General features: G+C 61.7%; 50 protein-coding genes, 2 tRNA genes and 3 pseudogenes (2 of these 55 cut by a window edge). 14 read left to right on the forward strand and 41 right to left on the reverse strand.

Going from position 1 to position 55,445, the window contains the following annotated elements; genetic code table 11:
• Nucleotides 1-718, reverse strand: the 5' portion of a protein-coding gene (gene cbpA, locus AACG97_RS25170; protein WP_197885756.1) for a curved DNA-binding protein. It extends 236 nt beyond the left edge of the window; only the first 718 of its 954 coding nucleotides appear in the window; the start codon lies at nucleotides 716-718; its stop codon lies beyond the left edge, outside the window.
• 175 nt (nucleotides 719-893) lie between these two features.
• On the opposite strand from cbpA, the gene AACG97_RS25175 reads away from it, so the two are divergent.
• Nucleotides 894-2,165 (forward strand): Hsp70 family protein, encoded by a 1,272-nt coding sequence (locus tag AACG97_RS25175; protein WP_009683290.1) that lies wholly within the window; start codon nucleotides 894-896, stop codon nucleotides 2,163-2,165.
• A 138-nt stretch (nucleotides 2,166-2,303) separates the two neighbouring features.
• Here AACG97_RS25175 and AACG97_RS25180 read toward each other — a convergent pair whose 3' ends face one another.
• The 3 genes from AACG97_RS25180 to AACG97_RS25190 form a co-directional block, all read right to left on the reverse strand.
• Nucleotides 2,304-3,311, reverse strand: a complete 1,008-nt coding sequence (locus tag AACG97_RS25180) for an AI-2E family transporter (RefSeq protein WP_009683291.1) — start codon at nucleotides 3,309-3,311, stop codon at nucleotides 2,304-2,306.
• Nucleotides 3,312-3,381: 70 nt separating this feature from the next.
• Complete coding sequence (locus AACG97_RS25185; protein ID WP_029885715.1) at nucleotides 3,382-3,669, reverse strand: PsiF family protein; 288 nt, start codon at nucleotides 3,667-3,669, stop codon at nucleotides 3,382-3,384.
• 93 nt (nucleotides 3,670-3,762) lie between these two features.
• Entirely contained in the window at nucleotides 3,763-4,653 is an 891-nt protein-coding gene (locus tag AACG97_RS25190) for an esterase/lipase family protein (protein WP_009683293.1), read from the reverse strand.
• Between the two features lie 123 nt (nucleotides 4,654-4,776).
• Here AACG97_RS25190 and osmE point away from each other — a divergent pair, with 123 nt between their 5' ends.
• Nucleotides 4,777-5,118 carry an osmotically-inducible lipoprotein OsmE gene (gene osmE / locus AACG97_RS25195; protein WP_009683294.1) on the forward strand — a complete coding sequence of 114 codons (342 nt, stop codon included), beginning with the start codon at nucleotides 4,777-4,779 and terminating at the stop codon, nucleotides 5,116-5,118.
• Between the two features lie 47 nt (nucleotides 5,119-5,165).
• Complete coding sequence (locus tag AACG97_RS25200; protein WP_125854960.1) at nucleotides 5,166-5,696, forward strand: ferritin-like domain-containing protein; 531 nt, start codon at nucleotides 5,166-5,168, stop codon at nucleotides 5,694-5,696.
• Nucleotides 5,697-6,043: 347 nt separating this feature from the next.
• Here the strand turns inward: AACG97_RS25200 and AACG97_RS25205 are convergent, their stop codons facing one another.
• Nucleotides 6,044-8,110 carry an AsmA family protein gene (locus AACG97_RS25205; RefSeq protein ID WP_047150022.1) on the reverse strand — a complete coding sequence of 689 codons (2,067 nt, stop codon included), beginning with the start codon at nucleotides 8,108-8,110 and terminating at the stop codon, nucleotides 6,044-6,046.
• Nucleotides 8,111-8,446: 336 nt separating this feature from the next.
• Between AACG97_RS25205 and AACG97_RS25210 the strand changes: the two genes are divergently transcribed.
• The 3 genes from AACG97_RS25210 to AACG97_RS25220 all read left to right on the forward strand — a co-directional run bounded on the left by AACG97_RS25210 (nucleotide 8,447) and on the right by AACG97_RS25220 (nucleotide 10,904).
• Nucleotides 8,447-8,944 (forward strand): phage infection protein, encoded by a 498-nt coding sequence (locus AACG97_RS25210; RefSeq protein WP_115294873.1) that lies wholly within the window; start codon nucleotides 8,447-8,449, stop codon nucleotides 8,942-8,944.
• 121 nt (nucleotides 8,945-9,065) lie between these two features.
• Entirely contained in the window at nucleotides 9,066-9,698 is a 633-nt protein-coding gene (locus AACG97_RS25215; protein WP_009683298.1) for a TetR family transcriptional regulator, read from the forward strand.
• A 108-nt stretch (nucleotides 9,699-9,806) separates the two neighbouring features.
• Entirely contained in the window at nucleotides 9,807-10,904 is a 1,098-nt protein-coding gene (locus tag AACG97_RS25220; protein ID WP_009683299.1) for an AGE family epimerase/isomerase, read from the forward strand.
• A gap of 35 nt (nucleotides 10,905-10,939) precedes the next feature.
• Here AACG97_RS25220 and AACG97_RS25225 read toward each other — a convergent pair whose 3' ends face one another.
• The 6 genes from AACG97_RS25225 to AACG97_RS25250 form a co-directional block, all read right to left on the reverse strand.
• Nucleotides 10,940-11,707, reverse strand: coding sequence for an SDR family oxidoreductase (locus tag AACG97_RS25225; protein ID WP_029885720.1), 768 nt, complete (start codon nucleotides 11,705-11,707; stop codon nucleotides 10,940-10,942).
• 647 nt (nucleotides 11,708-12,354) lie between these two features.
• Nucleotides 12,355-13,071, reverse strand: coding sequence for an ABC transporter ATP-binding protein (locus AACG97_RS25230; protein ID WP_009683302.1), 717 nt, complete (start codon nucleotides 13,069-13,071; stop codon nucleotides 12,355-12,357).
• The gene (locus tag AACG97_RS25235) at nucleotides 13,068-13,943 is read right to left on the reverse strand and encodes an ATP-binding cassette domain-containing protein (protein WP_029885721.1); all 876 of its coding nucleotides are present in this window, start codon (nucleotides 13,941-13,943) and stop codon (nucleotides 13,068-13,070) included. The genes AACG97_RS25230 and AACG97_RS25235 overlap by 4 nt, the downstream gene beginning before the upstream one ends.
• Nucleotides 13,940-15,241: a high-affinity branched-chain amino acid ABC transporter permease LivM gene (livM, locus tag AACG97_RS25240; protein WP_009683305.1), complete on the reverse strand. Its 1,302-nt coding sequence runs from the start codon at nucleotides 15,239-15,241 to the stop codon at nucleotides 13,940-13,942. The genes AACG97_RS25235 and livM overlap by 4 nt, the downstream gene beginning before the upstream one ends.
• Nucleotides 15,242-15,243: 2 nt before the next feature.
• Entirely contained in the window at nucleotides 15,244-16,158 is a 915-nt protein-coding gene (locus AACG97_RS25245) for an ABC transporter permease subunit (RefSeq protein ID WP_009683306.1), read from the reverse strand.
• A gap of 158 nt (nucleotides 16,159-16,316) precedes the next feature.
• A complete protein-coding gene (locus AACG97_RS25250; protein WP_009683307.1) occupies nucleotides 16,317-17,453 on the reverse strand; it encodes a branched-chain amino acid ABC transporter substrate-binding protein in 1,137 nt (378 codons plus the stop codon).
• Nucleotides 17,454-17,920: 467 nt separating this feature from the next.
• Here AACG97_RS25250 and pncB point away from each other — a divergent pair, with 467 nt between their 5' ends.
• Complete coding sequence (gene pncB / locus AACG97_RS25255) at nucleotides 17,921-19,126, forward strand: nicotinate phosphoribosyltransferase (protein ID WP_009683308.1); 1,206 nt, start codon at nucleotides 17,921-17,923, stop codon at nucleotides 19,124-19,126.
• Between the two features lie 3 nt (nucleotides 19,127-19,129).
• Nucleotides 19,130-19,957: an ammonia-dependent NAD(+) synthetase gene (nadE, locus tag AACG97_RS25260; protein ID WP_009683309.1), complete on the forward strand. Its 828-nt coding sequence runs from the start codon at nucleotides 19,130-19,132 to the stop codon at nucleotides 19,955-19,957.
• 108 nt (nucleotides 19,958-20,065) lie between these two features.
• Here the strand turns inward: nadE and azu are convergent, their stop codons facing one another.
• Nucleotides 20,066-20,515, reverse strand: a complete 450-nt coding sequence (gene azu / locus AACG97_RS25265; protein ID WP_029885725.1) for an azurin — start codon at nucleotides 20,513-20,515, stop codon at nucleotides 20,066-20,068.
• A 349-nt stretch (nucleotides 20,516-20,864) separates the two neighbouring features.
• Here azu and AACG97_RS25270 point away from each other — a divergent pair, with 349 nt between their 5' ends.
• The gene (locus tag AACG97_RS25270; RefSeq protein WP_029885726.1) at nucleotides 20,865-21,452 is read left to right on the forward strand and encodes an LOG family protein; all 588 of its coding nucleotides are present in this window, start codon (nucleotides 20,865-20,867) and stop codon (nucleotides 21,450-21,452) included.
• Nucleotides 21,453-21,878: 426 nt separating this feature from the next.
• On the opposite strand, the gene AACG97_RS25275 is transcribed toward AACG97_RS25270, so the two are convergent.
• The 8 genes from AACG97_RS25275 to rnr all read right to left on the reverse strand — a co-directional run bounded on the left by AACG97_RS25275 (nucleotide 21,879) and on the right by rnr (nucleotide 31,680).
• Entirely contained in the window at nucleotides 21,879-24,182 is a 2,304-nt protein-coding gene (locus AACG97_RS25275) for a YgiQ family radical SAM protein (protein WP_029887881.1), read from the reverse strand.
• Nucleotides 24,183-24,490: 308 nt separating this feature from the next.
• Complete coding sequence (dnaB, locus tag AACG97_RS25280; RefSeq protein ID WP_009681285.1) at nucleotides 24,491-25,888, reverse strand: replicative DNA helicase; 1,398 nt, start codon at nucleotides 25,886-25,888, stop codon at nucleotides 24,491-24,493.
• Nucleotides 25,889-26,001: 113 nt separating this feature from the next.
• Nucleotides 26,002-26,448 (reverse strand): 50S ribosomal protein L9, encoded by a 447-nt coding sequence (gene rplI / locus AACG97_RS25285; protein ID WP_003249568.1) that lies wholly within the window; start codon nucleotides 26,446-26,448, stop codon nucleotides 26,002-26,004.
• A 20-nt stretch (nucleotides 26,449-26,468) separates the two neighbouring features.
• Nucleotides 26,469-27,332 carry a hypothetical protein gene (locus tag AACG97_RS25290; protein ID WP_029887882.1) on the reverse strand — a complete coding sequence of 288 codons (864 nt, stop codon included), beginning with the start codon at nucleotides 27,330-27,332 and terminating at the stop codon, nucleotides 26,469-26,471.
• 33 nt (nucleotides 27,333-27,365) lie between these two features.
• Nucleotides 27,366-27,596, reverse strand: coding sequence for a 30S ribosomal protein S18 (gene rpsR / locus AACG97_RS25295; RefSeq protein WP_003249563.1), 231 nt, complete (start codon nucleotides 27,594-27,596; stop codon nucleotides 27,366-27,368).
• A gap of 28 nt (nucleotides 27,597-27,624) precedes the next feature.
• Nucleotides 27,625-28,050 carry a 30S ribosomal protein S6 gene (gene rpsF / locus AACG97_RS25300; protein ID WP_003249557.1) on the reverse strand — a complete coding sequence of 142 codons (426 nt, stop codon included), beginning with the start codon at nucleotides 28,048-28,050 and terminating at the stop codon, nucleotides 27,625-27,627.
• Nucleotides 28,051-28,357: 307 nt separating this feature from the next.
• The gene (gene rlmB, locus AACG97_RS25305; protein ID WP_029887883.1) at nucleotides 28,358-29,104 is read right to left on the reverse strand and encodes a 23S rRNA (guanosine(2251)-2'-O)-methyltransferase RlmB; all 747 of its coding nucleotides are present in this window, start codon (nucleotides 29,102-29,104) and stop codon (nucleotides 28,358-28,360) included.
• Nucleotides 29,101-31,680, reverse strand: a complete 2,580-nt coding sequence (gene rnr / locus AACG97_RS25310) for a ribonuclease R (RefSeq protein WP_029887884.1) — start codon at nucleotides 31,678-31,680, stop codon at nucleotides 29,101-29,103. Before rnr ends, rlmB begins: the two co-directional genes overlap by 4 nt.
• A gap of 272 nt (nucleotides 31,681-31,952) precedes the next feature.
• Here rnr and AACG97_RS25315 point away from each other — a divergent pair.
• The 4 genes from AACG97_RS25315 (at nucleotide 31,953) to AACG97_RS25330 (ending at nucleotide 34,964) form a co-directional block, all read left to right on the forward strand.
• Nucleotides 31,953-32,039: transfer RNA gene (locus AACG97_RS25315), tRNA-Leu, on the forward strand.
• Between the two features lie 87 nt (nucleotides 32,040-32,126).
• Nucleotides 32,127-32,213, forward strand: a tRNA-Leu gene (locus AACG97_RS25320).
• A 172-nt stretch (nucleotides 32,214-32,385) separates the two neighbouring features.
• Nucleotides 32,386-33,399: an extracellular solute-binding protein gene (locus AACG97_RS25325; protein ID WP_009681291.1), complete on the forward strand. Its 1,014-nt coding sequence runs from the start codon at nucleotides 32,386-32,388 to the stop codon at nucleotides 33,397-33,399.
• Nucleotides 33,399-34,964, forward strand: a complete 1,566-nt coding sequence (locus AACG97_RS25330; protein WP_009681292.1) for an ABC transporter permease — start codon at nucleotides 33,399-33,401, stop codon at nucleotides 34,962-34,964. The genes AACG97_RS25325 and AACG97_RS25330 overlap by 1 nt, the downstream gene beginning before the upstream one ends.
• 64 nt (nucleotides 34,965-35,028) lie before the next feature.
• Here AACG97_RS25330 and AACG97_RS25335 read toward each other — a convergent pair whose 3' ends face one another.
• From AACG97_RS25335 to AACG97_RS25430, 21 genes and pseudogenes are all read right to left on the reverse strand, one after another.
• A complete protein-coding gene (locus AACG97_RS25335) occupies nucleotides 35,029-35,403 on the reverse strand; it encodes a hypothetical protein (RefSeq protein WP_033690019.1) in 375 nt (124 codons plus the stop codon).
• A 613-nt stretch (nucleotides 35,404-36,016) separates the two neighbouring features.
• A pseudogene (locus tag AACG97_RS25340) lies at nucleotides 36,017-36,370 on the reverse strand (hypothetical protein); the annotation flags it as partial.
• Between the two features lie 9 nt (nucleotides 36,371-36,379).
• Nucleotides 36,380-36,706 (reverse strand): annotated as a pseudogene (locus tag AACG97_RS25345) (Hcp family type VI secretion system effector); the annotation flags it as partial.
• 107 nt (nucleotides 36,707-36,813) lie between these two features.
• Entirely contained in the window at nucleotides 36,814-37,188 is a 375-nt protein-coding gene (locus AACG97_RS25350; RefSeq protein WP_009681295.1) for a hypothetical protein, read from the reverse strand.
• Between the two features lie 223 nt (nucleotides 37,189-37,411).
• On the reverse strand, nucleotides 37,412-37,786 hold the full coding sequence (locus AACG97_RS25355; RefSeq protein WP_232555008.1) for a hypothetical protein: 375 nt from the start codon (nucleotides 37,784-37,786) through the stop codon (nucleotides 37,412-37,414).
• Complete coding sequence (locus tag AACG97_RS25360; RefSeq protein ID WP_054904833.1) at nucleotides 37,783-38,754, reverse strand: hypothetical protein; 972 nt, start codon at nucleotides 38,752-38,754, stop codon at nucleotides 37,783-37,785. The genes AACG97_RS25355 and AACG97_RS25360 overlap by 4 nt, the downstream gene beginning before the upstream one ends.
• 9 nt (nucleotides 38,755-38,763) lie before the next feature.
• Nucleotides 38,764-39,252, reverse strand: coding sequence for an Hcp family type VI secretion system effector (locus AACG97_RS25365; protein WP_029885899.1), 489 nt, complete (start codon nucleotides 39,250-39,252; stop codon nucleotides 38,764-38,766).
• 249 nt (nucleotides 39,253-39,501) lie between these two features.
• The gene (locus AACG97_RS25370; protein WP_009681299.1) at nucleotides 39,502-39,954 is read right to left on the reverse strand and encodes a DUF2867 domain-containing protein; all 453 of its coding nucleotides are present in this window, start codon (nucleotides 39,952-39,954) and stop codon (nucleotides 39,502-39,504) included.
• A gap of 186 nt (nucleotides 39,955-40,140) precedes the next feature.
• Complete coding sequence (locus tag AACG97_RS28185) at nucleotides 40,141-41,025, reverse strand: methyl-accepting chemotaxis protein (RefSeq protein ID WP_370593776.1); 885 nt, start codon at nucleotides 41,023-41,025, stop codon at nucleotides 40,141-40,143.
• Nucleotides 40,999-41,739: pseudogene (locus tag AACG97_RS28190) on the reverse strand (HAMP domain-containing protein); the annotation flags it as partial. The gene AACG97_RS28185 and the pseudogene AACG97_RS28190, both read right to left, overlap by 27 nt.
• Before the next feature lie 585 nt (nucleotides 41,740-42,324).
• Nucleotides 42,325-43,617 carry an adenylosuccinate synthase gene (locus tag AACG97_RS25380; RefSeq protein WP_009681301.1) on the reverse strand — a complete coding sequence of 431 codons (1,293 nt, stop codon included), beginning with the start codon at nucleotides 43,615-43,617 and terminating at the stop codon, nucleotides 42,325-42,327.
• 56 nt (nucleotides 43,618-43,673) lie between these two features.
• A complete protein-coding gene (locus tag AACG97_RS25385) occupies nucleotides 43,674-44,861 on the reverse strand; it encodes an ATP phosphoribosyltransferase regulatory subunit (RefSeq protein WP_009681302.1) in 1,188 nt (395 codons plus the stop codon).
• A 301-nt stretch (nucleotides 44,862-45,162) separates the two neighbouring features.
• The gene (gene hflC / locus AACG97_RS25390) at nucleotides 45,163-46,032 is read right to left on the reverse strand and encodes a protease modulator HflC (protein ID WP_009681303.1); all 870 of its coding nucleotides are present in this window, start codon (nucleotides 46,030-46,032) and stop codon (nucleotides 45,163-45,165) included.
• Entirely contained in the window at nucleotides 46,032-47,213 is a 1,182-nt protein-coding gene (gene hflK / locus AACG97_RS25395; RefSeq protein WP_009681304.1) for an FtsH protease activity modulator HflK, read from the reverse strand. Before hflK ends, hflC begins: the two co-directional genes overlap by 1 nt.
• A 96-nt stretch (nucleotides 47,214-47,309) precedes the next feature.
• Nucleotides 47,310-48,611 (reverse strand): ribosome rescue GTPase HflX, encoded by a 1,302-nt coding sequence (hflX, locus tag AACG97_RS25400; RefSeq protein WP_009681305.1) that lies wholly within the window; start codon nucleotides 48,609-48,611, stop codon nucleotides 47,310-47,312.
• A gap of 12 nt (nucleotides 48,612-48,623) precedes the next feature.
• The gene (hfq, locus tag AACG97_RS25405) at nucleotides 48,624-48,884 is read right to left on the reverse strand and encodes an RNA chaperone Hfq (protein ID WP_003258160.1); all 261 of its coding nucleotides are present in this window, start codon (nucleotides 48,882-48,884) and stop codon (nucleotides 48,624-48,626) included.
• Between the two features lie 94 nt (nucleotides 48,885-48,978).
• On the reverse strand, nucleotides 48,979-49,950 hold the full coding sequence (miaA, locus tag AACG97_RS25410) for a tRNA (adenosine(37)-N6)-dimethylallyltransferase MiaA (RefSeq protein WP_197885663.1): 972 nt from the start codon (nucleotides 49,948-49,950) through the stop codon (nucleotides 48,979-48,981).
• A 1-nt stretch (nucleotide 49,951) separates the two neighbouring features.
• The gene (gene mutL, locus AACG97_RS25415; RefSeq protein ID WP_054904836.1) at nucleotides 49,952-51,850 is read right to left on the reverse strand and encodes a DNA mismatch repair endonuclease MutL; all 1,899 of its coding nucleotides are present in this window, start codon (nucleotides 51,848-51,850) and stop codon (nucleotides 49,952-49,954) included.
• A complete protein-coding gene (locus tag AACG97_RS25420; protein WP_009681308.1) occupies nucleotides 51,847-53,277 on the reverse strand; it encodes an N-acetylmuramoyl-L-alanine amidase in 1,431 nt (476 codons plus the stop codon). The genes mutL and AACG97_RS25420 overlap by 4 nt, the downstream gene beginning before the upstream one ends.
• Before the next feature lie 11 nt (nucleotides 53,278-53,288).
• Nucleotides 53,289-53,762 carry a tRNA (adenosine(37)-N6)-threonylcarbamoyltransferase complex ATPase subunit type 1 TsaE gene (tsaE, locus tag AACG97_RS25425; RefSeq protein ID WP_009681309.1) on the reverse strand — a complete coding sequence of 158 codons (474 nt, stop codon included), beginning with the start codon at nucleotides 53,760-53,762 and terminating at the stop codon, nucleotides 53,289-53,291.
• The gene (locus tag AACG97_RS25430; RefSeq protein WP_009681310.1) at nucleotides 53,750-54,610 is read right to left on the reverse strand and encodes an NAD(P)H-hydrate dehydratase; all 861 of its coding nucleotides are present in this window, start codon (nucleotides 54,608-54,610) and stop codon (nucleotides 53,750-53,752) included. Before AACG97_RS25430 ends, tsaE begins: the two co-directional genes overlap by 13 nt.
• A 65-nt stretch (nucleotides 54,611-54,675) precedes the next feature.
• Here AACG97_RS25430 and queG point away from each other — a divergent pair, with 65 nt between their 5' ends.
• Nucleotides 54,676-55,445, forward strand: partial view of a tRNA epoxyqueuosine(34) reductase QueG gene (gene queG / locus AACG97_RS25435; RefSeq protein ID WP_054904838.1) — the 5' portion only. It continues 295 nt past the right edge of the window; 770 of the gene's 1,065 nt are visible here — the first part of the coding sequence; the start codon lies at nucleotides 54,676-54,678; its stop codon lies off the right edge, out of view.

Genomic DNA, 55,445 nt, shown 5'->3' on the forward strand with positions numbered 1-55,445 from the left:
CCTTGGTGCCCAGCGCAGCCTCCCATGGCGCCAGCGGCACGGTGATGATCAGGTCATGGCCTTCAACATCGAACAGTGGGTGCGGTGCCATGCGAATGGTCAGGAACAGGTCGCCATTAGCCCCGCCGCCACTGCCCGGCGCGCCCTGGCCCTTGAGGCGGATACGCTCGCCATCGGTGACCCCGGCCGGAATCTTCACGTTCAGGGTTTTGGTGGTGAAACCGGTGCGCTGGCCCATGGCATTGGTTTGCGGCACCTGGAAGCTGATCTGCTTGGACTCCTTGCTCAGGGTTTCTTCAAGGAATACGGCCAATTCAAGTTCCACGTCCTGCCCCCGCCTGCCGGCACTGCGTTGCTGCTGCCGGCCACCACCGAAGGGGTTGCCACCACGGTTGCCGAATATCGAGCTGAAGAAGTCGGAGAAATCGCCGCCCTCGAAGCCGCCACCGCCACCGCGGTTTTCCCAGCCCGGTGGCGCCTGGAATGGCCGGCCGTGCTGGCCGCCATACTTGCGGATTTCATCGAACTCGGCGCGTTTCTGCGCGTCGCCCAGAACCTCGTAGGCCTCATTGGCCTCCTTGAATTTTTCCTCGGCGTCGCGTTCCTTGCTGACATCGGGGTGGTACTTGCGTGCCAGCTTGCGGTACGCGGCCTTGATCGCCTTCTCGTCCGCCGTGGGCTCTACGCCAAGTATCTTGTAATAGTCTTTGAAGTCCATCTGTGGATCACCAATGTGAAAGTGCGTGTTGCAACTGAAGATGCTACTGAAGATAGGGGTCAAGCATAGCCTTTCAAGACCGCCTTGGCTTTGCTCCATCGCAGACGACTGGTCTTGATTCTGTAGCCAACTGGCATAAACTGCGCGGCCGTTTTGCCTCCGGAAGCCTTTTCCCATGTCTGACGTAACCCCGGCCCGTGCCCTGGGCATCGACTTTGGCACCTCCAACTCCACGGTTGGCTGGCACCGCCCTGGGGTCGAGTCGCTGATCGCCCTGGAAGATGGCAAGATCACCTTGCCCTCGGTGGTGTTCTTCAACATTGAAGAGCGGCGCCCGGTCTATGGCCGCCTGGCACTGCACGAGTACCTGGAAGGCTACGAAGGCCGCCTGATGCGCTCGCTGAAAAGCCTGCTGGGCTCCAAGCTGATCAAGCACGACACCAGCGTGCTGGGCAGTGCCTTGCCGTTCAAGGACCTGCTGGGCATGTTCATCGGCGAGCTGAAAAAGCGTGCCGAGGCGGCCGCGGGCCGCGAGTTCGACCAGGTCGTGCTGGGGCGCCCGGTATTCTTCGTCGACGAAGACCCGGCCGCCGACCAGGAGGCCGAGGACACCCTGGCCGAGGTGGCACGCAAGCTCGGCTTCAAGGACGTGTCGTTCCAGTACGAACCGATTGCCGCCGCGTTCGACTACGAGTCGACCATCAGCCGCGAAGAGCTGGTACTGATTGTCGACATTGGCGGGGGTACCTCGGACTTCACCCTGATCCGCCTGTCGCCAGAGCGCCACCTGCTGGCCGAGCGCCAGGGCGACATCCTGGCCACGGGCGGCGTGCACATCGGCGGTACCGACTTCGACAAGCAGCTGAGCCTGCAGGGCGTGATGCCGCTGTTCGGCTACGGCAGCCGCATGAAAAGCGGCGCCCTGATGCCGACCAGCTACCACCTCAACCTGGCCACCTGGCACACCATCAACGCGCTGTACTCGCAGAAGTCGCAGCTGGCGCTGGGCAGCATGCGCTACGACATCGAGGACAGCTTCGGCATCGACCGGCTGTTCAAGCTGATCGAGCAGCGTGCCGGGCACTGGCTGGCGATGGAAGTGGAAGCCAGCAAGATCGAACTGACCGAGCGCGACAGCCGCCGCATCGACCTGCACCGGGTCGAGCCTGAACTGTCTGCCGAACTGACCCGGGTGCTGTTCGAAGAGGCCATTGAGGGGTTGCTGGAGCGTGTGCGCGGCAGCGTGAGCGAGCTGCTGGCCAAGGCCGGGGTGAGCGAAGGCCAGGTCGACACGGTGTTCTTCACCGGTGGTTCCAGCGGGATTCCGGCATTGCGCAACAGCGTGTCGGCGATGTTGCCCAATGCGCGGCATGTGGAGGGCAATATCTTTGGCAGTATTGGTAGTGGGCTGGCGATCGAAGCGCGCAAGCGGTACGGGGTAGCCTGATCCATTTTGGGGCTGCGTTGCAGCCCATCGCGACACAAGGCCGCTCCTACAGGGTGAGGTGCAATCATTGGATGCACGCAGTCGGCTGTAGGAGCGGCCTTGTGTCGCGATGGGCCGCAGCGCGGCCCCGGCAATCTGTCAGACCAGCTCGGCCCGCTTCAGCTCACTTTTCAGGTAGGCATAGTAGATCGGCCCCGCCACCACCCCAGGCAGCCCGAACGCCGCCTCGAACACCAACATCGCCAGCAGCAGCTCCCACGCCTTGGCGCTGATCTGCCCCCCCACGATACGGGCGTTGAGGAAGTACTCGACCTTGTGGATGACGATCAGGTAGCCCAGCGCCGCCGCCGCCACCCAGATCGACAGCGACAAGCCGACGATGGTGATCAGGGTGTTGGACATCAGGTTGCCGATCACCGGCAGCAGCCCCAGCAGGAAGGTCAGTACGATCAGCGTCTTGGTCAGCGGCAGGTGCACCCCGAACAGCGGCATCACCACTGCCAGGAATATGCCGGTAAAGGCCGTGTTCAGCAGCGAAATCTTGATCTGGGCGAAGACGATGTTGCGAAACGCCTGTACCAGCAAGGCCAGGCGCTCGAACAATGCCGCCGCCAACGGCTTGCGCCGGGACACATCGGGAATGCGCTGCAAGGCAATGATGGCGCCGAGGATCATACCGATCAGCAGCGTGACGAACATGTGCGCCATGCCCTTGCCGACCAGTTGCAGGTCGCTGAGGTGGCTTTTGATCCAGTCGCCTATGGCAACCTTGAATTCGGCAGCACTGGCGGGCAGGTAGGCTTCGATGAACGGCGGCAGCTGGCTGCGGGCCTGTTCGACCAGGGCCATGAACTTGTCCAACGAGGCACCGGGGTTTTCCGCCTCGTGCAGCAGGAAGCTGAACGCGCCGGCAATCAGCAGGCTCAGGCTGAGCACCACCAGCGTGCCCAGCAGCGCCACCGCCAGCCAGCGCGCGCGTTGCCCGGCCAGCAGGGGTTGCAGGCGCGGGGTCAGCATGTTGACCAGTTCGAACACCAGCAAGCCGGCCAGCAGGCTGGGCAATAACTTCAGCGGCAAAGCCAGCAGCAGGCCGGCCATGACGATGATCAGGCTGGCCAAGGTAATCTGACGCGGGGTAAAGGTCATACAGCCTCGAAGGCAGACAGCGGGAATGCCCGCAGTCTGCCAGCCTTGACGGCGCAGGCATAGGCGCAGGTCACTTCTTCTTCAGGCAGTCACTCATGAACGCTTTGCGCTCGTCCCCCTTCAGGGCTTTGGTGGTGGCGTCGGCGTTGCAGGTTTTCATCTTTTCCTGCTGGGTTTGCGGGGCGCTCTTCTTCAGGCAGGTGCTCATGAAGGCCTTGCGCTCATCACCCTTGAGGGCCTTGGCGGTGGCGTCGGCATTGCAGGTTTTCATTTTTTCCTGCTGCGCGGTGTTGGCAGCGAAGCCTTGGGCGCTGAACATCAACGCCAGGGCCAGTAACGGGATGTGCAGCACTTTCATGGAGTGGTCTCCTGGGCTCCGTGCCCGATGCACGGGTGTCGAGGTCAGAGTGTAGCCAAGAATTTCAGCCCCCAGCCCCCCCGACATCCGCCGTTAAAGGCCTGCCGCCTTGAGCCGCGCGGCGTGTTCGGTGAACAGCCGCACCGGCTCGGCACCCCGCCCTACGGCGCCGAACTGCTGGTTGACGATATCGAGGTGGTCGAGCGGGTAATCGTCACCGATCACCTGCCCCAAGTGCGAGCTGAAGCGCCCCACCATACCGTCGCACTGGCCCTTTTCCCTGACGAAGCTGCGGGCGAACAGGCGGCAGAAACGGTTGCTGCCATCGAAGCGGTTGCGCCCCCGGTCGGTCAGCCCGGGCTGCAAGGTGCCGGACCATGAGTAATAGCGCACTCCGTTGACTTCATGGGCACCTTCCCCGCCCCAGGTGGCCGGCAAGCCCTGTGGGTAAGCCTGGTTGAACAGTGCCACCCCGGCGCTGGTCAGCGACTGATGCGAGGCATGCACATCCACCGGCAATGGGTCGCGCCGCCAACCGGTTTCCAGCCACCCCAGCACCACGGCAAGGGCATGCAGCACCGCCCTCAGCATACGCCCCTGGGGCGAATCCCCCGGCGCCGTGCGTTGCAGGTGGTCGGCCAGCTCCGAACCATGGTTGGGCCCGGCCACCGAGGTGACCGATGCCACCCTGGCTGGCCGCCTGGCGGCTGCATAACGCGCACTCAGGGCGCCTTGGCTGTGGCCGATGAGGTTGACCCTGGCGGCGCCCGTGCGCCTGCAGATGTCTTCGATGATGGTCAGCAGTTGCTCGCCGCGCACCTCACTGCTGTGCAGCGGCGAAACCTGTACCGGGAACACCCGCGCGCCCCCTTTGCGCAAGGCCGGGACAATACCGAACCAGTAGGGATAGAACCCCGCCCGGACGAACCCGAGCATCCCTGGCACCAGTACCAAGGGGTATTGCGTAGCCAAATCCTGCTGCATTGCCCCTGACCCTTTGCGTGGAGGTTTGGCCAACCCTACAGCGGCTTTCGTGGGCATCGCAATCGAACTCCTGGCGCGCGCTGTTGTTCAAAACCACACAGACCCTTTGCAAGGAGCGGGACCATGTACAAGCAGACCCTGGCAATCCTTCTGGCAAGCGCCACCCTGGCCGCCTGCGGCAGCCGCCCGGAAAACCCGGTCGACTACGTCACCTACCGCGACGAACCGCTGGTCAAGCAGGTGGAGCACGGCATGACCATGCAGAAGGTCATCGCCATTGGCGGTAGCCCATCGAACGTGATCGACCTGCCGCACGGGGGCACCTGCAACGACTACATTCTTAACCACGATGGCAAGCAACAACCGTATTACGTGCGTTTCGACGCCACCGGCCATGTTGATGCCAAGGGTTTCAAAACCTGTAAACAACGCGAAGAAGACAGCGAGGCCGTTCACGGCGCGTAAGTCTCACCCTGCATGCCACGACCACCCTGATGCTTTTGGAGATGAACATGAGTGCTACAGAACTGACCGATGTAAAAACCCTGCGCGAACGTGCCCGCCAGCATGTTGAGCAAGGCGCGGTGACCGAGGGTTACAATGCCGACCGCGAACAGATCCTGCGCCTGCTGAATGAGTCCCTGGCGACCGAGCTGGTGTGTGTGCTGCGCTACAAGCGCCACTACTTCATGGCCAGTGGTATCAAGGCAAGCGTGGCCGCGAGCGAATTCCTTGAGCATGCCAACCAGGAAGCCGAGCACGCCGACAAGCTGGCTGAGCGCATCGTGCAGTTGGGCGGCGAGCCGGATTTCAACCCCGACAACCTGACCAAGAACTCGCATGCTCAGTATGTGGCGGGTAATTCCCTGAAGGAGATGGTGCTGGAAGACCTGGTCGCTGAGCGCATCGCAATCGACAGCTACCGCGAAATCATCCAGTACATCGGCGACAAAGACCCTACCACCCGCCGCATCTTCGAAGACATCCTGGCGCAGGAAGAAGAGCACGCAGACGACATGTCCGACTTGCTGCAAGGCTTGTAAGGACCAGGGGGCGCTTAGCGGAATGCCAGTCAGTTAAGCGTTACTGGGGCTGCTTTGCAGCCCTTCGCGGGCACGCCCGCTCCCACAGGTTTGGCGCTGAAATCAAGACATGCGCGATCCCTGTGGGAGCGGGCGTGCCCGCGAAGGGTCGCAAAGCGGCCCCAAATTACTTAACTGACTGGCATTAGGCGCTTAGCGCCCCTTGTAAGGGCGGGTTCACCCGCTAAGAGGCCGGCCTACCGGCGGCTATCTCCTGGCCATTCACCGTCGCATCTGCCGCCGCATTCGCGGGTAAAGCCGGTCCTACAGCGACCGTGCGTGGTAATGGCCGGCTACACAGCTAGCTGCTATTTACGCCCTTTCACCGCAGCGGGTGCCTTGCCCGCCTTCATCTGCTGCAACAACGGTGTGCACTGGTTCGGATCATCGCCACTGCTGGGTGCAATCAGCGCCAGCAAACCGGCTGCAGGCCCTGCCACAACCCCCAACGCCACCATGCCCGCACCGCGCAACGCCAGTGGCACCGCCTGTACACCCGCATTGGGTTTGGCAAATGGCCCGCGTACATACAGCGGCGAACGCAGCGAGAACAGCCGCAGCCCTTTCGATTCAGGGGTGATCTTCAGGTCCAACTGCTCACTGGCAAAATTCGCCGTGCCATTGATATAGATGATCGCGTTCTCGGTGTCGAAGATGAACAGCCGGGTCGAGGCCAAGCCGTCCTTGATGCCAACATCGGCCGCCGCGCAGTTGATCTGCACGTCCTCATCGCCAAACAGCTTGCCAACCACATAGTTGCCCACGTTCAAACCCGCAATCTCCATCAGGCTGCGGCTGATGGCGCCATCGTTGACCAACATGCGCAGGTCGCCATTGGCCGTGCCTAGCAGGGCAGCGACGGAATTGCCACGGCCACTGATATCGGCATCGCCATTGAGCTCACCAAAACTGGTCTGCATGGGCGCGAAACCGGGGAACAATTGCTTGAGCTTGAAGCCACGGGCGGTCAACTGTGCCCGCCCTTGCAGCGGCACGCTGCGCCCATCCAGGCGAATGTTGGAGGCCAGGTTGCCACCGGCCACGCCAAACCGCAGCGGCTCCAGGCGTAGCAGCCCGTCATCGAGAATCACATGCGCCGCCAGGTCGTTGAACGGCAGTTGCGCACTGTGCACGATGCGCTTGCCGGCAAAGGTGACGTCGGCGTCCATGGCGCGCCAGCGATCGGTGCGGAACTCTTCCACCGGCAGCACCTTGCCGGCCGGTTGCTTGCTGGCCCCACCACGGGCCTTCTGCTCGGCATTGGAGTCAGCGCCGATCAGCGGCGCCAGGTCCTTGAACAGCAGCTGGTTGGACACCAGCTTGCCCGTCAGCTTGGGCCGTGGCTGGCTGGCGACGAAGGCCAGGTCGCCGTGGATGTCGCTGTCGCCGATCTTGCCGTTGAAACCCTCGTACTTGAAACGCGCACCTTCGGCTGCATGCAGGTTGGCGCTGAGCCGGCCGTCCGTGGAATAGGCCGGGGTGTCGGGCAAGGTCACCCCCGTCAAGGGGTAGAGGTTGCCCAGGCTGGCGCCCGACAGGCGCAGGCGCAGGTCAAGGGCACCCAGGTTGCGTGGGTCGGTCAGGGTGCCGGCAAGTACCACGTGCGTATCGGCAATGCGCACGTCGGCCTGCAACGGGAACGGCTGGGTGGCGTCCTGCAGCGCCAGCAGGCCACCGATCTTGCCGGTGCCAGACACCGGCTGCCCCTTGTAGCGGCCCTGGGCCTTGAAAGCAAAGGCGTAATCCTGCGCTCCGCCGGCTTTTTCAGCGCTGGCCTTACCAACGATTTCGCTGAAAGGGATTGGCTTGCCCAATGGGTCAACCTGCACCTTCATGCGGGTTTTCAAGGTCTGGTCGTCGAAGCTGACATTGCCTTGGTCAAAGCCGATGGCACCAATGTCCAACTGCCATTTGGACGGTGCCTCGTTTTCGTCCTTCGGCCCGAAGTCGAATGTCCAGTTGGCCCGGCCATCTGCCAACCGGGTCAGGCTGGCCGTGGGCTTGGTCAGGTTGATGCGCGGAATGCTGATCTTCTGTACCAACAGCGGAAGTGGCGCCAGGCGGAACTCTACGCGCTCCAGGCCCACCATCTTCGGCTCCTGCAACCACTCAGGGTTGCCCAGGGTGAGGTCTTCGGCGGTGAAGTGCGGCCATGGCACCCAGGCACGCCAACCGCCTTCTTCTGGCTCGGTACGCCAATGCACGGCGAGGTTGCCGTTGATTGCGAACGGCCGATGCAAGGCCTCGGACACCTTCTCGTTGAGCAACGGCTTGACGCGGTTCCAGTCGAAGGTGGCGATCACCACTACCAGTATTGCCAGCAGCGTGAGCAGGGTGGCGAGGGTCCAGACGAGGATTCTGGCGGGACGCGTCATTGCGTGATTCTCCTTGCGGGGCTCGAAACAGGCGCGGCGGGGCACTTAGTATCTGGGACTGATGAAAACCCGTGGGGTTTTATCGGGAGCGTCATCTTAGCGAAGTTTTTCCTGGCCATTCGCTCAGCAAATCGTGGCGCGGCCGCGCTCATGTTACCCCACAACAGCCTCGGCATTTTGCCATCAACGAGCCTGCAAGGCGCTTAACAGAGCGCTCGCCGAGCTCTATCAATATGGTCGATTGTTACCATTACCCGTATGAACTTCTCTCTGGCGTTACCCGGCGTAGCATTGGCTTCGTACCCACTTTCCAGCCCCCGAAAGGAGCACCGAATCATGAAACGCCAACTGCTGACCCTGACCCTGTCCATCCTGGCCGCCAACGCCTTTGCCCTGCCAGCGGCAGAACAACACCTCACTGCGGAATCGCGTTCGAGCGCTGTCGAAATTGCCCAACCGCTGAAAACAGTCGCCGAAGGTGGCTCGGACCGCCTGATCGAACAATCCGGCCGCGTGGCCGAAGGTGGTTCGGACCGCCTCATCGAACAGTCCGGCCGCGTGGCCGAAGGTGGCTCGGATCGCCTGATCGAACAATCTGGCCGCGTAGCCGAAGGTGGTTCGGATCGCCTCATCGAACAGTCCGGCCGCGTGGCCGAAGGTGGCTCGGATCGCCTGATCGAACAATCTGGCCGCGTAGCCGAAGGTGGTTCGGATCGCCTCATCGAACAGTCCGGCCGCGTGGCCGAAGGTGGTTCGGATCGCCTCATCGAACAGTCCGGCCGCGTGGCCGAAGGTGGTTCGGATCGCCTGGTTGCAATCAGCCACGTGAGCTGATTGCCATGGCTGAAAAGAACAACCTGTGTCACACCGCTTGCTCCCCTCCCAGCCCGGTCATTGACCGGGCTTCGTTTTTTTAACTAGAGTGCCCAGCCTCACCGTCACAGAAGCCCGCACCATGCTGCCGCGCGCCGAACAGAAGCTACAGACTCGCCAGGCCCTGCTCGATGCCGCCTGCCAGCTCATGGAAAGTGGCCGGGGCTTTGGCAGCATCAGCCTGCGCGAAGTGGCGAAAACAGCCGGCATCGTGCCAACCGGCTTTTACCGGCATTTCCCGGATATGGACGCCCTGGGCCTGGCCCTGGTAGCCGAGATCGATACTACCTTCCGCCAGACCATTCGCCTGGTCCGTCACAACGAATTCGAGCTGGGCGGCATCACCGACGCCTCGGTGCGCATCTTTCTCGATGTAGTCGCCGCCCACCGCGCGCTGTTTCTGTTCCTGGCGCGGGAACAGTATGGTGGGTCACAGCCGGTGCGCCAGGCCATTGCCCGCCTGCGTCAGAACATAAGCGACGACCTGGCCACCGACCTTGCGCGCATGAAACGCTGGCAGCACCTGGACAGCGCGGCGCTGACAGTGATGGCCGACCTGGTGGTGAAAACGGTGTTCGCCACCCTGCCCGAGCTGATCGACAGCCCAGAAGCGGGTTATCCACAGGCCCTGTCACCGCAGGAAAAGATCACCCAGCAGTTGCGCTTCATCTTCGTCGGGGCGCGGCATTGGCAAGGGTTAGGCAACCCGGGCTGATCGCCTTTCGCTCAACCCCGCCCGGCCAGCCGGGCAAGCGCACCGCCGGCTACCGAAAACCCCACTTCTGCTACCATGGCGCCCTGCCCGACAGCCACGAGCGCCGACATGTCCGACCCCCGCCCTACCCTGCCCGCACTGGCCCGTTTCAACCAGCACTTCGCCGAGCGCATCGTGCCAATGTGGCAAGGCCCGGGCTGGAATGCCGACATGGCACTGCCCTACGAAGCCCTCGACGCCCAGCACCGGCCGTTACCGGTACAGCGCTACCGGGCCATGGCCTGCGCCCGCCAGCTGTACCTGTTCAGCAGCCGCATCGAACAACCGGGCAGCGCCGAGCGTGCAGCCGCGCTGTTCCGCTCGTTGCAGAAGCACTTTCACGACGCGGAGCACGGGGGCTGGTTCTACAGCATCGATGCCCAGGGCAACCCGCTGGACCGGCGCAAGGACCTGTATACCCACGCCTTCATCGTCTTTGCCTGCGCGCATTACTGGGGCAAGGTCGGCGAAAGCCTGGTGGAATCCACACTCAATGCCGGCCTCGACATCATCGACCAGCAGTTCGCCAGGGACGATGGCCTGTACGAAGCAAGCCTGGGCGAGGATTGGGCAGACCTGGGCAGCGGGCCCCTGCAGAATCCACAGATGCACCTGGCCGAGGCCTTCCTGCAGGTACTGGCTGTTCGCGACGACGAACATACCCGGCAGTCACTGCTGCAACTGTGTGCAGCACTCCAGGCGCATTTCGTCGAACCGGCCCATGGGCTGATGCTGGAGAAACCGCGCGGGGCTGTGGATAACTGGTACGAGCCTGGCCACCAGTTCGAATGGTTCTACCTGTTGCACACCTCCCCGCTGCTGCGAGATACGCCGCTGCATGCCTCGATCGACCGGGCGTTCAGCTACGCCGAACAACAAGGGGTGCAGGGTGGCGCAGTGCTCGCCATGCTGGGCGTGGACGGCCAGGTGCTGGACGCCACCCAGCGCATCTGGGCACAGGCGGAGTACCTGCGTGCGCTGGTGCTGCGCGCTGGCGGTGAAGCCAGGTTGCCTGAACAGTTGCAGGTGCTGGAAGCGCGGTTCCTGCGCGAGGCTGGCTGGTACGAATGCCGGGATGGCGAGGGTGCCGTCAGCCGGCATGACATGCCTTCGACTACGCCCTACCACCTGGCAACTTGCCTGGAAGGCTTGCAGCGCCTGAGCTGAAGCCTTCGCGGCTGTGGCCGCCGAGCGGCCATGGCTCAGCCCTTGACCGACCGGTCGATCGAGAACCCGGCCCAGTCCTGGCTCACCGGCATCAGCTCAAGGCTGTTGATGTTGATGTGCGCGGGCTGGTTGAGGATCCAGAAGATGGTCTCGGCAATGTCCTGCGGCTGGATAGGCTCCGCGCCTGCGTAGGTGGCGTCATACTTGGCCTGGTCACCACCGAACCGTACCAGCGAAAATTCACTTTCGCACAGGCCCGGCTCGATGTTGCTCACGCGCACACCTGTGCCACGCAGGTCGCAGCGCAGGCTCAGCGAGAACTGCCCGACAAAGGCCTTGGTGCCGCCATACACGTTGCTGCCCGGGTACGGATAGTTGCCGGCCACCGAACCGACGTTGAGGATCGACGCCCCACGGCCATGGGCAATCAACCGTGGCAGCAGCAGGCGGGTGGTGTACATCAGGCCCTTGATGTTGGTGTCGACCATGGTTTCCCAGTCGTCCAGGCTGCAGTTCTGCGCCGCATCCACGCCCAGCGCCAGGCCGGCGTTGTTGACCAGGCCCTGCAGCTTGTCGAAGCCGGCTGGCAGGCTGGCAATGGCCTGCTCCATGGCTTTGCGGTCACGCACATCGAGCACCAGGCCATGTACTTCGGTCTTGGCAGAAAGCTCGGCGCACAAGGCGTCCAGGCGCTCCTTGCGACGACCGGTTAGCACCAGCTTCCAGCCGGCTTCGGCGAAACGGCGGGCTGTGGCCTCGCCGAAACCCGACGTGGCGCCAGTGATGAATACGGTGGATGACATGCTCTGTTCCTCGCAGTGGGTGGTCATGGCAGCTTTGCAGCATGCCCGTGGCCAACGCTGGCGGCAAGCCGAAAAGGCAGCTGGTCATTTTTTGTTCATGTGCGGCAAACCCTTGTGGCAGAAGCCTCCGCGCCAGCTATGCGCATGTTATCCACAGGGCTTTCCCCACGGATTGGGGGCAACTTCGCTGTCCGGCGGAACCCTTTCAGCCCGTCGTGGTCGGCGGCATTCTTTTCGGTGGTGGCGAAAGCTTTCAAGCATGCCGCCTGTAGCGGGGTGTCCAAGGCTTTTACACAGAGTTATCCACAGAATTTGCGCAGTGCTGGGAGTGGTTGGAATGACGTGATTTGCCTGGGAAAACAATCCACAGGGGTGCACTGATCAAAAAATGATCATGCCGCTGTAGGGCTTGATGGTGTTGGGTTGGAGGGGGATACCACCATGTTTTCCACAGGCGGTTCCACATTATCGGTGGAAAAGATTTGGCTTGCGGGAAGCGGGGTTGGGTAGCTGTGGGTGAACGGGTTGAGGGCCCGGTTAGGTTGAGTTGTCCACATGGGAAGGGGGCTGCGTTGCAGCCCATCGCGACACAAGGCCGCTCCTACAGGGGACCGCGACCGGGCATGGATCGCGGCCCCTAGGGGGAACTAATGCCCACCCAGGTAAGCGCTGCGCACTTCTTCGTTGACCAACAACTCTTGCCCAGTCCCGGTCATGCGAATTTGCCCGTTGACCATCACGTAGGCACGGTCCGACAGTTTCAGGGCGTGGTTGGCGTTCTGCTCCACCAGGAAAATGGTCATGCCGGTCTTCGCCAGTTCCCGCAGGGTCGAGAAGATCTGCTTGACCACGATGGGTGCCAACCCCAGCGAGGGCTCGTCCAGCAACAGCAATTTTGGCCGGCTCATCAGCGCCCGGGCAATCGCCAGCATCTGCTGCTCGCCACCGGACATGGTCATGGCCCGCTGGTTACGCCGCTCTTTTAGGCGCGGGAAGAGTTCGTACATGCGCTGCATGTCTTCGTCGGCATGCTTGTCGCCAATGGGGATGGTCCCCATCATCAGGTTTTCCTCGACGCTCATGTCGGGGAATACCCGGCGCCCTTCCGGCGACTGGGCGATGCCGTTGGAAGCAATGTAGTGCGATGACTTGCGGGTAATGTCGGTGCCACGGTAGACGATCTGCCCGGAAGCCGCCCGCGGCTGCCCGAAGATCGACATCAGCAGGGTCGACTTGCCGGCCCCGTTGGCGCCGATAAGGCTGACCGTCTCACCTTCGTTGATGTGCATCGATACCTTTTTCAGCGCCTGGATCGGCCCATAGAACACGTCCAGGTCCTTCAGCTCGAGAATGGGTGCACTCATACCAGTTCCTCTTCGTCTGCACCCAGGTAGGCAGCGATCACCGTCGGGTTGTTGCGGATGTCCTGTGGCGCACCCTCGGCAATCACGTTGCCGTGGTCCAATACCACGATATGGTCGGAAATGCTCATGACCATGCCCATGTCGTGTTCAATCAGCACCACGGTGATATCGTGCTCGTCACGCAGCACGCGAATCATCTGGCTAAGTGCCTCGGTCTCCTGCGGGTTCAAGCCCGCCGCCGGTTCGTCCAGGCAGATGATTTTCGGTCGTGTGCACATGGCGCGAGCGATTTCCAGGCGGCGCTGCTGGCCATACGACAGCTCACCGGCCAGGCGGTTGGCGCAGTCGACCAGGTCGACCACCTCCAGCCAGTAGAAGGCGTGGTCCAGCGCATCGCTTTCGGCCTTGCGGTAGGCCTTGGTATTGAATACCCCCGCCAGCAGGTTGCGGTTGACCCACATGTGCTGGGCCACCAGCAGGTTCTCCACCACCGACATTTCCTTGAACAGGCGGATGTTCTGGAAGGTGCGCGCCAGGCCCGCGCGGTTGACCAGGTGGGTGCCGCCGAACATCTTGTAGTACAGGCGGCTGGCAAAGCGTGCCGGCGAAACGAAGTCGGCCGCCTGGAAACGCTCGCCCAGCAGCTGGATCACATTGGTGTGGCTACCGCGCACATTCAGTTCGATGCGCCCGCCACTGGCCTTGTAGAAGCCGGTCAGGCAGTTGAACACCGTGGTCTTGCCGGCGCCGTTGGGGCCGATCAGGGCGAAGATCTGGTTGCGCCTGACCTTCAGGCTCACGTCGCTGAGCGCCTTGATGCCGCCAAACTGCATCATCAGGTTGTCGACCGACAGAATGATTTCGTCGCTCATGGCGCCACTCCTTTACGCGGGGTCACACCGGTACGGCTGATGCGGATCAGCCCCCGCGGTCGCCAGATCATCATCAACACCATCAGTACCCCGAACAGCAGCACCCGGTACTCGGAGAAGCTGCGCAGCAACTCGGGCGCCACGGTCAGCACGAATGCCGCAATGACGACGCCCACGGTGGAGCCCATGCCACCCAGCACGACGATGGCGAGAATCAAGGCCGACTCGAAGAAGGTGAACGACGAGGGGTTGACGAAGCCTTGGTAAGTGGCAAAAAACACGCCGGCCAACCCCGCGGTGGAAGCACCCAGGGTGAAGGCCGAGAGCTTGACCAGCACGTGGTTCAGACCCATCGAACGGCAGGCGATCTCGTCTTCGCGCAGCGCTTCCCAGGCCCGGCCGACCGGCATGCGGGTCAAGCGGTGCTTGATGTAGAGCACGGCCAGCACGACCATGAACAGCACCGCATAAATGAACACGAACTTGAGGTTGGGGTTGTAGGCAAAGCCGAAGAACTCATGGATGGGCACCCCACCGTCTTTGGCCCGGCGGCCGAACTCCAGGCCAAGGAAGGTCGGCGACGGCGCCGGCATGCCGTTGGGGCCGCCGGTGAACGACAGCCAGTTGTTCAGCACCAGGCGAATGATCTCGCCAAAGCCCAGGGTTACGATCGCCAGGTAGTCACCGTGCATGCGCAGCACCGGGAAGCCCAGGATGCACCCGGCAAGGGCCGCCGCAATCGCTGCCAGCGGCAGCACACTCCAGAAGCCCAGGCCAAGGTACTGGTAACCCAGTGCAAGGCCGTAGGCGCCAATGGCGTAGAAGGCCACGTACCCCAGGTCGAGCAGGCCGGCCAGGCCGACCACGATGTTCAGGCCCAGGCCCAGCAGCACATAGATCAGGCCGAGGATGACCACGGTCAGCAGGTACTTGTTGGCGAAGATCGGGAAGACGATGGCAATCACGATCAGCGCCGGGATGATGTAGCGCAGCCGCGACACATAGTTCGGCGCCCGCACATGCACGCCCGAGCCACCGCTGTCGAAGCCTTCGAGCATGCGCCGGCCGGCAGCGGTCTGCACATACAGGCTGAGCAGGAAACGCCCGAGCATCACACCACCGACCAGCCAGGCCACGCGGCGGGGTTCGGCGTTGAAGGTATAACCGTCGAGCACCACGCCGACGATCGGGCCGAACACGATCAGCGCCAGCAGGCCGGCGACGAGGGTTTCGAGCAGGCTGCGTTTGATATCGAAACCTTTGGTTTCAGAGGCAGAAGCAATTTTGGCAATCGACATGTTCACACCTTAGCCACGAGCGGGCGACCCAGCAGGCCTTGTGGGCGGAAGATAAGGATCATCACCAGCAGCGAGAAGCTGAACACGTCCTTGTAGTCGGAGTTGATCAGGCCGGAGAACAGCGATTCGGAGATCCCCAGGATGATTCCGCCGAGCATGGCGCCCGGCAAGGAGCCAATGCCACCGAGCACTGCAGCGGTGAATGCCTTGATACCGATGATGAAGCCGGCATAGAAGTCGAAGGTGCCGTAGTTCATGGTGATCAGCACGCCTGCCAGGGCGGCCATCACTGCGCCAATGACGAATACGTAGGAAATGACCCGGTCGGTGTTGATGCCCAAAATCGAGGCCATCTTGCGGTCTTGCTGGGTAGCGCGGCACATGCGGCCGAGCTTGGTGTACTTGATCACATAGGTCAGCAGGCCCATGCCCAGGAATGCCGCCACCAGGATGAAGATCTTGGTGTAGGTCAGTTGCACGAAGCCGGTGCCGACATCGATGCGCATGGCGCCTTCGAGCAGGGTTGGCACGCCTTGCTGGCGAGCGCCCTGGCTGATCTGTGCGTAGTTCTGCAGGATCAGCGAAATGCCGATGGCGCTGATCAGCGGTGCCAGGCGGGTAGAGTTACGCAGCGGCTTGTAGGCGATGCGCTCGATGGTGAAGCCGTACACCCCCGTGACGACGATGGTGAACAACAGCGTGCCCAGCATCAGCAGGGGAAACGACTCGACGCCAAAATAGGCCAGCAATGCCAGGCTGATCGCCGCCAGGTAGGCGGAAATCATATACACCTCGCCGTGCGCGAAGTTGATCATGCCGATAATGCCATAGACCATTGTGTAGCCGATGGCGATCAGGCCATAGACCGACCCGAGGGTCAGGCCGTTGACCAGTTGCTGCAGGAAAATACCATCCATAACGCAATCTCACTGAGCGAGACTGCACGCATGCCGACCACGCAAGGCCACGGACAATGCGGCCCCAGCAGTGCACGACCGTGCAGGTCTCCGAATAAGGACAGGTACCGCAGGGGCTCAGGCCCGGGCGCATGCGCAACCCGGGCGGGTGGCCGTTATTATTTTTGTTTGTCCAGCTGGTGGTACTTGCCGTCCTTGTCCCACTGGTAGACCACGTAGTCGGACACGGTCAGGTCGCCCTTGCTGTCCCACTTCTTTTCGCCCATGACGGTCTGCACCGGGTTGGCCTTGAGCCACTTGGCAGCGTCTTCGCCCTTGTTCGACTTGGCGCCGTTGAAGGCGGCGGCGAGCGCCTGCAGCGAGGCGTAGGCGTACAGCGTATAGCCTTCCGGTTCGGTGCCCGCCTTGCGGAACTCCTCGACCACGGCCTTGCTGTCTGGCAGCAGGCGCGGGTCGGCGCCAAAGGTCATGTACACGCCATCGACGTACTGCGCACCGCCGGCGGTAGACACCAGCTCGTCGGTGACGATGCCATCATCCGACATGAACTTGACGTCCTTCAGGCCCTGTTCGCGCAGTTGGCGCACCAGCGGGCCGGCTTCCGGGTGCAGGCCGCCGAAGTAGACAACATCGGCACCGGCAGCACGGATCTTGGTAACCACGGCGCTGAAGTCTTTCTCGCCACGGGTCAGGCCTTCGTACAACACAGGCTTGACGCCACGTTTTTCCAGCTGTGCCTTGGTGGCATCAGCCAGGCCTTGGCCGTAGGTGTCCTTGTCGTGCAGCACCGCGACTTTCTTGCCCTTGAGCACGTCGACAATGTAGTCGCCGGCGACCACGCCCTGCTGGTCGTCACGGCCACACATGCGGAACATGGCACTCAGGCCGCGCTCGGTGACCTGTGGGTTGGTCGAACCGGGCGTGATGGCGATCACGCCGGCCTCGTCATACACCTCGGAGGCCGGGATGGTATTGGACGAACAGAAGTGGCCGACCACCCCGATCACCTTGTCCTGGTCGACCAGGCGGTTGGCTACGGCAACGGCCTGTTTCGGTTCGCAGGCGTCATCGCCTTTGACCAGCACGATTTTCTCGCCATTCACGCCACCCGCGGCGTTGATCTTGTCGGCCGCAGCTTGCGCACCTTTCATGTACTGCTCGCCGAACGCTGCGTTGGCTCCGGTCATCGGCCCCGCTACGCCGATCTTGACGTCGGCCTGGACATACGAAGAAACACCCAGTGCCGTGGCTACGGCAAGCGCCAGGAAACCTTTCTTGTAAAACGTCTGCGACATGAGGTGGTGCTCCTAGAGTTTTTTTGGTTGGCACTACAACTTCTCAGCCCAATGCTCAGAGCAAGGGCCGTGCCATCAGTTTTGTCTTACGGAAAATCACACCACCATCGGCACGTAGAAGCGACCGACGGCCTTTTCTTTATTGAGCGTGCAACCGTCTGCCACGCGCCGGGCGCCACCACCCGTACAGACAAGGCGCAACCGCCGCGCGCCATCATTGCAACCCTGCCGGGTGTTTACGTGCAACCGGCCTGTAACAGCAGACGTCACCGAACTGCACACCCGTGGTGCGCGACTGCTACAGGCAGCACCGTTACAAGGCTGGCGGGTGCACCGAAAAACACGCGGATTTGGCAGATACGCGGCCCTGCAGGCGCGGGTTCACCCGCGAACAGGCCAGCGCAGACACAACAAGGCCGAAAAGGCTGGCACAATGTCCCCCATTCGCCGCCTCCGGAGCCCCTTTGATGAGCGAGAGCGCATTCGCCGAGCGCATCGTGCACAACCTGCTCGACACCGATTTCTACAAACTCACCATGATGCAGGGTGTGCTGCACAACTACCCGGACGCCGACGTCGAATGGGAATTCCGCTGCCGCAACGGCGAGGACTTGCGGCCGTATCTAGGCGAAATCCGCCACCAGCTGGAGGTGCTCAACGACCTCACGCTCGATGATGGCCAGCTGGGTTTTCTGGAGCGCATCAGTTTCCTCAAGCCCGACTTCCTGCGGTTTTTGCGGCTGTTTCGCTTCAACCTGCGCTATGTGCACCTCGGCATCGAGCACGATCAGCTGTTCCTGCGCCTCAAAGGCCCTTGGCTGCATGTGATCCTGTTCGAAGTGCCTTTGCTGGCGATCATCAGCGAAGTGCGCAACCGCCACCTGCACCCGCATATGCGCCTGGCCGAGGCACGCGACCAGCTGTACCGCAAGTTCGACTGGCTGCGCGCCCACGCCAGCGACGACGAACTGGCGGAACTGCAGGTAGCCGACTTTGGCACCCGCCGGCGCTTTTCCAGCCGCGTGCAGGAGGAAGTGGTCCGGGTACTGCGCGACGACTTCCCTGGCCGTTTCGTCGGCACCAGCAACGTCGACCTGGCATGGAAACTGGATATCAAGCCGCTGGGCACCATGGCCCACGAGTGGATCATGGCGCACCAGCAGTTGGGCCCGCGGCTGATCGACAGCCAGATCGCCGCGCTGGACTGCTGGGTGCGCGAGTACCGCGGCCTGCTCGGTATCGCCCTGACCGACTGCATCACCATGGATGCCTTCCTCGGCGATTTCGACCTGTACTTCGCCAAGCTGTTCGATGGCTTGCGCCACGACTCCGGCGAGCCGGTAGCCTGGGCCGAGAAAGCGATCGCCCATTACCAGAAACTGGGTATCGACCCGATGACCAAGACCCTGGTGTTTTCCGACAGCCTAAACCTTACCCGCTCGCTGGAAATCTTCCGGGCCCTGCGCGGGCGCATCAACGTCAGCTTTGGCATCGGTACCAACCTGACCTGCGACATACCGGGTGTGGTCCCCATGAGCATCGTGCTTAAAATGACCGACTGCAACGGCGCACCGGTGGCCAAGATTTCCGACGAAGCGGCCAAGACCCAGTGCCGCGACGCCAACTTCGTTGCCTACATGCGTCACGTATTCAAAGTCCCCAGCAAGGAGTAACCCATGCAAGCGGTTCAGCAAGAAATTGCCCAGGCGCTGAAGGTCCAGCCGCCGTTCGCCGACGCGGCCGCGCTAGAGGCAGAAGTTGCCCGGCGCGTGGCGTTCATCAAGGACTGCCTGGCCAACGCCCGGCTCAAGACCCTGGTACTGGGCATCAGCGGCGGGGTCGACTCGCTGACCGCCGCCCTGCTCGCCCAGCGCGCCATCAACGAACTGCGCGCCGAAACCGGTGACCAGGCTTATACCTTCATCGCCGTTCGCCTGCCGTACCAGGTGCAGCATGATGAACATGACGCCCAGGCCTGCCTGGACGTGATCAGGGCCGACGAAGTGCACACCGTGGACATCGCCCCGGCAGTGCGCGCCTTGGCGGCTGAAGTGGTGGAATTGAAAAGCGGCTCGCCGGCGCTGGTGGACTTCGTGGTCGGCAACGTCAAGGCACGCACGCGCATGGTGGCCCAATACACCATCGCCGGCGCGCGCGCAGGGCTGGTGATCGGTACCGACCACGCCGCCGAAGCGGTGATGGGCTTCTTTACCAAGTTTGGTGATGGTGCCTGCGACCTGGCGCCGCTGAGCGGCCTGGTAAAAAACCAGGTGCGGGCCATTGCACGCAGCTTTGGCGCGCCGGAGTCACTGGTGGAGAAGGTGCCGACTGCAGACCTGGAAGACCTGGCACCGGGCAAACCGGACGAAGCCTCGCATGGGGTCACCTACCAGCAGATCGACGCGTTCCTGCATGGGCAGCCGGTCGACCAGGCAGCGTTCGACATCATCGTGGCCACCTACCGCAAGACCCAGCACAAGCGCGAATTGCCGTTCGCCCCTTGATCAGGCTGTAACAACGCCTGTAGGAGCGGGTATACCCGCGAATGCGATGGTGGATCTGGCACCGCATTCGCGGGTAAAGCCGCCCCTACAGGGCTCGGCGTCAGCTGATTACTTGACGACAACCTTGCCTTTCATCATCGAGATGTGGCCCGGGAAGGTGCAGAAGAAGCTGTAGTCACCACCGGCTTCCAGCTTGGAAGGGTCGAACTTCACTTCGGTTTCTTTTTCCGGCGCGCCGATCATTTTGGTATGGGCAATGATCGCGGCGTTGTCAGCCTTGATGTAGTCCTTTTCCAGGCCCTGGCTCATGCCTTCGGTCGCAATGCCCTGCATGTCGGCAGTCTTGCTGATCACCAGGTTATGGCCCATGACGTTCTTCGGCAGGTTGCCGGAGTGGGTCAGTTTGACCGTGAATTCCTTGCAGCTTTTGTCGACGGTGATTTCCTTGGTGTTGAATGACATCTGGTCGGTGGAGTCGACAGTTACCGAGCACTCGGCGGCGAAGACAGAGGCGCTGGCGAGGGTCAGCAGGGATACCGCTACAGCTTTCGCAAACATCATGAATCTCCTTGGCAGGGTTTTATCAATTGCGAGACTGCCTGAAACCGTTCAGCACCCTGCTGATATGGGTCAAGGGGGTGTCAAGTGGCCAGTCAGTTGAATTGTTCAATGGATTGTATACAACCAATCTAAGAGCACATCATGCCCTTTTATTGGACGATGGGACAACCTCTCATTTAGGAGCAATACCAAATGCCCATCTCCCAGTTTCTGAACAGCCTGCTCGCCGCCTACGCCCACGGTGCTACCGGCGCGATCTGCGAATTCTCGCGCCCGGAATGAACCCGGCCTTGGAAGCGACGGTCAGCCACCGTACCCTGTCACCCTGAGTGACTGGAGGTGAGTAATGCCCGTACGTTCCGTTTGTGTGTTTTGCGGTGCCAGCATCGGCAGCAACCCCGCCTACCGTGAGGCGGCGGTCGCGCTGGGCCAGGCGATTGCCCGCCGAGGCTGGACGCTGGTGTATGGCGGTGGCGCTGTTGGCTTGATGGGTGTGGTAGCCGACGCCGCGATGGCAGCGGGTGGCGACGTGGTAGGGATCATCCCGCAGAGCCTGCTGGACGCCGAGGTCGGCCACAAAGGCCTGACGCGGCTGGAAGTGGTCGATGGCATGCATGCGCGCAAGGCTCGCATGGCCGAGTTGAGCGACGCGTTCATCGCCTTGCCGGGTGGCCTGGGTACGCTGGAAGAGCTGTTCGAGGTCTGGACCTGGGGGCAACTGGGCTACCACGCCAAGCCGCTGGGGCTGCTGGATGTGAACGGCTTCTACGACAAGCTTGGCGGGTTCCTCGACCATATCGTCGAGGAGGGTTTCGTGCGCCCGCAGCACCGGGATATGTTGCTGTTGGGGCAGCAGCCGGATGAGCTGCTAGCCGCGATGGACCGCTTTGTCGCGCCGGTGGCGCCGAAGTGGGTCGACAAGAACCCTGACTAAACCAGATTCAGGGGCTGCACAAAATCCTAAAGCGAGCATTGTACCTGTGGGAGATTCTATGGTTCCTGGCAAGGGTAGCCGCTGCATCTTCAGTGCCTGTGAGATCGAGCGCCGCCCGCGCGGCGCATCGCGAGCTGCGCTCGCTCCTACGTTTGTTTCGGGCCAGTAACCCCTGTGCCAGATGCGCGCGGCCGCCTTGTTCGTACGACGCGATTTTGAGGCATGCGCCAAGGCGTTCGCGCTCAAATCCCACAGGAATAATTGGCCCGAAACAAACGTAGGAGCGAGCGCAGCTCGCGATGCGCCGCGCGGGCGGCGCTCGCTCTAACAGGCGCTGCATACCTTGTGGCAAACACCTGTCAGCCCTGATGCGATCCCCGTGGGAGCTGGCTTGCCGGCGATTGGGCCGCAAGGCGGCCCCCGAAATCAGCGCGGAATGACTGGCTGGCGTGGCTTCTTGCCCTTGCCGCCACCGCCCTTGCCCGCTTCCTTGCGCTCCTTGGCCGCCTGCTGATTACGCGCAAACGCTTCGGCCTTGGCCTTTTCGCGCTTGTCCCACGGCTTGCTGCCATCGCTGCCACGCGGTGGCAGGCCCGTGTGCTGGGTCAGGATTTTCTGGTCCTTGCCCACTTTGTGGCTGCCCGACGGGGTCGAGTTCTTGCGGCGCGCGCTCTGGTAGCTGTCGGTCTGCGGCTGGTGCGCCGGAATCAACTGGTGCTTGCCAGGCCCGATCAGGTCGGCGCGGCCCATGCGCTGCAGCGCTTCGCGCAGCATTGGCCAGCCTTTCGGGTCGTGGTAGCGCAAGAATGCCTTGTGCAGACGGCGCTGCTCGTCACTCTTGACGATTTCCACACCTTCGCTCTTGTAGGTCACCTTGCGCAGCGGGTTCTTGCCCGAGTGGTACATGGCGGTGGCCGAGGCCATCGGCGACGGGTAGAACGCCTGTACCTGGTCGGCACGGAAGCCGTTGCCCTTGAGCCATAGCGCCAGGTTCATCATGTCTTCGTCGGTGGTACCCGGGTGCGCGGCAATGAAGTACGGGATCAGGTACTGCTCTTTACCCGCTTCTTTCGAGAACTTCTCGAACATGCGCTTGAAGCGGTCGTAGGTACCAATGCCGGGCTTCATCATCTTGTCCAGCGGGCCACGCTCGGTGTGCTCCGGGGCAATTTTCAGGTAGCCACCTACGTGGTGGGTGACCAGCTCCTTGACGTATTCCGGCGACTCCACGGCCAGGTCGTAGCGCAGGCCCGAGGCAATCAGGATCTTCTTCACCCCTGGCAGGGCGCGAGCCTTGCGGTACAGCTCGATCAGCGAACTGTGGTCGGTGTTGAGGTTCTCGCAGATGCCAGGGAACACGCACGAGGGCTTGCGGCAGTGCTTTTCGATGTCGTGGCTCTTGCACGCGATGCGATACATGTTCGCAGTCGGCCCGCCAAGGTCGGACACCACGCCGGTGAAGCCTGGCACCTTGTCACGCATCTCTTCGATTTCGTGCAGGATCGACTCGTGCGAGCGGTTCTGGATGATGCGGCCTTCGTGCTCGGTGATCGAGCAGAAGGTGCAGCCGCCGAAGCAGCCACGCATGATGTTGACCGAGAAACGGATCATCTCGTAGGCCGGGATACGCGCCTTGCCGTACGCCGGGTGCGGTACACGGGCGTAAGGCATGCCGAACACGTAGTCCATTTCCTCGGTGCTCATCGGAATGGGTGGCGGGTTGAACCACACGTCCACGTCACCGTGTTTCTGCACCAGTGCACGGGCGTTGCCCGGGTTGGTCTCCAGGTGCAGCACGCGGTTGGCGTGGGCATAGAGCACCGGGTCGTTACGCACCTTCTCGAACGATGGCAGGCGGATGACCGACTTTTCCCGCGTGACCGCCGGGCTGTCGAGAATCTGTACCACCTTGGCTTCGTTCGGGTCTTCCTGGTCGCCTTTGGCCTGCTCGATGGCGCAGGCCTGGGTGTCCTGGGTGTTCACGTAGGGGTTGATGATCTTGTCGACACGGCCTGGGCGGTCGATGCGGGTCGAGTCGATTTCGTACCAGCCCTGCGGCGTGTCACGGCGCACGAAAGCGGTGCCGCGCACGTCGGTGATGCTTTCGATGCTTTCGCCACTGGACAGGCGCTGGGCCACCTCGACCACCGCCCGCTCGGCGTTGCCGAACAGCAGGATGTCGGCGCTGGCGTCGATCAGGATCGAATGGCGAACCTTGTCCTGCCAGTAGTCGTAGTGGGCAATGCGACGCAACGATGCCTCGATGCCGCCGAGTACGATCGGCACATGCTTATAGGCTTCCTTGCAGCGCTGGCTGTACACCAGGCTGGCGCGGTCTGGTCGGCTACCGGCCAGGCCGCCTGGGGTGTAGGCGTCGTCGGAACGGATTTTCTTGTCCGCGGTGTAGCGGTTGATCATCGAGTCCATGTTGCCGGCGGCCACGCCGAAGAACAGGTTGGGCTCGCCGAGCTTCATGAAGTCGTCTTTGGACTGCCAGTTCGGCTGGGCAATGATGCCCACGCGGAAACCCTGGGCTTCCAGTAGCCGGCCGATGATGGCCATGCCGAACGAGGGGTGATCGACGTAGGCATCCCCGGTCACGATGATGATGTCGCAGGAATCCCAGCCGAGCAGATCCATCTCCTCCCTGCTCATTGGCAGGAAAGGTGCTGGCCCGAAGCATTCGGCCCAGTACTTGGGATAGTCGTAGAGTGGTTTGGCTGCTTGCATGTCAGTGACCGGTTCTGGTGTGCAGGAAAATCGCGGGCGCGAAATATAGCACAAATTTTGACCAAATCCGACTGGATTCGTGGGGGATTGGTGGGTGGGGTGACGGTTGGCTGACTTGGGGGTTGTAAGGGTGCCAGGTGTTCACCGCAACATTTTCAGCGCCTTGGCCATCGGGCGCACCGCACACCTTGTAGGAGCGGCCTTGCGTCGCGATGGGCTGCGCAGCAGCCCCAGGATTCAGTGCAAATGCAAACAGTGTGGGGGCTGCTGCGCAGCCCATCGCGACGCAAGGCCGCTCCTACAGTGAGTTATTCATCATCATCGAAGTTGTACATGCCCGGCGCGAGGTTTTCGAAGCGGGTGTACTTGCCGATGAACGCCAAACGGACAAAGCCGATCGGGCCGTTACGCTGTTTACCGATGATGATTTCCGCCACGCCCTTGTGCTCGGTCTCGGGGTGGTACACCTCGTCGCGGTACACGAACATGATCACGTCGGCGTCCTGCTCGATTGCACCGGACTCACGCAAGTCGGAGTTCACCGGGCGCTTGTTCGGGCGTTGTTCCAGCGAGCGGTTCAGCTGCGACAGGGCGATGACCGGGCAGTTGAATTCCTTTGCCAAGGCTTTGAGCGAGCGGGAAATCTCGGAAATTTCGTTGGTGCGGTTATCACCGGCCGAACCCGGAATCTGCATCAGCTGCAGGTAATCGACCATGATCATGGCGATTTCGCCGTGTTCACGGGCCAGGCGGCGGGTGCGCGCGCGCATTTCCGAGGGGCTGATGCCCGCGGTGTCGTCGATGAACAACTTGCGATCGTTGAGCAGGTTCACCGCCGAAGTCAGCCGCGGCCAGTCATCGTCGTCCAGCTGGCCGGAACGGACCTTGGTCTGGTCGATGCGGCCCAGCGACGACAGCATACGCATGATCAGCGACTCACCTGGCATTTCCAGCGAGAACACCAGCACGGCCTTGTCGGTACGCAGTACGGCGTTTTCCACCAGGTTCATGGCAAAGGTGGTCTTGCCCATCGACGGGCGGCCAGCAACGATGATCAAGTCGGCCGCCTGCAGGCCGCTGGTCTTCTCGTCCAGGTCGGTAAAGCCGGTGGATACACCGGTAATGTCGCTGTCGGAGTTGAACAAGGTGTCGATACGGTCGATGGCCATGGTCAACAGCTCGTTGACCCCCACCGGGCCACCGGTTTTCGGCCGGGCCTCGGCAATCTGGAAAATCTGCCGCTCGGCATCGTCGAGGATTTCTTCGGCGTTGCGCCCTTGCGGGTTGAAGGCGTTGTCGGCGATGTCGGTACTGATGCTGATCAGCTGGCGCAACGTGGCGCGCTCGCGAATGATCGCGGCATAGGCCTTGATATTCGCCACCGACGGTGTGTTCTTGGCCAGTTCGGCCAGGTACGCCAGGCCGCCGACTTGCGAAGACAGGCCTTCCTTGTCCAGTTGCTCGTGCAGGGTAACCACGTCGAATGGCTGGTTGGCGTCGGCCAACTTGTGCACGGCACGGAAGATCAGGCGGTGGTCATGCCGATAGAAATCGCCGTCCGATACCTGATCCAGCACCCGCTCCCAGGCGTTGTTGTCCAGCATCAGGCCACCGAGCACGGCCTGTTCGGCCTCGATGGAATGCGGCGGCACCTTGAGGGCTGCGGTTTGCAGGTCTAGCTGTTCGGAAGTGGTGATCTCGTTCATGGCCACGAAAGAATTCTGGAGGACGAAAAAGACAAAGGGCACGGCCTGTAGGAAACAGGACCGTGCCCGATGTTAACTGCCTGGCTCGCAGGGAGCCAGCCAGTCAGCGCAGCTTAGGCAGCTACGACAACCACACGCACAGTGGCTTCAACGTCGCTGTGCAGGTGCACAGCTACGTCGTATTCGCCAACCTGACGGATAGTGCCGTTCGGCAGACGAACTTCAGCTTTGGCCACTTCAACGCCAGAGGCGGTCAGGGCGTCAGCGATGTCGTGGGTGCCGATCGAACCGAACAGCTTGCCTTCGTCGCCAGCGGTGGCAGTGATGGTCACTTCCAGCTCGGCCAGTTGGGCAGCGCGGCTTTCAGCCGAAGCTTTCTTGTCAGCGGCTGCTTTTTCCAGCTCGGCACGACGCTCTTCGAACGCAGCCAGGTTGGCGGCGTTGGCAACGGTGGCCTTGCCGAATGGCAGCAGGAAGTTACGGCCGTAACCAGCCTTAACTTTTACTTTGTCGCCCAGGTTGCCCAGGTTAGCGACTTTTTCCAGCAGGATCAGTTCCATTTGGTAAAACCTCTTAACTTTTAACCTTCACCGTTCGCGGAGTCATTCCCCTTGGGGGACTTGCGACCGCGAAAATCAATCAGGCTGTCGACAATGGCCAAGACCACCAGCAACGGATAAATCAGCTGCATGATCAGCGGCAACGTCACGTACATGCCCACCAGCCAGAAACCGGCCAGTCGCCCCTGTGCCACCAGCCCGTGCATCAACGCGATGCCGGCCAGCACCAGTACCAGGCTGGAAGCCGATGCCAGAATGATGAACTGCGGACCGATAAACGGCGCCACCACCATCACTGCCACCAAGACCGCCATGGTCTGTTTCGGCAACTTCAGCTCGCGAAACTCGCGACCGAAGCCTCCAGGGTTGTACAACGCTGCTTGCCAATAGCGCGCCAGCATCAACGCCAGCACACTGAACAATTGCACCGTCACTGCTGTGGAGGCGACCAGCACAGGGCGGATCAGCTCACCGGAGAGCACGGGCTCCCCTTCGATTTTCGGCATGGCTTCGGCAAACGCCTTGGCCAGCATATCGAAGGTCTGCGCCAGCGCCAGATCAAGCACGAGGCTGAAAGCCACGGCGAACACGGCACTGGCCAGCAACACCCGGCTCCAGGGATGCTCGGCACGCAACATGGCGGCCAAGGCCAGGGCACCCGCAATCACCAGAAAGGTGATGGGATCGCCCATGACCCACACAGCCAGCCCGGCGAGCAAGCCGCCGACGATGACCGATGTAGCATCCCTGAACCCACGCCGCAGCAGCACAAGGCTGCCGGCAGCGGCACTCAACCAGAACAGCAGCGGCAGTACCGCGCTGATGACCACCACCAGGGTGGCCTGCATACGACCGCGCATGATGAAACTTGCTAACGCTCGCATGCTAGTCCCTTACTGCTTGTCGACGACCCGGTCTCAGCGGCCGTGGCTGTCGGTGTAGGGCAGCAGGGCCAGGAAGCGGGCGCGCTTGATAGCGGTAGCCAGCTGACGCTGATAACGAGCTTTGGTACCGGTGATACGGCTTGGAACGATCTTGCCGGTTTCGGATACGTAAGCTTTCAGGGTGTTGAGATCTTTGAAGTCGATCTCTTTCACGTCTTCAGCAGTGAAGCGGCAGAATTTACGACGACGGAAGAAACGTGCCATTTAATAGGCTCCTCTAAAGGTCCGTGGATTACTCGTCAGCGTTATCGCTGGAGTCGCTGTCATTGCTGTCGTCGCCTTCGGCGGAGTCAGCATGCTCAGGACGCTCGCGACGCTCACGGCGCTCGCTGCGGTTCTCTTCAGCCTTCAGCATCTCGGACTGGCCGGTAACGGCTTCGTCACGACGGATGACCAGGTTACGGATCACGGCATCGTTGTAGCGGAAGTTGTCTTCCAGCTCGGCCAGGGCCTTGCCGGTGCACTCAACGTTCAGCATCACGTAGTGAGCCTTGTGAACATTGTTGATTGCGTAGGCCAGTTGACGACGGCCCCAGTCTTCCAGGCGGTGGATTTTGCCACCATCTTCTTCGATCAGCTTGGTGTAACGCTCAACCATGCCGCCGACTTGTTCGCTCTGGTCCGGGTGAACCAGGAAGATGATTTCGTAATGACGCATGAATGCTCCTTACGGGTTAGTAGTCTGCCAGTGAATCTGGTCAGACAAGGAGTGAATGACACTGTATGTCTTGCACGGAGGGGAGGCACATGAGCGCCTGCCAGCTCGGCAAGGGGCGCAATTGTAGAGAAGGCGTTGCGCACAAGCAAGGCAATTGGCGAATATTTGAACAGCCTGAAACATATTCACATGGCGTCAAGCCCCCTTCGCGGGCACGCCCGCTCCCACAGGAAAGCTGCGTTGCCAGAGGCAGCAGCGAACCTGTGGGAGCGGGCATGCCCGCGAAGGGGCCGTTACAGGCTGAAGATCAGCGCTTGGCCTGGCGCTGACGCACGGCCTCAAACAGGCACACGCCCGTGGCGACCGATACGTTAAGGCTGCTGACGCTGCCGCTCATCGGCAATTTCACCAGGAAGTCGCAATGTTCGCGGGTGAGGCGGCGCATGCCCTTGCCTTCAGCGCCCATGATCATCACCAGCGGCCCGGTCAGGTCTTGCTGGTAGATCTCCTGCTCGGCCTCACCCGCGGTGCCGACCACCCACAGGCCACGTTGCTGCAATTTCTCCAGCGTACGCGCCAGGTTGGTGACAGCCACCAGCGGAATGACCTCGGCAGCGCCGCAGGCCACCTTGCGCACCACCGGGGTCAGGGTGGCCGACTTGTCCTTGGGCACGATCACTGCCGTGGCGCCGGCCGCATCGGCAGTACGCAGGCAGGCGCCAAGGTTGTGCGGGTCGGTCACACCGTCCAGCACCAGGATCAGCGGCGGGGTTTCCGTGCGCTCGAGCAACTCTTCGAGCATCAGTTCGCCCCACACCTGGCTAGGGCTGACCTCGGCGACAACGCCCTGGTGCACACCCTCGACCCAGGCATCCATTTCGCGGCGCTCGGCCTGGCCAACCGCCACGCGGTTTTCCGCGGCCAGTGCCAACAGCGCCTGCAGGCGTGGCTCGCTGCGCCCTTCCGACAGCCAGATCTGCTTGACCCGCTTCGGATGGTGCTGCAGCAATGCCTGCACGGCGTGCACGCCGTAGATCTTTTCCAGCTGACTCATGACTTGCTCTTGCTCTTGCGTGGCGCACCGGACTTCGGTGGGCCTTTACGGTGCTTGGTCGGTTTGCCAGTGGCCTTGCCACCTTTGTCCGACTTGCTGCTGGCGTGGCCGCCCGTGCGCGCCTCGCTCATCAGCGCCTTTTTCATCTCGCGGCTCTTGCGCACTTCGGCATTACGCTGCACGGCGTCTTTCGGGAAGTAGGCTTCGGCGGCTTCGCTTTTACGGCTGCGCGGCTTGGGCGTGGCCTTCGCCTCGCTCAGCGGCGGCTGCTCGGCCTGGTCAGCTGCTGGCGCGGCGCCGCGCTGCTTGCGACCGATAGGTGCCGCCAGGGTCGACTGGGCCACTTCGAAGTCGATCTTGCGCTCGTCCAGGTCTACCCGCATGACCTTCACTTCGATGGTGTCGCCCAGGCGGAAACTGCGCCCGGTGCGCTCGCCGGACAGGCGATGGTGCACCGGGTCGAAGTGGTAGTAGTCGCCCGGCAGCGCACTGACGTGCACCAGGCCTTCCACGTAGATGTCGGTCAACTCGACGAACAGGCCGAAGCCGGTCACGGCGGTGATCACACCCGGGAAGGTCTCGCCCACGCGGTCTTTCATGAACTCGCACTTGAGCCAGTTGACCACGTCGCGGGTGGCTTCGTCGGCCCGGCGCTCGGTCATCGAGCACTGCTCACCCAGTTGCTCGAGGGTGTTCTCGTCGTACGGGTAGATGCGCGCCTTGGGAATGCTCATGGCACCAGCCCGCTTGACGTGCGGGGTGTCGACCTTGGAGCGGATGATGCTGCGAATGGCGCGGTGCACCAGCAGGTCCGGGTAACGGCGGATCGGCGAGGTGAAGTGGGTGTAAGCCTCGTAGTTGAGGCCGAAGTGGCCATTGTTCTCGGTGCTGTACACGGCCTGGCTCAGCGAGCGCAGCATCACCGTCTGGATCAGGTGGAAGTCCGGGCGCCCGGCGATGCTCGCCAGCAGGGCCTGGTAATCCTTCGGCGACGGGTCCTTGCCTTTGTGCAGGCTGAGGCCCAGCTCGCCAAGGAAGGCGCGCAGTTTTTCCAGGCGCTCCGGCGGCGGGCCGTCGTGCACACGGTACAGGGCTGGCACGCCGTGCTTCTGCAGGAACTCGGCAGTGGCCACGTTGGCAGCCAGCATGCACTCTTCGATCAGCTTGTGGGCATCGTTGCGCACGGTCGGGCGGATTTCCGCGATCTTGCGCTCGTCACCGAAGATGATGCGGGTTTCCTGGGTCTCGAAGTCGATGGCGCCACGGGTGTGACGCGCCTCCACCAGCACCTTGTACAGGTTGTACAGGTTCTTCAGGTCTGGCACGACCGCCTTGTACTCTTCGCGCAGCGCCTTGCCTTCACGGGTGCGCGAGTGCTCGAGCATGCTGCTGACCTTGTTGTAGGTCAGGCGGGCGTGGGAGTGGATAACGCCTTCGTAGAACTGATAGTCGACCATCTGGCCGGCCTTGTTCATGGTCATTTCGCAGACCATGGCCAGGCGATCGACGTGCGGGTTCAGCGAGCACAGGCCGTTGGACAGCTCCTCGGGGAGCATCGGCACCACGCGCTCGGGGAAGTACACCGAGTTGCCGCGCTGCTGCGCTTCGACGTCCAGGGCCGAACCCAGGCGTACATAGCTGGACACGTCGGCAATGGCCACATACAGGCGCCAGCCACCGGAGAACAGGCGCAGCTTGCCCAGCGGCTCGCAATACACGGCGTCGTCGAAGTCGCGGGCGTCTTCACCGTCGATGGTGACGAACGGCAGGTGACGCAGGTCGATGCGCTTCTCTTTGTCCTTGTCTTCGACTTCAGAGCGGAACTTGCGCGCTTCCTTGATCACGTCCTTGGGCCACACATGGGGGATATCGTAGCTGCGCAGGGCAACGTCGATTTCCATGCCGGGGGCCATGTAGTTGCCAATGACCTCCACCACGTCGCCTTGCGGCTGGAAGCGCGGGGTTGGCCAATGGGTGATCTTGATCTCGACGAACTGGCCGATCTTGGCACCACCGTTGCGCCCCGCAGTCACCAGCACTTCTTGCTGGATCTTGGGGTTGTCGGGGGTCACATAGCCGATGCCGCCTTCTTCGAAGTAGCGGCCGACCACGCTTTCGTGGGCGCGGGAGATGACCTCGACCAGCACGCCTTCGCGACGGCCGCGGCGGTCCACGCCGGACACGCGCGCCAGGCCGCGGTCACCGTCGAACACCAGGCGCATCTGCGACGGGCTGAGGAACAGGTCTTCGCTGCCGTCATCTGGAATAAGGAAACCGAAGCCGTCGCGGTGGCCAGAGACGCGGCCGCAGATCAGGTCCAGCTTGTCTACCGGGGCATAAGTGCCGCGCCGGGTATAGATAAGCTGGCCATCGCGCTCCATGGCACGCAGACGGCGGCGCAAGGCTTCGATCTGGTCTTCTTCATACAGACCAAACTCTTTCGCCAGCTCCTCGCGTGCGGCGGGCTCGCCACGGTCGGCAAGGCGTTGCAGGATCAGCTCACGGCTGGGAATGGGGTTATCGTATTTTTCCGCTTCGCGAGCGGCCTCGGGATCGAGGGATTGCCAATCGGCCATCAGAAGGGGTTCACCTTGGGGTATATAGATAGGAATTCTGGCATAGGCGTATTGAAACCGGAAATGTCGGCCTTGGACAGCCCCCGCTGCAGTGCGTAAACAGCAGGAATAGGCCAGTGGAATCAACAAGTTGAAATTTTTGAATTTTTTTTTGCCAAGGGGGTTTACAGCCCCCCAAGCCGTCCGTATAGTGCGCACCACAACGACGGACTAGCCCGAAGTTGTAATAGAGATTAGCGGCGCTGTAAAGCACCAAATAATCTCGAATGTGTGCCCAGGTGGCGGAATTGGTAGACGCGCTGGTTTCAGGTATCAGTGACCGCAAGGTCGTGGAAGTTCGAGTCTTCTCCTGGGCACCAAGTATTTCAAGTAACAGATGACCAAGGATCTGTTACTACTGTGTGAAAGCGAACGATTTTCGCCTTCTCCAGATGATGTAAAGCTTTGCCCAGGTGGCGGAATTGGTAGACGCGCTGGTTTCAGGTATCAGTGACTTAACGGTCGTGGAAGTTCGAGTCTTCTCCTGGGCACCATACAAAAACCCACTAGCTTGCTAGTGGGTTTTTTCTTGCCTGCGATTTTTGTACCCTCCCCCACCCCTTGCACCATGGTCTGACGATGAATTTATCGTCACCCGGCCACATGAGAAACGATTTCGTTTACCATTGTTTCCAAATATGTTGCCGTAAGCGAGGAAGTACCCGCATGACGATCCGCCCGCAACCGCTGATGCGTACCTTGGCCGCCGCCGTGCTGAGCCTGGTAATCGGCGCTCCGGCCGCCATGGCTGACGCACCGGTCACCCTGACCATGTACAACGGTCAGCACAAGGAAATCGGCGAAGCCATCGCCAAGGCCTACGAGGCCAAGACCGGTATCCACATCAATATCCGCAAAGGCAGCAGCAACCAGCTGGCCAGCCAGATCATCGAGGAAGGCGATCGCTCGCCGGCCGACATCATCTACACCGAAGAATCGCCACCGCTGAACAACCTGGGCGAGCTGGGCCTGCTGGCGAAGATCGACGACGCCACGCTGAACATGCTGCCCAAGGAATATGTGGCTGCCAACGGCACCTGGATGGGCGTTACCGCGCGCACCCGCGTGGTGGTCTACAACCCGAAGAAGATCGACGAGAAAGACCTGCCGACCACCGTCATGGACTTCGCCAACCCTGACTGGGAAGGGCGCGTAGGCTATGTACCGACCAGCGGTGCGTTCCAGGAGCAGGCCGTTGCCATCCTGAAGATGCACGGGCGTGAAGCCACCGAAGAATGGCTGACCGGCCTGAAGGCCTTCGGCAAGACCTACACCAACAACATGGTCGCGCTGAAGGCCGTGGAAAAAGGCGAAGTGGCTGCCGTACTGGTGAACAACTATTACTGGTACGCCCTGGAGCGTGAGCGCGGCAAGCTCGATTCGAAACTGTACTACCTGGCCGACGGCGACGCCGGCAATCTGGTGACCATCTCGGGCGCCGCGGCCGTGAAGGCCAGCAAGCACCCGAAAGAGGCCCAGGCCCTGCTCAACTGGATGGCCAGCGAAGAAGGCCAGCGCGTGATCACCCAGACCACCGCGGAGTACCCATTGCACAAAGGCATGGTTTCGGACCGCGGCCTGAAACCGTTCGATGAACTGCGCCCGCCGAAGATTTCGCCAGCTGACCTGGGTAATGCCGAAGAAGCCATCGAGCTGGAACGCGAGGTCGGCCTGCTCTGATGACCGCCGCCCTGTCCACCCCGCTGCCGGTACGGTTCGTACCGCGCCGCAAGCGCCCTTCGATCTGGGTCGTGCTGCCTGTGCTGTTCCTGGTGGCGATGAGCTTGCTGCCCCTGGCCTATGTGGCGATCAAAGCCTGGGAAGCCGGCTGGCACGAAGCCCTGTACCTGCTGTGGCGGCCCTTTGTCTGGGGGCTGATGCGCAATACCCTGCTGCTGATGGTCGGTGTAACGCTGACCTGCATGGTGGTCGGTCTGGCGCTGGCCTGGCTGCTGGAGCGCAGCAACCTGGCCGGTCGCCGGCTGTGGGGGGTGGTGCTGTGCCTGCCGTTTGCCGTACCGTCGTTCGTCAGCAGCTTCACCTGGGTATCGCTTAGCTCGGACTTCGAAGGGTTGGGCGGGGCGATCATGGTCATGGCCCTGTCCAAGTACCCGCTGGTGTTCCTGCCGGTGGCCGCGACCCTGCGCAATCTCGACACCTCCCTGGAGGAGTCGGCGCGCACCCTGGGTTGTAGCCGCTGGGGCGTATTCACCAAGGTGACCCTGCCCCTGCTGTGGCCGTCGATGCTTGGCGGTGCCCTGCTGATTGCCCTGCACATGCTGGTGGAGTTCGGTGCGCTGTCGATTCTCGGCCTGCAAACCTTCACCACGGCGATTTACCAGCAGTTCGAACTGGAGTTCAGCAACGCCAACGCGGCCATGTTGTCTGCCGTCCTGTTGGCGATGTGCCTGGTGATGCTGTGGCTGGAGCTGCGCGTGCGCGGCAAGACCCGCCATGTACGCATCGGCCAGGGCGTGGCACGCCGTGCACAACCGGTGCGGCTGCGTGGTTGGGCGGTGCCGGCGCAGCTGTTCTGCCTGGGCCTGGCAGTGCTGGGCAGCGGCATTCCCCTGGCGATGCTCGGCTACTGGCTTGGCGTAGGTTCGTCAGCGGCATTCCCGGTGTCGGCCATTTCCAAGGCGCTGTTCACCTCACTGTCGGTGTCACTTGGCGGTGCCGGCTTCTGCGTGCTGTTGGCGCTGCCGATCAGCTTCCTGGTGGTGCGCTACAAAGGCCGCCTGGCGATCTGGGCCGAGCGCCTGCCGTACCTGCTGCACGCCCTGCCCGGCCTGGTGATCGCCCTGACCCTGGTGTTCTTCGCCTTGCACTATGTGCCGGCGCTGTACCAGACCACGGCGCTGTTGCTGCTGGCCTATGCACTGCTGTTCCTGCCGTTGGCGCAATCGCCGGTGCGCACCGCGCTGAACAAGGCTTCGCCAACGCTGGAAGAAGCTGCGCGTACGCTGGGTGCGAGCAGTTTTGCCGCGTTCTGCCGGGTGACCCTGCCGATTATCTTCCCGGCCATGGCGGCAGCGTTTGCCCTGGTGTTCCTGGATGCCATGAAAGAGCTTACGGCAACGCTGCTGCTCAGCCCGACCGGCATGACCACCCTGGCGACCGAGGTGTGGGCGCATACGGCAAACGTCGAGTTCGCGGCGGCGGCGCCTTATGCGGCATTGCTGATTGTGGTGTCGGGGTTGCCGGTGTATTTGCTGACTACGCGGATGTATCTGAACAAGGCTTGAAAGCTTGCCCAGGCTGCCATGTGGCCTGGGCACAAGCCTGAGTACTTGAGACTTCATCACAAGTTCACTTTAAAACTCCCACCAGCCAGTTGAAAGCAAAGAACAAGGTCGTCGACACTACAAGCCCCATCCAAGACGGCAACAAAACTCTTTTAATAGGCCTTGGAAAATTCTCGAGATCTGAAACATCTGCCACACCTTTTCGAACAAACAACCCTGGAATCATCAGCATATTTGCCGCCAGGCAAGTACGCATTAATTTTCCAACAAGACCAGCCGCTGAAAAGTTTTCCCTGTTACTCTGAATATACTTGCATTTCGCTAAAGCTTTTTCGATAGCCTCTATAGATCGACAAGCTAAGTAAACCATCACACACACGCTGATTGCCATACAAGCGAGCAGGATAGACGCGATTATCGTCAAAGCTACGGCACTCATTCTCGCGCTCTTCCTTCAGGCCCGGCTGACACTATACCCCGGTGCCTGGCACTGCACTAGTAGGTAACTAACCAAGACTATTGTGCGAAATTCCTTACAAATTTAACGATGAAGACAGCTCGCTTCTGCTCACCGCAGGCTCCAGCCGAAAACTACTAATAGCCTACCAATTTCAACCACACCCAAAGACCAATGAGCGATAAAAAAACAGCCACATGAACAAACCACAAGCCAACTAGCATACGCCGCAAACAACCAGGAAACCTCTTTACATCCTGACGATCCAGAAGGCCTTTACGAATACAAATCGCCCTCATCGACGACATGACGGACGCCGAACCGGTACGCATCACTTTACCTAGCAAGCCGGCGGAGCTAAAAATCCTTTTGTTACCCGAAACCATTGAACTATTAGAAAGTAACGATTCTATGTAATTTACATAACGAACTGAAATATAAATCCACACAAATATGACTATAAACATAGCTACCATCAAAGGAAGACCTAACCACCTCGTGTCGAAGCTAGTCATTGCGGCACCTCATATAACAACTCACCAACCATCTCACCGATATCACCTACGGCCGTACCGCCTATAGCACCACCAACAGCAAGGTATCTGCTCCAGCCGTCGCTCACAGCGCCAGCTCCCATGGAAGCATGGGCGAGCAGGCTTTTCAAAAACTCGTAGTTATCCAGAAGAAAGTCATCTACCCCTGCGCCGTTAATCTCAAGCTGATGATGTATTCCCGCCGCCTTCGCCATCAAGAGTGCTTCATGACCTGTGCACATGGGCGTGCTGGGATCACCAACAATCACAAGCTCCCCGCCGACAACCACACCATTGGCGATATGTGCATTCCGCACATCAAACTTGGCCCGCTGATTGGCCGACATGGGCGTGCCAGCCTTCAGCGACTCATACGATTGCGCCTGAGGATTGATAAAGCTGCGTGCCTCGGACATGGTCGCACCTCACGCGTACTTCTTGTTGTTGATGCGGTCCCAACCCCCAGTGACATTACCGCCGGCGCTGCCATCGAGACGTTTCTGCCGGGTGTAGGTTGTCTTGATGCGGCCGTAGTTCAATTGAATCACTTCTATCGGCACCCCGGCGCTGGCGCTCTGGGCGTAATCGGCGATGATCACTTCTTCGAGAACGACTTCGTAGTACTTGAGCTTTTCGGTACCGGCACGGCACACCACTAGCTTCACTTCCTTCAGGTGCTGGCCGGCACAGCTGGCCTCGAGCAGCTTGCAGCTGGCTCTGTCCAGATACTTGGTGAAGGTGAAATTGCTGAGTACGCAGATTTACTCGAACAAAGCTTGAAATCAAGTCCAGGCTGTTGGTCAGCCTGGACCACCATCAGACTTCACGCTATCTGATTCCCATAGCAACTAATTTGGATTTACTGCAAACTCAGGTACGTCCATGCTCGGAATGCGACCATCATCGAAAAACAGATAATGAGGATTAACACCCCACCTACAATGATCCGCTTCATCCCCACGGGGAAACGCTCGACCTCGCTCAAATCGACTAGCCCCCTGCGGGCATAGGGGCCCGGGAACATCAGTACGCCTCCAATGACGCACGTCCGTAAAACCTTCCCAATCAAGCCCGCCCCGGAAAAAGTAATTTTCATATTTCCAATGTACTTGGAGTTAATCAATAACGCTTCAATCCCATCAGTATGCTTGTGAGCCACGTATATCAGTACCAACATAGCCAGGCAACCCGGCCCTAAGATGGACATCCATACCAGCGCTGGCTCAATACTCATTCCGCCACCCTCCGATACAAATACTCACCAATAACTTCACCTCCTTCTGCTCCAATATTCCCACCAACGACACTACCCATCGCCCCTCCCAAGACTGCGCAGGCAAGCGCACCAGGCCCCGTGGTAACTCCCAACACAAAAGTACAGCCAGCAGTAGCAAGGAAACTCCCCACAGAGCCTCCTATGCTCCCTCCACCCAACCCCAATGCCAAAGGGCTATGGGCTATTGCCAATACAGCAGCCAAGTAAAAAATAGTACGATCAGTGTAATTAGTAGAATCTGAGCAACCCATAAACGCACTAACAATTTCTTCAGATCGACTGGAGTCTTGCGGACGTCTTCGCCATCTAACATTCCTTTACGAACGCTAAAGGATCTCATTGTTAACATTGCTGAAATTGAGCCGAGGCGCATGACCCTTCCAAACAGGCCAGAGCTGCCGTACATCTCCCTATTAACGACCACCATGCGACTATTCGACAAGTATGATTCGATACGACCCAAGCATCGATGCGCAACAAAGGCCAGTACAGCGAACATCAAGAAGGGTGAAATAATCAAAAAAACACCGAGCACAGCCAACTGCTGGCTATTCATCGTACGGCCTCATAAAAAATCTCACCCAAAGTCTCGCCTCCCATTTTTCCTAGCGCCCCACCAGCCATACCACCAGCGGCCCCCCCCAGCACTGCGCACGCGATAGTTGCCGTTCCTCCCGTGGGAATACCGACCGCAACACAGACCATTGGGCCCAATGCTGCCCCAACATATCCAATCGCACCTCCAATCCCCCAGCTAGCGGCCAATGAACTTCGCTCGATATACTTAACTCTTCGACAATCATCCTCTCGACCGAGCATGCAAGCTTGACGAATCGATAACTCCGTTGACGCCAAATCCAGCGCCATGCCCACATACGCCCCCTTTTTAATCCAACTAGCGGCCCTCGCCACACCCGCTATCTTTTCTGAGTAACCGCTAATTTCGCCAGTATGCAAAAAACTTTTTGTAGATATACCAAGCGCCCTCTTGATCTTGCCCCTGCTTCGCAACCCTGACCCATATGCGGCCATGCCATCCAATTGCGCCTCCAACTTCAGAAACAAAGCTGTGCGCTTCGCATAAAAATCATTACGCTCTTTCAACGTACCGTGATTCAAATACTCTCTATGAAGCTGCTCAATCTCTTCAAGCGTTTTCTTGATAGCTTCGACGTGCTTACTCCAGGCGTCACTGGCTACGCCTGCGCCTATGGAAGCACGGACCAGCAAACTCTGCAGCAACTCATAGTTCTCCAGTAGGAATCCATCAATTCCCCCTCCGCCCAACTCAATGTCCAGGTGTATTCCAGCCGCCTTCCCCATGAGGAAAGCTTCATGACTGGTGCAGGTCGGAGTGCTTGGGTCACCCAAGATTACAAGCTCGCCAGGGAACACCACACCATTGGCGATATGTGCATTCAGCACATCAAACTTGGCCCGCTGATTGGCCGACATGGGCGTGTCAGCCTTCAGCGACTCATACGATTGCGCCTGAGGATTGATAAAGCTGCGTGCCTCGGACATGGTCGCACCTCACGCATACTTCTTGTTGGCGATGCGGTCCCAGCCGCCGGTCACGTTGCCGCCCGCGCTGCCGTCGCGGCGTTTCTGCCGCGTATAGGTGGTCTTGATGCGGCCGTAGTTCAATTGAATCACTTCTATCGGCACCCCGGCGCTGGCGCTCTGGGCGTAATCGGCGATGATCACTTCTTCGAGAACGACTTCGTAGTACTTGAGCTTTTCGGTACCGGCACGGCACACCACTAGCTTCACTTCCTTCAGGTGCTGCCCGGCACAGCTAGCCTCCAGCAGCTTGCAGCTAGCACTGTCCAGGTATTTGGTGAAGGTAAAGTTGGTGAGTGTGGTGCGGCCTGATGATGCGCCACCCGCTGAGCTTGCGGTGGCAGAGGTGCTCTGATTGGCACCGAACTTGTAGCCGATGATTTCGATCCAGTTGGCGTACTGCTCGTCCAGTGCTTCGCCAGTGATTTCCGCGATTTGAATATAGGCATCGAAAGCCATGCTTACCTCTCCTTGGTAAAAATTGGGCTGATAACGACGATGTTCCGACATCGCCGTACTGAGGTTGTTCCTGAAGAAAGCGGCGAAGTTTGCCGAGCGCCTTCAGGCAAGATCGACACTAGCTCCCTGCGTCTAGCGCTGCAACAGCAAACATTCTAACGAGACCTATTTGGGAAATACCCTACAATTTTGAGGAAGATGCAGACTTGATCACGTAAATGAATGTTTCACCTTCATATTCAGCGCTGTCTACAAATTCGCCAACATCCGACGCACGATCAGGCCATGTACCTGGCCAACCGGCAGCATGTACAGCCGGCCAAAGGCATTGAAACACCGCACCGACGTGGTCACTTTCAAGCGCTGCCCATTCACATCCATGCAGACCATCACCGCCAAGTGCGTATCGCGCGACGTCAGCACCAGTTGCTGGTCGCTGATGGCCTCGACAGTGAAGAAGTCCAGATGCTCGCCGTCGGCTGGCACATGCCCAGGATTCTGGGGAGTGAAGCCATGGATATCGGCGACATTGAATCGACGCGAGATGAAGTCACGAATGCGGAAGGCCTTGGCCAGCCAGGCGGGAACATCCGAGGTCATGGCGCAGTAGGCTTGCAGGGCGGTCATCGGGGCAGTGAGCTGTATGCTGGCACTGTGGAGAAAATCGAGGTCTGCCTGGGCGGCGACCAATTGGGCGGACATGAGCAACTCCCTTTGTCATGTGTCGCTGACAGCATAGCAACATGACTTGCTGTAGGAGCGGCCTTGTGTCGCGAAAGGGCCGCGAAGCGGCCCCAGCAATAGATGTGTTTACGCGAATATCCTGGGACCGCTTTGCGGCCCTTTCGCGACGCAAGGCCGCTCCCACAAGAAGAGACTGCGCAGGATTCAGGCCCGGAACTGGCCCAGGCTGGCGCGTAGCTGAGCCGCCAAGTCATCCAGCACCTTGCTGCTGGCCGTGGTCTGCATCACCACCTCAGCCGAGCGTTCGGCCTGGGCATGGATGTTCTCCACCCGCCCCCGCACCGCCTGTGCGCCATGGGCCTGTTGTTCGGCTGCGCGAGTCGCCAAACCAATGGCCGCGTGAACTTGCTCCACCGCAGCCTGCACCGACTGCTGGCGACGTTCGTTGTCGCGCAGCACCAACAGGCCTTCACTGGCCTTGAGCCCGGCCTGGCTGATAGTAGCCACGGCCTCCTTGGCGCCCTTCTGTAACGCGGCGATGTGCGACTGTATATCGCCAGTGGAGCTTTGTGTCTTGCTCGCCAGCGCCCGCACCTCATCGGCCACCACGGCAAACCCGCGCCCGGTCTCGCCTGCCCGGGCCGCCTCGATGGCGGCGTTCAAGGCCAGCAGGTTGGTCTGCTCGGCGATGCCGTGAATAACCGTCAGCACCACTTCGATCTGCTCACTCTGCTTGGCCAGGCGCTCGATCACCTGGGAGCCCGTCTCCACTTGGCCGGCCAGGTTCTCGATCAAGCTCGCCAGCTGGGTCGAGCTGCGGCTGTTCTCGTCGGTGGCCTGGCGAATATCCACCACCTGCTGCAGAGCCGCCTGCATCGCATGGCTTTCGGCCTGGGCTTCGTCAGCCATGCTCGACAGGTCGCGCAGGCTGGCTGCCACTTCATCACGCTGCAGCGCGGCAGCAGCATCGGCGCCGGCATTGCGCTGGGCCATCGCGCCTATCTCCACGCCGGTACGCTGCGCCACTTCGCCCGCCTCCCGCACGATTGGCTGCAGCTTGTCGACAAAACGGTTCACCGCCGAGGCCATGTCGCCAATTTCATCGCGGCTGTCGAGCGACACGCGCTTGGTCAGGTCGCCCTCGCCGGCCGCAAGGTCATTCAGGGCAGTTATCAACAGGCGCAACTTGCTCAGCACCCGGCGCCCCAGCACCACGGCCACGACCAGCAATACACCTAGCCCCACCACCGCCAAGCCCAGACCGATGCGCCAACGCAGCTCGGCAGCGGCATCGCGTACGGTCTGCGCGGTATTGGCCTGCATTGCCGCTGCACTGCCCTGTGCTTTCTCCAGACGTTCGCGCAGGGTGTTGCCGCTGTCGGCGGCAGCACCGTTCAGGCTGTCGCCAACCAACTGCTCACCACTGGCAATCAGCGCCGAAAAGCGCTGGTCAAGGGCCTTGAGTTCCTGGTCGATGCCTGCGGTGGAAACCCCCATGACCACTTTGCCGATTTCCGCACCATTGGGGTTGATCGGCGCTTCCACGAAGTACACCGCCGGGTCGCGCCGGGCGGCGTCGATCACCTTGTCCAGCGCGCGCTCGCCTTGGCCTTTCTCCATCAACGCCTGGTTGATCGGGTTTTGCCGGTTCAGGTAGCGGGTCAGGTGCTGCCCCTGGGCGTCGTCGTAGATCACGAACAGCACATTGGGATTGCGCTGGGCGCGGCGGGCGAAGTCGGAGAGTACCGGCACGTCGTTATCCCAGATCGCCCGCGGGGCGACCGAGGCCAGTAACTCGGCCATGTCGCTGGCCGAATCCTTGAGGTTCTTCTCCAGGGTGCTGCGCAGTTGCTGCTGCTCGCTTTGCAGGCGCGTCGCCAACCCCGCGCTGAGGCGCTGGCGAGTGCTACTGGACAGGCCGTCGAGGCCCGAACGTACATCCTGCCCGGCTTGCTCCAGCTCGCTGGCGAGTTGGCGGCTGTCATTACCCAGGCGCTCGCCAAGGTCGGCCTCAAGGGCAGTCACCGTGCTGCGGGTGAGGGCAACGGCAACCAGTACCTGCACCAAAAGCGCGATACCAAGGGCAACAAACACAGGCCGCAGAAGGCGGCTTCGTAACAGTGAGAGGATGGCAGACACGTTGTAACCCTCGTGTTTTCTGGCGCCACTATTTTGATGGCATCGTCAGATGTTTCTTACAGCAAGGGTTGTGCCGGGGGGAGCAGGGATATGCGCCAAGGTTGAGCAACGGGGTTGCCTAGGCTGGTCCTATCGCCTGCAAGCCAGCTTCCACAGAAAGCCCACAGCGCTCAAGGCAGGCATACGCCACAAACAAAAACGCCGCAGCCCCTTTCAGGGCCACGGCGTCAGATCAGCCTGGAGGGCAGATCAGGCGAACGGATGACGCAGGACGATGGTCTCGTTGCGGTCCGGGCCGGTCGAAATGATGTCGATCGGGGCGCCGACCAACTCTTCGATGCGCTTGATGTAGTTGCGCGCGGCCTGCGGCAGCTCTTCCAGGGTTTTCACGCCCAGGGTCGACTCGCTCCAGCCTGGCATCGCTTCGTACACCGGCTCCAGGCCGATGTAGCTGTCGGCATCGGAAGGTGCGTCGATGACGGCACCGTTCTCGTTCTTGTAGCCAACGCAGATGTTGATGGTTTCCAGGCCGTCGAGCACGTCCAGCTTGGTCAGGCAGATGCCCGAGATGCTGTTGACGTCGATGGCGCGACGCAGGATCACGGCGTCGAACCAGCCGCAACGGCGAGCACGGCCGGTGGTGGAGCCGAATTCGTGGCCACGCTTGGCCAGGGTTGCGCCGGTTTCGTCGAACAGCTCGGTCGGGAACGGACCGGAACCCACGCGCGTGGTGTAGGCCTTGGTGATGCCCAGGATGTAGTCCAGGTACATCGGGCCCACGCCGGAACCGGTGGAGATACCACCAGCCGTGGTATTGGAGCTGGTGACGTACGGGTAGGTACCGTGGTCGATGTCCAGCAGCGAACCCTGGGCGCCCTCGAACATGATGTCCTTGCCGGCGCGGCGCAGGTTGTGCAGCTCGGCGGTGACGTCGAGCATCATCGGCTTGAGCTGTTCAGCGTAGGCCATGCACTCGTCCAGGGTCTGCTGGAAGTCGATGGCCGGCTCTTTGTAGTAGTTCACCAGCTGGAAGTTGTGGTAATCCAGCAGCTCACCGAGCTTGGCAGCGAAACGCTCGCGGTGGAACAGGTCACCCACGCGCAGGCCGCGGCGGGCGACCTTGTCTTCGTAGGCTGGGCCGATGCCGCGGCCAGTGGTGCCGATCTTGGCTTCGCCACGGGCTTTTTCACGGGCCTGGTCCAGGGCCACGTGGTACGACAGGATCAGCGGCGCTGCCGGGGAGATGCGCAGGCGCTCGCGCACCGGTACGCCCTTCTCTTCCAGCTTGGTGATTTCACGCATCAGCGCATCCGGGGCAACGACCACGCCGTTGCCGATCAGGCACTGTACGCCTTCACGCAGGATGCCGGACGGAATCAGGTGCAGAACGGTTTTTTCACCGTTGATCACCAGGGTGTGGCCCGCATTGTGGCCACCCTGGTAGCGCACTACGGCGGCAGCATGTTCGGTCAGCAGATCGACGATCTTGCCTTTGCCCTCATCACCCCACTGGGTGCCCAGGACGACGACATTCTTACCCATTACATTGGTCCTCATTCACGCAAACTTGGTTGCCGGCCTGTTGCCGACGCAGAAACTCACTGGGCCAGCGGCAGAACCTGCCAGCGCCCGTCTTGCTGAATCAATTGCCGATCACAATCCGCCTCGAGAGCAGCACTCAACGGCTGGCCAGGCAGAGCCTGAACCACACGCTGGCCCTCGCTGCGCAACTGGCAGACTTGCTGCCAGAGGGCCGCGTCGCCACTGTCGGGCATCCAGATGCCGCCAGTTGGCAATACGACCTCCGCTCGCCCCAGTGTGACCAGGGTCTTCAAATCCGTGGAGAAACCTGTGGCTGGGCGTGCCCGGCCAAAATCGGCGCCGATGTCGTCATAGCGCCCGCCCTGGGCAATGGACTGCCCCTCGCCCGGCACGAACACGGCGAACACCACACCGGTGTGGTAGTGGTAACCGCGCAGCTCACCGAGGTCGAAGTACAGCGGCAGTTCCGGGTAGCGCGACGCCAGCCGGTCCGCGATCGCCAGCAGGTCGTCCAGCGCGGCCAGCACGCTGGCCGGGGCGCGCCCCAGGCGCACGCGCGCTTCGTTCAGCACTTCACGGCCGCCGCACAGCTCGACCAGCGCACGCAACATGTTGCCCAGGTCCTTGGGCAGGTCGGCAGTCAAGGCTTGCACCTCATCGACCGACTTGCGTTGCAGCGCGTCGAACAACTGCTGCTCCACTGCTCCGGACAGGCCGGCCGCCCGGGCCAGGCCGCGGTAGATGCCGACGTGGCCAAGGTCCATGTGTACGTCCGGCACGTCAGCCAGTTGCAGCGTGGCAAGCATCAGGCTGATGACTTCGACGTCGCTGGTAGGGCTGGCATCGCCATACAACTCGGCACCCAGCTGGATCGGGCTGCGCGAGGTGGACAGTGCGCGCGGTTGGGCGTGCAGCACGCTACCGGCATAGCACAACCGGCTTGGGCCTTCACGGCGCAAGGTGTGCGCGTCGATACGGGCCACCTGCGGGGTGAAGTCGGCGCGGAAGCCCATCAGGCGGCCGGACTGCGGGTCCACCACCTTGAAGGTGCGCTGGTCCAGGTCCTGGCCGGCGCCGGTCAGCAGCGACTCCAGGTACTCGATATGCGGGGTGACGACCAGTTCGTAGCCCCAACCCTGGAACAGGTCCAACACCTGGCGGCGCGCGATCTCGATACGCGCGGCCTCAGGTGGCAGTACTTCCTCGATGCCATCTGGCAGCAGCCAGCGGTCTACCGTTGCCATTACGCCATTTCCCCTCTGGTCCGGGCGGCTTGCCAGCAGGCGAGCCGTCAGTAAAGCCGGTATCGCGCACAGCAGCGGGCAGCACTGATCCCAGCGCAGCCACCGTACCCGATACCCTCGAATTGCCTTGCGAGCTGAGCAAACCGTCAACCGGCGCTGTGCCAATCAACCTTGCAGACGCAAAAAAGCCGGGAAATTTCCCGGCTGCCTCATGATACACCCCTTTTCATTCAGGATGCACCCCGCCTGGTGTTTTAGCTGCCAGGCGGAGCGCTGCCGCATGAAAATCAGGGCCTGAGCATTACGGCTTGCTCTTGTCCAGGAAGCGGAAGAACTCGTTCTTCGGATCCAGGACCAGCACGTCGCTCTTGCTCGAGAAGCTTTCGCGGTACGCCTGCAGGCTACGGTAGAACGCATAGAAGTCCGCGTCCTGGGTGTAGGCCTTGGCATAGATGGCGGCCGCCTGGGCGTCGCCGTCACCGCGGGTTTCTTCCGCTTCGCGGTACGCTTCGGCCAGCAGCACACGGCGCTGGCGGTCGGCGTCGGCACGAATACCTTCGGCCAGCTCGTTACCCTTGGCGCGGTGCTCGCGGGCTTCACGCTCACGCTCGGTACTCATGCGGTCGAACACGCTGCGGTTGACTTCCTTCGGCAGGTCGATGGCCTTGACGCGCACATCGATCACCTCGATGCCCAGCTCCTTGTTGGCCATGCGGTTCAGCGATGCGGTGATGTCAGCCATCAGCGCGTCGCGTTCACCGGAAACCACCTCGTGCAGGGTACGTTTACCGAACTGGTCACGCAGGCCGCTTTCCAGGCGACGCGAAAGCCGCTCGTCGGCGATCTGCTTCATGCCCGACGTGGCGGTATAGAAGCGCTCGGCGTCCTTGACGCGCCACTTGGCGTAGGCGTCGACCATCACCGCTTTCTTCTCCAGGGTCAGGAACCGCTGGGTCGGGGCGTCGAGGGTCATGAGGCGGGCGTCGAACTTGCGTACCTGGTTCACGTACGGGATCTTCACGTGCAGGCCTGGCTGAACATCTGCCTGGACCACCTTACCGAAGCGCAGCAGCACTGCACGCTCGGTCTGGGACACGATATAGAAGCTGTTCCAGGCCACGATGGCCAGGACCACGGCGGCGATCAGGGCGATCAGCGATCTGTTGCTCATCAGCGGCTCTCCCTAGTGCGCAGCGGCTGCTGTTGCTGTTGCATGTCCTGCGCCGCACGCGCGGCCGCATCGTTGGCCGATGGCGATACGCTGGTGGTTGGCGCGGACGCGTTGCGGCTGCCTTCGACCATTTTGTCCAGCGGCAGGTAGAGCAGGTTGTTCTGCCCATCCTTGGTTGCCACCATGACCTTGCTCGAATTGCTGTAGACCTCTTGCATGGTCTCCAGGTACAGACGCTGGCGGGTCACGTCAGGTGCCTTGCGGTACTCGCCGAGCAACTTGCTGAAGCGATCGGCCTCACCCTTGGCGCGGGCGATGACTTCGTCGCGGTAGCCGTTGGCGTCTTCGATGATGCGCTGCGCCTGACCACGGGCTTCCGGCACCACGCCATTGGCATAGGACTCGGCCTGGTTGCGGGCGCGCTGCTCGTCTTCACGGGCACGGATCACGTCATCGAAGGCTTCCTGCACTTCACGCGGGGCTGCCGCGCTCTGTACGTTGACCTGGGTAACGGTGATACCCGTGCGGTAGTTGTCGAGGAAGCGCTGCAGGCGCTCGCGGATATCCACGGCCATCTGCTCACGGCCTTCGGTCAGTACCTGGTCCATCGAGGTGGAACCCACCACGTGGCGCAAGGCACTGTCGGTGGCGTGCTGCAAGCTCACCTCAGGCTGGTCGACGTTGAGCACGAAGTCCTGCAGGTTGCTGATCTTGTACTGCACGGTCAGCGGCACCTCGACGATGTTCTCGTCTTCGGTCAGCATCTGGCCCTGCTTGGTGTAGGCACGCTCACGCGTGACGTTCTCCATGTACTTGCGATCGATTGGCGGGAAGTAGATGTTCAGGCCGGGACCGACCGTTTCATAGTACTTGCCGAAGCGCAGCACCACGGCCTGCTCCTGCTCGTCGACCACATACACGGCGTTGTACAGCCAGATGGCAGCCAGCACCGCCAGGCCGATGCCCAGCAGACCGAAGCCACCGCCCTTGCCGATGTTGCGGTCACCGCCGCCACGTTTCTTCTTGCCGCCGAACATGCCATTGAGGCTGTCCTGCAGTTTGCGGAAGGCCTCGTCCAGATCCGGCGGACCTTTCTTGTCACCACCGCCGCCACCGCCACCACGGCGGCCGCCCCAGGGATCCTGATTGTTCGAGTTGCCACCCGGCTCGTTCCAAGCCATAGCGCTCTCCATCTGATAAAGCAAAGACGCGCCCACGGCGCGCCGTCCAATGCTACAGAATGCCTGTCACTGCTGCCCGGCGACCTCGACGGGCATTTATTGCAAAGTGTGTTGCTCGACAAACACTTGCGGCTCCATGCCTTCGCGGCTGACCAGGCGATTCAGTTCGACCATGGGCAGTCGCACGCTCAGCAGGCTGCGCCCTTCTTCATCATGCTCTTCACTCTGCACCGCACCCAAGGCAAAGAATTGCGCGCGCAAGCGGGCAAAACGCTGCTCCAGGCAAAGGGTACCGACAAACAGATCTTCCCCCAGCAACTCGGCAATCGCCTGGCCGACCAGCTCCAGGCCACGCCCATCGCGTGCCGATACCCAGACCCGTTCCGGCTTGCCATCGGCATTGCGCTGGATCTGCGGCTCGACATCTTCGAGCAGGTCGAGTTTGTTATACACCTCGAGGATCGGCAAGCCTTCGGCGCCAATCTCGCCCAAAACCGCCAGCACTTGCTCGATCTGTTCCATGCGCTCGGGCTCATGGGCATCGATCACATGCAGCAACAGGTCGGAGTTGCTCGACTCTTCGAGCGTAGCGCGAAATGCCTCGACCAGCTTGTGCGGCAAATGGCGAATGAAGCCCACGGTGTCGGCCAGCACGATCGGGCCAAGGTCGTTGAGCTCGAGCCGGCGCAAGGTCGGGTCGAGGGTAGCGAACAGCTGGTCCGCGGCGTACACCTCGGATTCGGTCAGGGCGTTGAACAGCGTGGACTTGCCAGCGTTGGTGTAACCCACCAGCGACACCGAAGGGATGTCTGCACGCTTGCGCCCGCGCCGTGCCTGCTCGCGCTGGCTACGGACCTTTTCCAAGCGCGACTTGATCTGGCGGATGCGCACGCGCAACAGGCGCCGGTCGGTTTCCAGCTGGGTTTCACCCGGGCCGCGCAGGCCGATACCCCCTTTTTGCCGCTCCAGGTGAGTCCAGCCACGCACCAACCGCGTGCTCATGTGCTCCAGCTGGGCCAGTTCGACCTGCAGCTTGCCTTCATGGGTACGCGCCCGTTGGGCGAAGATATCGAGGATCAGCCCGGTGCGGTCGAGCACACGACACTCGAACACACGTTCAAGGTTGCGCTCCTGGCTGGGCGTGAGGGTGTGATTGAAAATCACCAGGTCTACCTGTTCGGCATGGACCAGGTCGTGCAGCTCTTCGACCTTGCCACTGCCAATCAGGTATTTGGCGGAAGGCTGATGCCTTGTCACCGTGACCAGCGAAATGATGTCGGCACCGGCCGACAATGCCAGTTCCTGAAACTCCTGCGGGTCTTCGCGCGCCTCAGGGTTCTGACCTTCCAAGTGAACGAGCAACGCCCGCTCACCACCACCGTGGCGCTCAAAGAACAATGCAGGCTCCTATCAGGCGTTGCCTGGCTCGCTGTCACCGTGCTCGGAATCGGACGGGCTTGGCAGGCGAACCGGACGGGCTGGCACCACGGTCGAAATGGCGTGCTTGTAGACCATCTGGCTCACGGTGTTCTTCAGCAGTACCACGAACTGGTCGAACGACTCGATCGAACCCTGCAGTTTGATGCCGTTGACCAGGTAAATGGAAACCGGGACCTTCTCTTTTCTCAAAGTGTTCAGGTAAGGGTCTTGTAGCGAATGCCCTTTTGACATATGCCGCACTCCTGTAAGGATAAATAATAGAAAATCAATGAAATCGATAAATTAGGCCGCCCCTTCGCAAGAATAGACGGCAATCAGCAGGGACTCAGCTCAATATGGAGATGGGCCCCAGGTATTTCAAGGTGCGGGACAGATTGTCGCAGACCAGGCTGTCTAGCCAGTGTACGTCAGGCCAGCCACGCAACCAGGTGAACTGCCGTTTGGCCAGCTGCCGGGTCGCGATGATACCGCGTTCACGCATTTCACTCTCTGACAGCTTGCCGTCCAGGTAATCCCAGACTTGCCGATACCCCACTGCCCGTATAGACGGTAACCCGGCGTGCAAGTCACTTCTGGCTCGCAGTGATCGGACCTCGTCGATAAAGCCCTGTTCCAGCATCTGCGAAAATCGTAACGCAATTCGCTGATGCAAAATGTGACGATCTGTAGGAGCAATCGCCAAGCTGGCGACAGTATAGGGCAAATGCCCGCCAGCGCCTGCGTCTGCGCCGCGACTTTCAGCGAATTGACGTTGCCGGTGAGCCGTCATGCTCTCACCGCTCACCCGGTAGACCTCCAGGGCGCGGATCAACCGCTGCGGGTCGTTGGGGTGAATGCGCGCCGCCGACACCGGGTCGACCTCGGCCAGTTGGCGGTGCAACTCGCCCAGCCCCAAGGCCGCCGCCTGGGCTTCAAGCTCGGCACGCACGCCCGCATCGGCCGCTGGCATGTCGGCAAGGCCGTCGACCAACGCTTTGTAATACAGCATGGTACCGCCGACCAGCAGCGGGATTTTGCCGCGCCCGCTGATCTCGGCCATGGCCTGCAGTGCGTCGGTGCGAAACTGCGCGGCCGAGTAGCTTTCGGCCGGGTCGCGGATGTCGATCAAGCGATGCGGGTGGGCGGCAAGGACTGCTTTCGACGGTTTGGCCGAGCCGATGTCCATGCCGCGGTAGATCAGCGCCGAATCAACGCTGATCAGCTCGCACGGCAGCACTTTGGTCAGTTCGATGGCCAGGTCGGTCTTGCCGGCGGCCGTCGGACCCATGAGGAATATCGCTGGGGGCTTGCCGCTCATTTCATCGACCGCGCAGGAAAAGTTTGTCCAGGTCGTCCAGGCCCATCTGGGTCCAGGTGGGACGGCCGTGGTTGCACTGGCCGCTGCGCTCGGTGTTTTCCATATCGCGCAGCAGGGCGTTCATCTCGGGAATGGCCAGGCGCCGGTTGGCGCGTACCGCGCCGTGGCAGGCCATGGTGCCGAGCAGCTCGTTGAGGTGGGCCTGAATACGGTCGCTGGTGCCGTATTCCATCAGGTCGGCCAGCACATCCTGCACCAGGCGGTTGGCCTCGGCCTGCTTGAGCAAGGCCGGGATCTGGCGGATGGCCAGGGTTTCCGGGCCCAGCCGCTGCAGTTCGAAGCCCAGGCGCTGGAACCACTGCGCGTGCTCTTCGGCGCAGTCGGCTTCGCGCTGGCTCAGGGCCAGGGTTTCCGGCACCAGCAGCGGCTGGCCGCTGAGGCCCTCGCTGGCCATGGCTACCTTCAGGCGCTCGTACATGATGCGCTCGTGGGCGGCGTGCATATCGACCAGCACCAGGCCGACAGCGTTCTCGGCCAGGATGTAGATACCCTTCAGCTGCGCCAGCGCGTAACCCAGCGGCGGAATGTCGCCCTGGCTTTCCGGCAGGGTGGCTGCCGGGGCGGCGCCATTGTCCAGCGGCTTGTAAAACTCGCGGTACACCGCCTGCGCCTCGGCCGCCGGCAGCGGTGGCGAGGGCCGCGGGGTGTACTGGTACTGGTAACCGGCACCACTACCGCCGTTGCTGGCGGTGTGTTGCGGCGCACGTGGCTGCTCGAGCACAGGCGAAGCAAGGCGCATTTCCCCCTGCGGGCCGAACTCACCGGCCTGCTGGCCAGTGGCGCGCATCGCTTCAGGCACCGCAGCCGGGGCGGCCAGTTGGTCTTCCGGGCGCACATCGGCCAGGGCCCGGTGCAGGGTGCCGTACAGGAAGTCGTGCACCGAACGCCCTTCGCGGAAGCGCACTTCATGCTTGGTCGGGTGCACGTTGACATCGACGCCGTTGGGTTCCAGCTCAAGGAACAGCACAAAGGTCGGGTGCCGGCCGTTGAACAGCACGTCACGGTAGGCCTGGCGTACGGCGTGGGCCACCAGCTTGTCGCGCACCGCACGGCCGTTGACGAAGAAGTACTGCAGGTCGGCCTGGCTGCGCGAGAAGGTCGGCAGCCCAACCCAGCCCCACAGGCGCAGGCCGTTGCGCTCGACGTCGATCGGCAGCGCCTGCTCCATGAAGCCCGGGCCGCAGATGGCACCCACCCGCCGCGCACGCGCCACTTCATCATGGGCCTCGTGCAGGCTGAGGATGCTCTTGCCATTGTGGCGCAAGTGGAAGCCGACGTCGAAACGCGCCAACGCCAGGCGCCGGATGACCTCCTGCAGGTGATCGAACTCGGTTTTCTCGGCCTTGAGGAACTTGCGCCGCGCCGGGGTATTGAAGAACAGGTCACGCACTTCGACCGAAGTACCCACCGGGTGGGCCGCCGGCTGCACCCGCGGGAGCATGTCGCGGCCTTCGGTTTCAACCTGCCAGGCTTCTGTGGCACTGGCAGTACGCGAGGTCAGGGTCAGGCGCGCCACCGAGCTGATCGAGGCCAGGGCTTCGCCACGGAACCCCAGGCTCAATACGCCTTCAAGGTCTTCCAGCTCACGGATTTTGCTGGTGGCATGACGGGCCAGCGCCAGCGGCAGGTCGTCGGCAGAAATACCGCTGCCATCATCCCGCACCTTCAGCAGCTTGACGCCGCCCTGCTCCACTTCCACATCGATGCGCCGGGCTCCGGAGTCCAGGCTGTTTTCCAGCAGTTCCTTGGCTACCGAGGCCGGCCGCTCGACCACCTCGCCAGCGGCGATCTGGTTGGCCAGCCGCGGGCTGAGCAGCTGGATGCGCGAACCACCACTCATTGCGAAGCCAATGTGGTGGCAGGGATATCCAGACGCTGGCCGACCTTCAGCTCATCGGACTTCAGGCTGTTGGTGTTGCGCAAGCTGGCCACACTGACCTGGTAGCGCACCGCCAGCATTGCCAGGGTTTCGCCTGGGCGCACCGTGTGCTCACGTGGGCCGGCGGCAATCTTGCCGGTGTCACGCAGCCAGGCGATATAGGTGCCAGGCGGCGGGTTCTGCTGGAAGAACTGGCGCACCCCGGTATGAATCGACCGCGCAAGCGCTTGCTGATGGCTGCGACTGGCCAGCTTGGCCGCCTCACTGGCGTTGGAGATAAACCCGGTCTCGACTAGGATCGACGGAATGTCGGGCGACTTCAGCACCATGAAGCCAGCCTGTTCCACACGCTGCTTGTGCAGCGAGGTGATGCGGCCCATGTTGCCCAGCACTTTCTGCCCGACATTCAGGCTGGAGCTGAGCGTGGCCGTCATCGACAGGTCGAGCAGCACACCCGCGAGCATGCGGTCCTTGTCGTCGAGGCTGACGTTGCCGGCGCCCCCGATCAGGTCGGAACGGTTTTCCGTGTCTGCCAGCCAGCGTGCGGTTTCGGAGGTAGCGCCACGGTCGGACAGGGCAAACACCGATGCGCCGAACGCAGCCTTGGACGGCGCGGCGTCGGCGTGGATCGAAACGAACAGGTCGGCGCCCTTCTTGCGGGCGATTTCGGTGCGTTTGCGCAGCGGAATGAAGTAGTCACCGGTGCGGGTCAGTTCGGCGCGGAAGCCCTTTTCCGTGTTGATCTGGCGCTGCAGCTCCTGGGCGATCTGCAGCACGATGTCTTTTTCATGCTGGCCGCGCGAGCCGGAAGCACCCGGGTCCTCGCCGCCATGACCGGCGTCGATGGCAATGACGATGTCGCGCTTGCCGCTAGGTACCGGCGGCAGCTTGATGGCTGGCTGGGTCGGCGTGACCGGGACCGCTGGCGTGGTGGCAGGCGTTTGCACTGGGGTCGGTGGTGGGGTTGGCGCCGTGGCCGCGATGGCATCGGCTTCCTGATCGTACAGGTCGACCACCAGGCGGTTGCCGTACTGGGCATTGGGCGCCAGGGTAAAGCTCTTGGGGGTGACCGACTTCTTCAGGTCAACGACCACACGCAGGTCGGTCGGCGTGCGCTGGGCCGAACGCACGCTGCTGATCGGCGTGTTGGAAGTCGCCACTTTCAATGGCGCCGCCAAGGTCGCGCCATTGATGTCGATAACCAGGCGATCCGGTGCGCTCAAGGTGAAGACGCTGTGCTGCACGGGGCCAGACAGGTCGAAGACCAGCCGCGTGTTGTCTGGCGCGCGCCACAGGCGCACGCTCTTGACTTGAGTGACGGCCAGAGCGTCAACGGTCACCGTTGTCAGCAGCAGCCCAACGATGGCGACCAGTGCGCGTATGCGCATACCTACCCCACTTACTGTTTATAGTGTTTGGCCAGTGCCACGCACCAGGCCTCGCCGCGAGCCCCCTGCGGCGACAGGTTCAGCGAGCGTCCGCCCGCTTGGGGGCTTATGGTAATGGTCAGGTCGGGCTTTGGCAAAACGCCCGCACCCTTTTGTGGCCACTCGAACAGGCACAACGGGTCGCCCTCGAAATAGTCACGAATCCCCATGAACTCCAGCTCCTCCGGATCGACCAGCCGATACAGGTCGAAGTGAAAAGCTCGGACAGCGCCGATCTCGTAGGGTTCGACCACGGTGAACGTCGGGCTTTTCACTGCACCAGTATGGCCCAGGCCACGGATCAGGCCACGCGAGAGCGTGGTTTTACCCGCCCCCAGGTCGCCTTCCAGGAAAATGACACCGCGACCACCGGTCACTTCGGCCATTTTTGCACCAAAGTCGACTGTAGCCGCTTCATCGGCCAGAAACAGATTTAAGCCACACACGCAGAATGCTCCTCCAACAACGCTCGAATGACCGGCGCCAGATCGCTGGCCGCCAGGCCCCTGCCTTCAACCCCCAGACGCTCACCGGCACAGGCGTGAAGCCAGGTACCCAGGCAGCCGGCACTCCAGGCGTCCAGCCCCTGGGCCAGCAACGCCGCCAGCACCCCGGTCAGCACATCGCCCAAGCCCGCGCCGGCCATGGCCGGGTGCCCGCGCTCGCACAGCATCAACTGGCCGGACGGGTGCGCCACCAGGGTACCTGCCCCTTTGAGCAGGCACACACTGTTGTAGCGCCGCGCCAGCTTGCGCGCAGCGCCCGGCCGGTCGGCCTGCACCGCTTCGGTGGAAATGCCCAGAAGCCGCGCCGCTTCCCCGGGGTGAGGGGTGAGAATGCTACCGCTGGGCAGGGCCAATGGGGTGCCTGCCAGCAAATTCAGGGCGTCGGCGTCCCATACCTGCGGGCGCTCGGCGTTCGCCACTGCCGACAACAGGCTCCGGCCCCAGGCAGCCTGCCCAAGGCCAGGGCCCACCACCAGTACCGTGGCGCGCTCCAGCACGCCGACCAACTGGTTGGCCGACTGTACCCCCAGGCACATCACCTCAGGCAGGCGGGCCAGGCTCGCGGGTAGATGTTCGGGCCGGGTCGCCACGCTGACCAGGCCGGCGCCGCAGCGCAAGGCGGCTTCGGCGCTGAGCAGCACAGCGCCACCGGTGCCCAGGTCGCCGCCCACTACCAGCACATGGCCGAAGTCGCCTTTGTGCGCATGCGGGTGCCGTGCCGGCAGGTGTGCGACAGTCACGCTGCTGAGCAGTTGTAGAGTGTTGCCAGGGTGTTTGGTCTGCGGCATGGGGTCAAAGGCTCCAATGTCTGGCAGAATTATACGCACCTGAGCCCGTATTGCCTTGCCCATCCATGCCTGCCTCTACACCTGACCTCGCCCAACTGGCCCAATCGATCAAGATATGGGGCCAGGAACTCGGTTTTGCCCACGTCGGCATCGCCGGGGTCGACCTTGGCGAACACGAACAGCACCTGCAGCGCTGGCTAGACGCCGGTTACCAGGGCGAAATGGAGTACCTGGGTGCCCATGGCAGCAAACGGGCGCACCCCGACCAACTGATTCCCGGCACGGTACGCGTGGTCTCGCTGCGCATGGACTACCTGCCCGGCGATACGCAGATGGCGCAACGCCTGGCGCAACCGGAAAAAGCCTACGTGTCACGCTACGCCCTGGGCCGTGACTACCACAAGCTGGTGCGCAAGCGCGTGCAATTCCTGGCAGACCGTATCCAGCAAGCCATCGGCCCGTTCGGCTACCGCGCCTTCGTCGACAGTGCCCCAGTGCTGGAGAAGGCCCTGGCCGAGCAGGCCGGGCTGGGCTGGATCGGCAAGAACACCCTGCTGCTCAACCGCAAGGCCGGCAGTTATTTCTTCCTGGCCGAACTGTTCGTTGACCTGCCGTTGCCGGTGGACGAAGCCACCACCAGTGAACACTGCGGGCGTTGCCAGGCGTGCCTGGACATCTGCCCGACCCAGGCGTTCGTCGGGCCCTATGTGCTGGACGCGCGGCGTTGCATCTCGTACCTGACCATCGAGCTGAGAGGGCCTATTCCTGTCGAACTGCGCTCGATGATGGGTAACCGTGTATTCGGTTGCGACGACTGCCAGATCGTCTGCCCGTG

It is taken from the genome of Pseudomonas sp. Nvir, assembly GCF_963778085.1.
GTDB classification, from domain to species: domain Bacteria; phylum Pseudomonadota; class Gammaproteobacteria; order Pseudomonadales; family Pseudomonadaceae; genus Aquipseudomonas; species Aquipseudomonas juntendi.

What these genes read in the sequence shown, in the direction of transcription:
- AACG97_RS25175 (WP_009683290.1), top strand. Translation starts at nt 894, where the DNA reads ATGTCTGACGTAACCCCGGCCCGTGCCCTGGGCATCGACTTTGGCACC.
- AACG97_RS25180 (WP_009683291.1), bottom strand. Translation starts at nt 3,311, where the DNA reads ATGACCTTTACCCCGCGTCAGATTACCTTGGCCAGCCTGATCATCGTC.
- AACG97_RS25185 (WP_029885715.1), bottom strand. Translation starts at nt 3,669, where the DNA reads ATGAAAGTGCTGCACATCCCGTTACTGGCCCTGGCGTTGATGTTCAGC.
- AACG97_RS25190 (WP_009683293.1), bottom strand. Translation starts at nt 4,653, where the DNA reads ATGCAGCAGGATTTGGCTACGCAATACCCCTTGGTACTGGTGCCAGGG.
- osmE (WP_009683294.1), top strand. Translation starts at nt 4,777, where the DNA reads ATGTACAAGCAGACCCTGGCAATCCTTCTGGCAAGCGCCACCCTGGCC.
- AACG97_RS25200 (WP_125854960.1), top strand. Translation starts at nt 5,166, where the DNA reads ATGAGTGCTACAGAACTGACCGATGTAAAAACCCTGCGCGAACGTGCC.
- AACG97_RS25205 (WP_047150022.1), bottom strand. Translation starts at nt 8,110, where the DNA reads ATGACGCGTCCCGCCAGAATCCTCGTCTGGACCCTCGCCACCCTGCTC.
- AACG97_RS25210 (WP_115294873.1), top strand. Translation starts at nt 8,447, where the DNA reads ATGAAACGCCAACTGCTGACCCTGACCCTGTCCATCCTGGCCGCCAAC.
- AACG97_RS25215 (WP_009683298.1), top strand. Translation starts at nt 9,066, where the DNA reads ATGCTGCCGCGCGCCGAACAGAAGCTACAGACTCGCCAGGCCCTGCTC.
- AACG97_RS25220 (WP_009683299.1), top strand. Translation starts at nt 9,807, where the DNA reads ATGTCCGACCCCCGCCCTACCCTGCCCGCACTGGCCCGTTTCAACCAG.
- AACG97_RS25225 (WP_029885720.1), bottom strand. Translation starts at nt 11,707, where the DNA reads ATGTCATCCACCGTATTCATCACTGGCGCCACGTCGGGTTTCGGCGAG.
- AACG97_RS25230 (WP_009683302.1), bottom strand. Translation starts at nt 13,071, where the DNA reads ATGAGTGCACCCATTCTCGAGCTGAAGGACCTGGACGTGTTCTATGGG.
- AACG97_RS25235 (WP_029885721.1), bottom strand. Translation starts at nt 13,943, where the DNA reads ATGAGCGACGAAATCATTCTGTCGGTCGACAACCTGATGATGCAGTTT.
- livM (WP_009683305.1), bottom strand. Translation starts at nt 15,241, where the DNA reads ATGTCGATTGCCAAAATTGCTTCTGCCTCTGAAACCAAAGGTTTCGAT.
- AACG97_RS25245 (WP_009683306.1), bottom strand. Translation starts at nt 16,158, where the DNA reads ATGGATGGTATTTTCCTGCAGCAACTGGTCAACGGCCTGACCCTCGGG.
- AACG97_RS25250 (WP_009683307.1), bottom strand. Translation starts at nt 17,453, where the DNA reads ATGTCGCAGACGTTTTACAAGAAAGGTTTCCTGGCGCTTGCCGTAGCC.
- pncB (WP_009683308.1), top strand. Translation starts at nt 17,921, where the DNA reads ATGAGCGAGAGCGCATTCGCCGAGCGCATCGTGCACAACCTGCTCGAC.
- nadE (WP_009683309.1), top strand. Translation starts at nt 19,130, where the DNA reads ATGCAAGCGGTTCAGCAAGAAATTGCCCAGGCGCTGAAGGTCCAGCCG.
- azu (WP_029885725.1), bottom strand. Translation starts at nt 20,515, where the DNA reads ATGTTTGCGAAAGCTGTAGCGGTATCCCTGCTGACCCTCGCCAGCGCC.
- AACG97_RS25270 (WP_029885726.1), top strand. Translation starts at nt 20,865, where the DNA reads ATGCCCGTACGTTCCGTTTGTGTGTTTTGCGGTGCCAGCATCGGCAGC.
- AACG97_RS25275 (WP_029887881.1), bottom strand. Translation starts at nt 24,182, where the DNA reads ATGCAAGCAGCCAAACCACTCTACGACTATCCCAAGTACTGGGCCGAA.
- dnaB (WP_009681285.1), bottom strand. Translation starts at nt 25,888, where the DNA reads ATGAACGAGATCACCACTTCCGAACAGCTAGACCTGCAAACCGCAGCC.
- rplI (WP_003249568.1), bottom strand. Translation starts at nt 26,448, where the DNA reads ATGGAACTGATCCTGCTGGAAAAAGTCGCTAACCTGGGCAACCTGGGC.
- AACG97_RS25290 (WP_029887882.1), bottom strand. Translation starts at nt 27,332, where the DNA reads ATGCGAGCGTTAGCAAGTTTCATCATGCGCGGTCGTATGCAGGCCACC.
- rpsR (WP_003249563.1), bottom strand. Translation starts at nt 27,596, where the DNA reads ATGGCACGTTTCTTCCGTCGTCGTAAATTCTGCCGCTTCACTGCTGAA.
- rpsF (WP_003249557.1), bottom strand. Translation starts at nt 28,050, where the DNA reads ATGCGTCATTACGAAATCATCTTCCTGGTTCACCCGGACCAGAGCGAA.
- rlmB (WP_029887883.1), bottom strand. Translation starts at nt 29,104, where the DNA reads ATGAGTCAGCTGGAAAAGATCTACGGCGTGCACGCCGTGCAGGCATTG.
- rnr (WP_029887884.1), bottom strand. Translation starts at nt 31,680, where the DNA reads ATGGCCGATTGGCAATCCCTCGATCCCGAGGCCGCTCGCGAAGCGGAA.
- AACG97_RS25325 (WP_009681291.1), top strand. Translation starts at nt 32,386, where the DNA reads ATGACGATCCGCCCGCAACCGCTGATGCGTACCTTGGCCGCCGCCGTG.
- AACG97_RS25330 (WP_009681292.1), top strand. Translation starts at nt 33,399, where the DNA reads ATGACCGCCGCCCTGTCCACCCCGCTGCCGGTACGGTTCGTACCGCGC.
- AACG97_RS25335 (WP_033690019.1), bottom strand. Translation starts at nt 35,403, where the DNA reads ATGAGTGCCGTAGCTTTGACGATAATCGCGTCTATCCTGCTCGCTTGT.
- AACG97_RS25350 (WP_009681295.1), bottom strand. Translation starts at nt 37,188, where the DNA reads ATGAGTATTGAGCCAGCGCTGGTATGGATGTCCATCTTAGGGCCGGGT.
- AACG97_RS25355 (WP_232555008.1), bottom strand. Translation starts at nt 37,786, where the DNA reads ATGAATAGCCAGCAGTTGGCTGTGCTCGGTGTTTTTTTGATTATTTCA.
- AACG97_RS25360 (WP_054904833.1), bottom strand. Translation starts at nt 38,754, where the DNA reads ATGTCCGAGGCACGCAGCTTTATCAATCCTCAGGCGCAATCGTATGAG.
- AACG97_RS25365 (WP_029885899.1), bottom strand. Translation starts at nt 39,252, where the DNA reads ATGGCTTTCGATGCCTATATTCAAATCGCGGAAATCACTGGCGAAGCA.
- AACG97_RS25370 (WP_009681299.1), bottom strand. Translation starts at nt 39,954, where the DNA reads ATGTCCGCCCAATTGGTCGCCGCCCAGGCAGACCTCGATTTTCTCCAC.
- AACG97_RS28185 (WP_370593776.1), bottom strand. Translation starts at nt 41,025, where the DNA reads ATGGCCTCGGCGGTGAACCGTTTTGTCGACAAGCTGCAGCCAATCGTG.
- AACG97_RS25380 (WP_009681301.1), bottom strand. Translation starts at nt 43,617, where the DNA reads ATGGGTAAGAATGTCGTCGTCCTGGGCACCCAGTGGGGTGATGAGGGC.
- AACG97_RS25385 (WP_009681302.1), bottom strand. Translation starts at nt 44,861, where the DNA reads ATGGCAACGGTAGACCGCTGGCTGCTGCCAGATGGCATCGAGGAAGTA.
- hflC (WP_009681303.1), bottom strand. Translation starts at nt 46,032, where the DNA reads ATGAGCAACAGATCGCTGATCGCCCTGATCGCCGCCGTGGTCCTGGCC.
- hflK (WP_009681304.1), bottom strand. Translation starts at nt 47,213, where the DNA reads ATGGCTTGGAACGAGCCGGGTGGCAACTCGAACAATCAGGATCCCTGG.
- hfq (WP_003258160.1), bottom strand. Translation starts at nt 48,884, where the DNA reads ATGTCAAAAGGGCATTCGCTACAAGACCCTTACCTGAACACTTTGAGA.
- miaA (WP_197885663.1), bottom strand. Translation starts at nt 49,950, where the DNA reads ATGAGCGGCAAGCCCCCAGCGATATTCCTCATGGGTCCGACGGCCGCC.
- mutL (WP_054904836.1), bottom strand. Translation starts at nt 51,850, where the DNA reads ATGAGTGGTGGTTCGCGCATCCAGCTGCTCAGCCCGCGGCTGGCCAAC.
- AACG97_RS25420 (WP_009681308.1), bottom strand. Translation starts at nt 53,277, where the DNA reads ATGCGCATACGCGCACTGGTCGCCATCGTTGGGCTGCTGCTGACAACG.
- AACG97_RS25430 (WP_009681310.1), bottom strand. Translation starts at nt 54,610, where the DNA reads ATGCCGCAGACCAAACACCCTGGCAACACTCTACAACTGCTCAGCAGC.